Origin of the sequence: Mesorhizobium sp. M1D.F.Ca.ET.231.01.1.1 (assembly GCF_003999155.2) — a bacterium.
In the GTDB taxonomy this organism is placed as follows: Bacteria; Pseudomonadota; Alphaproteobacteria; order Rhizobiales; family Rhizobiaceae; genus Mesorhizobium.
In genome coordinates, this window is the sequence record NZ_RZOZ02000020.1 from 1 (window position 1) to 55,275 (window position 55,275).

A 55,275-nucleotide genomic window follows, 5' to 3' on the forward strand; every position below is an offset into this window, starting at 1 on the left:
TGATCGATTACTCGATGACCAAGGGCGGCATTCACGCCTTCACGCGGGCACTCTCCGGCAACCTCATCGGCAGGGGCATCCGCGTCAACGCTGTGGCGCCGGGCCCGGTGTGGACGCCGCTCAACCCATCCGAGAAGGAGGCCGGGGACGTCGCGCGGTTCGGCGCCAAGACGCCGATGAAGCGGCCCGCCCAGCCGGAGGAGATCGCGCCGGCCTATGTGTTCCTGGCCTCGCCGCAATGCTCGAGCTACATCACCGGCGAGATCCTGCCGATCATCGGGGGTTACTGAACCCATGAGGAGGATCCAATGCAGAAATCGCTTCTTGGCTTCGCCCCACTTCCTGGCTTCGGCCCACATCTTGGCTTCGTCCCGCTTCTTGGCTTCCTCATTGTCCTGCAGTCGGAATGAGCGCAGCGGCGCAGGCCGGCAACCAGCCGGAGAATCCGCGGATCGAGGACTAGAAGGCCGGATTGGCATGACTTGAAACTTTTGGGAGCAGGCGAGTTACCGCTGTGTAGCCCGGACACGGAACTACCTCCCAAAATTGCCGTCGGGGCGGATTTTTGCTGCCTGGGACACGAGCCGACAAGCCTCCCGCTATGTCCGCGGCCCCGAAGCGCGGAACCATCGGGCCTGCGCCGAATTGACCTCAGCGGGCCGTTAGCCGGCCCTGGTGGCAAAGAGAACATGGTTTGGTTTCTCCGGCTTCACACCTGGCCAAACGCAGTCAGCTCTGTCCCACCCGGCCGCTCAGTTCGGGCGAGGCGCATGATCAAGAACGCAGACTCCAGCAAGGCCGGCCCTGAGCCGCGCAAGGGAATGCCGAGCCCACGTCTCGGGGAAAACGATTTCAAGCAACGTTATCTGAGGCAGTTCTACGATCCGGCCTTCCGGCCGGAGGCGCATGCCATCGACAGACTGGCCGAGATCGCATGGCAGGCGTACAGCGAAGAGCGCAAGGCTCCGGTGACCAGAAAGGCAGGGGCGGGTTTTCACGATCCCGGCTACGACCTCTCGCTCGAATGGATCGCGGCGCATGAGGCGGTCGTGGCGGCACAGGGCCGTTACGAGGACAAGGCCGCGCCGTCGCGCATCCTCATCGTCAACGGCTCGTCGCGCAGCGAGCACACCTGTCCGGGCGAGATGTCGAAAAGCTTCCGCCTGGTCGAGCTGGCGCGCGCGGCAATTGCGCCAAGGCCGGGCTTCTCGGTCGAGGTGCTGGACCTCGCACGGCTCGCCTCCGAGTACGGCCGCAGGGTCTTTCCCTGCAAAGCCTGCTTCTCGACGGCGGCCGCGCTCTGCCACTGGCCCTGTTCCTGCTACCCCAATCATTCGCTAGGCCAGGTGAACGACTGGATGAACGAGATCTATCCGCTCTGGGTCGAGGCGCATGGCGTGATGATCGTCACCCCGGTCAACTGGTACCAGACCTCATCGCCGGTGAAGCTGATGATGGACCGGCTTGTCTGCGCCGACGGCGGCAATCCCGATCCTTCGCTGACCCAGGGCAAGGACGCCGCGCTCGCCAAGCAGGTCGAGCTTGCCGGCTGGCACTATCCGCGCCATCTCGCCGGCCGCCTGTTCTCCGTCATCGTGCATGGCGATACGGAAGGTGCGGGCACAGTGCGCCACAGCCTCGCCGACTGGCTGCGCTCGATGAAGCTCGATCCGGTGGGCGAGACTGCCGAGCTCGAGCGTTACATCGGCTATTGGAAACCCTATGCGACGAGCCATGACGAGCTCGACGCCGATCGCGCCGTGCAGGCCGAAGTCCGCAATGCCGCGCTGGCGCTTGCGGAGGCGGTCGAAAAACGCCGGACCGGGTCGTTCCCGACGATCGGCACAGGGCTCGAGGATCCGCGCCCGAAATAGCTGAGGGTGGAACACATGCGGCGCTGGTTTAAGGAGGCGTGGATTCTGCTGAAGCAGAGCGCCACCGGCTACCTCGACGACAATGCGCTCAGCCATGGCGCGGCGATGGCGTTCTACGCAACGACCTCACTGGCGCCCATCCTTCTGATTGTCGTGGCGATCGCCGGCATCGTCATCGGCAACGACGCCGCCCAGCTCGCGCTCTCGGCCGAGTTCGCGGGCGTGATGGGGCCGCAGAGCGCCGACCTGCTCAAGGCGACGATCGAGACCGCCGCGCATCGCGGCTCCAGCACACTGGCCACCTTCATCGGACTGGCGGCGTTGCTCATCACCGCTTCGGGCGTCTTCGGCGAGATGCAGCAATCGCTGAACGAGATCTGGAAGGTCAAGCCGGACGGCATGTCGCTCTCGCGCCTGGTGCGGGCGAGGGCGGCGAGCCTCGGCCTGGTGGCCGCGCTCGGCTTTCTGCTTCTGGTGTCGCTCGCCGCAAGCACGGCGATCTCGGCGCTGAGCGAACTCATCAATCGGCACCTGCCGTTCGGCGAGCTGATCGTCAGCGCCGTCAATACCGTCGTCTCTTTCGTGCTGATCGCGCTGCTCTTCGCCGCGATCTACAAGGTCCTGCCGGATCGCACGCTGAAATGGCGCGACGTCGCCGTTGGTTCGGTGGTCACTGCGCTGCTGTTTACCATCGGCAAGTCGCTGATCGGCTGGTACATCGGCACAAGCGCGATCGCCACTTCCTACGGCGCCGCCGGTGCGCTGATGGTCGTGCTGGTCTATTACTCGACCCAGATCTTCCTCTTCGGCGCCGAAATCACCCGCGCCTATTCGGTGCGGAGCGGCAGCCGGCAGGACCTTGCGCCGGTGGTGGCGGCGGCCGCCAGTAATACGGAGAGATCAGCCGGTTCATTCAAGCCAGGCGTTTCGGATGGCGAGGTCGCCATATGGATCGTCGCCAGCAGTCTGATCACCATGCTTGTCTCGGAATTCTGGCAGCGCAGGCGCTGAGCAACCCTGTCCCAGCAGCTTAACTTGAGGCCATCGTACTTAACGTGGAACTAATACACTGCTTTGAAGTTTCGCTTTCCAGCGGCACCGCCTTTAGAGGCCGGGGCCGGCGATATCCGATCAGTTCGCGCTCCTGCCAGGCAGGGCGCGAAGCGTTGACATATGACAACAAATAAATCGGTCCACCTCATTCTTAATTTCAATCAATAAAACCTCTGGAACGAAAGCCAGTGCCGGGAATTGGTATTTCGTCTCAGAAATATAGGAGGCTGCAATGGGACGCGGTATATTGCTTTGGCTGCTCGGAGTTCCAATTCCGATCATCATCCTGCTCTTGTTGTTCGCACGGTAGGAGCCTCACATGAACTCCGCAGTTACAGAGGTGGAAGTTTCCGGCAAAAAGGAATCTTCGTTATCCGCCGTGAGCTGGGGCCCGATCATCGCGGGTGCTTTCGCGGCATCGACCCTGACAGTGGTCCTGATGTTGGTCGGCTCCGGACTTGGACTGACCATGGTTTCACCCTGGACCGGCGCAAGCGCATCGGCGGTTACTTTCGCCGTTTCGGCCGCGGTTTGGCTGGTCGTAGTGCAGTGGCTGTCGGCCGGATTGGGTGGCTATCTCACCGGCCGCCTGCGGGCAAAATGGGTCGGCATTCATGACGATGAAGTCACCTTCCGCGACACCGCGCACGGGTTCCTTGCCTGGGCACTGGCAACGCTGCTCGTCGCAGGTGTTTTTGGCTCCGCCTTGTCAGCGACGATCGGCGCCGGCGTGCAGGCCGCGTCCAACGTTGCGTCGGGTGCGGCGGCGGGTGCTACGTCTGCGGCCGCGAGTGCAGCGACCGGTCCAACCGACAACAGCAGCGTGGGTTATTTCGTCGACACGCTGTTCCGTCCGGCTGATGCCGCCGCCGCGGCGACGGCCGGGCAGAACGACGCCGCCGCCACCGCCCAGGCATCGCGCATCCTGGTGGCGAGCGCCGCCAGGGGCGGAGTCTCGGCCGACGATAAGGCCTATCTTGCGAAACTGGTCGCATCCCGCACCGGGCTTTCGGAGGCCGATGCCGCCAAGCGCGTAGATACCGTGCTCGCGGCCGTCGACGATGCCAAGAACAAGGCGAAGGCGGCCGTGGATACAGCCAGGAAGGCAAGTGCCACTTTCGCGCTGGTCGGCGCTCTGTCGATGATCGTGGGCGCTTTCATCGCCAGTGTCGCGGCAGCGCTTGGTGGCAAGCAACGCGACGAAGACGAGGCACTGTTTGTTCGCGGCTGACAGCCTCACTCGTAATCTTACCGCCCCTGAGCGGTTTGGTTTGATTGAAAAACCGAACCGCTCACCTTGTTCCAGCCAGCGCTCGAGCTGGCGGACGGCGTCTCCGCTCAACGCCTTTCCTTGGCTTTGACGCAGCGAGCGCGGAGTTCGTCGACCTCGGCTTCCGTGAGAATGCTCGATACCGATGAAGTCGTTCTTGGCATGGCCCGAACGGATCAACTCGTCGAGCTTGGCCTGGACGGCGCCGTCGCGGTTCTGCGTTTTCTGGATCGGGAACAGCATCAGGGAGGTGATGATCGTGGTGCCGGTGTTGATGACGAGTTGCCAGGTGTCTGAGTAGTGGAATGAGCGACGAGCCAGCAGACTTCAAGAAGGCTTCCGTGCTTGGGTCACGCGCAATGTCACTTTCCAGCGCGCTGGCAAAGTTGGTGCCGTTGGCGTGAAACCACAGGGCCGGCAAGGTCAACATCGACCGCGCGAGATCGACCGCAACTGCGGCTGCTGGTGAGCCGCGGACCCGACCGGTCATCAGTCAATCCAGGGCCCCTCGCATCTGCTTCGGGCTTCCAGAGAGATCACCGGAGGCCGAGGAAGCTCAGTATGGCTATTATGATGACTATTGCTCCTACGAGCCAGATAAGATTGTTCATGGTCGCTCTCCCTATGTTGAGCAACGCCCGCGCCACACCGGCGCGAGCGCATTTCGACCTCACTGCTTGACAATGATGCGCTGCTTGTCGCGGTTCTGAGCGTAGGTGCCCTTGTCGTAGGCCGTTTGTGCCTCCAACTGGTCCTTGGTGAAATTCGTGTAGAGATAGCGGTTGCCGTTTTTGTCGGTCATGAACTTGAGGTTCTCCATACCGACGGCGACCTTCTTTTCGCCAATGCCGAGAAAACCGCCGACGTCCACGATGATGGCATCGACCTTCTTGTCGCCGGTCAGGATGACGTCGCCGATTTCGCCGACCTTCGCATCGTCCGCGCCATAGACATTGGTGCCGATCAGATTTGCCGCGCTGATCTTGTCGGACGGCATCGCGGTTAACGTTGATTTGTCGATGGAGGCCGTCGCAGTTTGGTCCGTCTTGGCAGCAGCCGTTTGATTGGCTGTACTGGTGGCGGGTTGGGTGTTGGCGGTATCATAGGCCTTGGTGTCGAAGTTAGGCTGAGCCTGAAGCTCTTCCTTCGTGGTTTTGGCGACGAGCCAGCGCTCACCTTTCTTGTCGACCCATTCGATCTTGCTGAAATCATAGGCGACATTCTTCTCGCCGACACCGAGGAATCCCCCGACCCCGATGACGATCAATTTGGCTTTGCCGTCCTTGTCGAGGACAATGTCATTGACGTCCCCGATCTTCGCCGCGTCATCTGCCGTGCTGTCATAGACAGCCGCGCCCATAATCTTGGACACGAGGCTTCCATCGGTCACGGGCGCGACGACCGCGGCTTGGGAAGCGGGCTTGGTCTTGTCCTCGGCGTAAGCCTGGGCGGTGCAGAGCGCAGTCGACAACAGCGCAGTGGCCGCCGCGGTCACCAATATTTTCCGGATCATCGTAGATTTCCTTATGAGCTGCCTGGTTGATGGACTGCCGTTGTTTTGCCGGCGTCACTTTCGAGCAACGGCAACGATTGCCTTACGTTCCGCACCTGGGCCCACGGTCCCAGTCGGAATAGACCGAAGTCCCAGCGGGACGCTCAGGTGGCCCGTCGGAGCGGCCTTGAGCGCACTGCCTTTGCCTGGCAAGCGATCCTGCACGCCATGTCAAAATCAGCGCTTTTTCGTGGGTGGACATCGCCAACAGGGATGCTGGTTAAGGCTCTGCTTTAAGCCAAACGAGGTGCCGCGCCGAATCCGGAGATGGGTGCTTGTATCATTTTAATACAATCCACAATTTGTAGACTCCGGCGATGCATCGGCAGCTAGTGACTCCGTCCAGGCTAAAGGAGGGAGATGCCCGAGGACCGGGAGGAAAACGATGTCTGTCCAAGAAAAAGACTATCGAACGAACAGAGCCGACTATGCGATTGCCTCAATGAAAGACCGATCGGCAGCTGATGACGATCGAAATGCGACACTGGAAATGAGAGAGAAATCTCTGTGGCTAACAGATTGGCGAATCGCCAGATTGGCCGCAAATCCGTGTGAAAGTTTGCCGCGACCGAGGGTCAAACCCCGGTGGCGGCCTTGAGCCGCTAGTCCTGTTCTTGCCGACCTATGAAATGCAAACTTCGGGCCATCGCGGCCGGCCGCGGGGCACTCGCGCAGTATAGGATTTTTTGACCAGATCCCAGGGAAGGCAAGCATGGTCCGGCCCGAAACGCCGCACTAGCAGCGACGTGAAGCGCGGTGTACCGTTCGCAGGTAAGGCAGTCTGCCGCCAAGGCCTATGTCGGCCTGCTGCTTCTTGCCAAGCGTGTTTTCCGTGTGTGGAAACTTGATTGTTATGGCGGTCCTAAATGGGTCGCCACACCGGGAAGATCATTCCTGACCGCCATTGCCAAGAGAGAATTGGGCCGGTGAACTAGGCCCGTTGTCGTCATCGCCAAGATGGGACAACGGGCCTCGCTATTCGGTTCGCTTCTCAACTCGGTGACACAGGACCGCAAACCGAGCTACCCCATGGCGATACGCAGCAATCAAGTTAACGCGCCTTGAACTTAGCAAGCCCGTCGCCACTATGGGGCAAAGGGCGACGGGGCTTACCGTTGTTACGGAGTAGAGCGGCCACACCCAGAAAGAGAGAAAGAGGAGTGCGGTCGCGTGCTGCCACAACCCGCTGCTTATCCGATTGTTCCATTAGAGATGACAAATATTAGCATCGCTGGACGACGTCGCCGCTCGCGCCAGAATTTTAGCAATGGCAAGGGGCTCAAGATCGCCGAGAGGGAGCTATCACCGCGACCGTGCGGCGCCTGATGGACGTGTGAGGGGTTCCGATCCCGTCGTACGGCTGCAGGGGTGGAATCGCGGCGAGATATGCGGTCGCTGCGCCGGCCGATTGCCGCCGACAACATGACCAGAAGGAGAACGCCGAGGCCGATCTGGCGATTGCGCGGGCGATGATGCGCGCCGGGAGACACTTATAGCTCAGTTGCCCTCCCGCCGGCAAAACTCGCTAGTCAGGCGCCCTCGAAAAATGAGAGGCGAAATATGCTGCTCAGTTAGCGGTCTTAGGCTCGGGCTGTGGAGGCGGCGTGTTCGGGCCGGGGCAATCAGACAATTGCTCACACGGAGGGACCGATCGCCAACGTCGCCATAGTGTTCCACGAGTTTTGCGAATCCGCAGGCGATTGCGGAAAGAAGCGCCAGGAGCCCGCCAGCCCTGAATAATTAAAACGAATGCCAAATCGGCCATGCTCAGCCTTTTAAGGTCGTGACGGATTTCCCAGAGAGGACGTTAGGACATGTTCCCGTCCCGAATGGACCAGACTGAACCTGCTAACGGCGGCGCCGCATGTCCGGCGCTACCGCGCAGTTAGTGAACTGCAGGTTCCGGTCGTCGCGGCCGGCGGCGCGGCACTCATGGCAATAGATGATTTTGACCATGTCCCAATGCAGGCATGGCTGATCAGGGCCGAACCGCTTCACCAACTCGGCGACGTCAAGCGCAGCCTTCCGTTTGCAGGTGAGGCAATCGACCGAAAGGCCCGTGCCGGCCTCCAGCTTCTTGCCGAGCGTGTCTTCGGTGAATGGAAATTTCATCGTCATGGCGATCCTCGTGGGGTCGCCGCACCGGGAGGATTATATTCCTGATCGCCGATCGCTTGCCAAGGGGTCAATCGGATTCTTCGACGTCTCTGGGGCCAGTAATCGCAGCCTGAATCGCCTCATAGGCACTGCCGATTTCCTCTTCAATCTCATCTTTGGAAATACCTGCGGCCTTCGCATCGGCGAACAGCTTGGTCGTCAGCTCCGCTACAGAAATGATGTCCGCACCTACGCTGCCGCGCAGCACGTTATCGGTGATCCACTTTCCAAAGAACTCTGCCCCGCGTTCGCTCATAATCGATGCCGCTCTTTGAGGAAGTGGGCCTCCCGAAGCAGGGAGTTCCAGTCGGTTCCGACCAGTTGGACCAGCTCGCGGGCTTGCTCTTCGGAGATGCTGGCCTCCTTAGCCAATCTTGTCGCCAGCAAATCAAGAACAGCCTGATCGCTTTCCGCCAGATTACCTCCGCGGTGCTGCATCGCCTCGAAGATCACCTCAAAAACGCTGTCCACCTCCTCGTTGATCTCATCGGCAGGAATGCCTTCTTGATGGGCCGCCTTTATCATCTCGACTGCTAAATCGCTCACCGCCGCCGGGTCATCGGTCATTGCGTTCGGGATGTGTTCTGCCATCCATCGGTCAACGAAATTGATGCCGCGCGTGCTCATCTGCGGATAAGCACCTTCGCCCCCTTATGTTCCCGGCTTCTCAGCTCGACCAATGCCGCCAGCTACACCACATCCCGGAATCCTAATGCATGTCGCCCAGAAGTGTACGCGGTTTTGGGACAACGACATGCATCAAAACAAGGACTTAATGCGCCTTTCAGAGCGACGCGCTTTAGTACATCGCCTATCGGCTGGCCTCCGTACGGGGCGCAAAGAAACAGCGGATATGTCTTCGCTCTCTACGACGCGGTTCTTTGGGATGAAGTATCGGGGCCTGGACCCGGCGCGTACATTGAAACCGCCACTTGGCAGGGGCTCGATATAGTGACCAACGTGGAGCCAGATCCGTTCTGTTATGGCCTAGGGCCGCAATGCGACTGAAGTCGGAGATCTAACGCATTGGTCTTGCGGCGAAACAAATAGCCCCCTGTTTGATTGAGGGCGGAACCGACGGAAATCAGTCCCTTCTCGTCGGTTGGATGATGCCGGCCATTTCCTGCGAGGTGGCCGGCATCAATGAAAATACAAACGGTGAGGCAGGGCAGTGCCAATATCCAACGAATTGCTCGACGTCGCCATGAAGTTCGAGTGTCCAGCGTGCGGGCATCCGATTGTCAAGAACGGCCGCTGGTTCAAGACGATAAGCACCTTCAGTTGTGCCGCGTGCGAGACCAAGCTTCACCTAGGTACGCCGACAAGCTGGCTCTTTTTGAAAAGCACAAGCAACCGGAAGAAATATGCAGCTTGGCGAAATCATCGCGAACGTCATCGCCGCCCTTCTCTTAATGTGCTCTCTGGCAGTCGCGTTCTTCGTGGTCGGCAAACCGCTATGGCCGGAGCGCGAAGCAAAGATGGTGGTCCTCTTGCCGCCGGATGCAATGACTACGGGATCGATCAAGGTCTCACCCACATTTGCCGGACGTCGTCGATGCCGGACTGGTGCAGCCGAGGCCGGAGCCGGACTAGCCTCGAAGGCGCTTCAGATGTGCGGTATGCTCCAGTTGCGCCGCTTGAAGCTCTTGCAGAAAGATTTGGGTTTCGTCTTTCGGCCGGCCATTCTAACGATCAGCGCCCGCCGGCGAGTAATGCGCTCAGCGCCCTCTCGTACATCGCTCTGCCATTCCAGGGGTATTCGGGGCTCGACATTGCGGCGGATCATAGCCGGCGTCAGCCGTCCCGGCCCGTCAGCTTCTCCGTGGCTAGAGCTACCCGCTCAAGCTCCTCCGAGAGCTGGTCGGCGTCTTCAATGCCTCGCCTGAAAAGGCTCATCACCTTGATGGCAATCTGTTCGCGGTCGTATTCGTGTCGGCACTCGACGGGATGCCTCGTGCAGTAGTCGTTCAAAGCTTTCGTCAGAATGTCGAGTTGGGCGGAATCCGCTATTCCGTATGGCAACATTGCTTGCCTCCCTCTTCGGGCAAAAGGACACTGGTGGCAGCTCCAAGCGTCCGCGCCTCTACTGGATGCGGACGACTTGAGAAGCCTACGCCTGAAATGTGACCACTGGGAGTAGGACTGTAGTCCGAAGCGCTCGCGTCGGATCAGATCGGTGCGTTCCGTCGCACAAATACCCGGTCGCCATGTGGGTGTGCTGTTTAGCTCAGCGTCCTCGCGAGGTTTGTAAACTGCAGTTGTCGATCGTTCCGGCCAGCCTTGCGACATCCTCAGCAACACATGACGTTGACGAGGTCATATTGCATGCAGGACTGGTTGGGGCCGAGCCGCCGCACCAGTTCAGCTACGTCCAAGATCGCGGACTCCTTTCAATTGAGGCAATAGACAGAAAGGCCCGTGCCGGCGTCTGGTTTCTTGCCGCGTTATTCTCGGTAAAGTGAGGATGCAGGGTCAGGCCGTTCCAAGACGAGGTCGGACGCGCCGAGGTCGAAGGGCTGTCTGGGGTGGCAAGAGCCCGCTCGGAGGGATCGGAACGGGCTCCAGGCCTCCCAACATTGGCGCGAACTGGTCGCGCCGGGCATAGTCCAATATGGTAACCGCTCGAAAGTTCCATTAGCACACGCTTAACGAAAGCGCCGGCCGCATATCGATTGCCAGTGGTGACGGCAAAAATTACGAACGGTGAATACCGACACCCTACGGCTTGTGGGGCGGTATGTGGTGCCCCCGCGCAAGGCCGTCGGTGGGCAAGGCTGGCTGATAGCCGGAACATTTTAGGGACCTTGAATGTTCCAGGCCCTATGGACAGCCAAGACTTACTCTCCGCAGAACAAGTAAGAGCCGCACGAGTTCTGTTGAACTGGTCGCGAGTGCGACTCGCTGCCAAGTCCAATCTTAGCGAAGCGACGATCGTCGAATTTGAAAACGGGATTAGGATGGAGGGAGCGGGAATTATCTTCACCGCAGAAGGGAGCCCATCTCTTGGGCGCTCTGAGGGTCAGAATAGCGCGGTCGCCACCGACAACAGAGACTGGCGCCGCCGGCAGAGGCAAAACGCGCGCGGTGGCAACACTGCTTGACTAGGGTCTACTGCTCCCAAAAGTCCTTCAATGAGGCGTGGCGAAGCTTCTCTTCGCCCTTCAGGAACTTCACGCGGCCCAGCAGGCCGGGTGTGAGCCATTCGGCCTTCTCCTTCGCCAAGCCCTTCGGTGCCGGGGCGCCAGCCTTGCCCTGCGCGAGATCCCATAGAGCCTGCCGCTTGTCGGCTTTGAAGGTGACGAATGCGCCGCCCATATATCGACCCTTGTCCGCCATCAGCACCATGGCCGGCTTCCCGGTCTCACGTTTCACGCCGATGATTTCCATTTCCTTTTCGATGAAGCATTTGACCTTACGCCAGTTCATGGTCGCGCCGCTGCGGTAGACGCTGTTCACCCGCTTAGAGACGATGCCTTCCAAGCCCGCTTCGCAGGCTAAATGGTAGACGGCGTCGCCGGCGCCCGGCAGGGCCTCGCTGAATTGAACATGGCCGGCGGCAGGGATCAGGGCTTGGAGGACTTCGCGCCGATCCTTCAGCGCCATATCGCGCAGATCGTGGCCGTTGAGGTGAAGAAGATCGAACGCGACTAGATAGAGGTCTTGCGGCCGTCTGGTGATGGCCGACCGCAGCGCGTGGAAGGCGGACAGTCCGGCCTCATTGGTGACGATCACTTCACCCTCGATGATGAAGCTTTCCGCATCGAATGCACTGGCCTCCTCAGCAAGCGGCCGATATTTCATCGTCCAGTCTACGCCGGTCTTTGTGTAGAGCCGGATGCCGTCGGCATCCTTGACCATTTGGGTGCGGTAGCCGTCGAATTTGATCTCGTGGCTCCATTCGTCGCCCCTGGGCGGCTGTTCAACCAGCTCGGGCTCCATCGGACGAATGAAGGACAGCCGGGCGCCGCCAGCAGGCTTACGCATTGGGAACCCCACGCAACTCGAATTTGAATCAATATCGCAGATCCATAAGCGTTCCATTAGCTATTCCTAAAAAGCGAGAAGGGAACGTTCCGCCTCGTTCGCTGTTCCTTCTAACCAGGAGGAGCAACCATGACGGACGACGACAAGACCAAGCGAGATTTTCGCGACCGCGACCGCGTCGCAGGTGACGAGGAATACGAGGTAGGGTATCTCGCCAGTAAGTTCGGTCTCACAATTCCCGAGGTCCGGGAACTCATCAAGAAGCACGGCAAGGACCGGGAGACGCTGGAGCGCGAAGCCAAGGCGCTGGGCGCACGGTGACAAAGCATTTTGACCTGGGCCCATTGATCATTGACAAGCGCAATGGCGGCCCGTTCGAGAATGAAGCCGACTACTTTTACTCGTGTCCGATCTGCGGGCAGGCGGTCGATATGCGGGATCTCAGGCAAGTGATATGGCACGATAGGCCCGTGCACGATCGGTTAGAAATTGACACCCGCCGTCATTAGGTATCGCTTCGACGATACCGGAAACGGTTGCGGATGTGACTGTTGAAGTATCGGCCCTTGGCGAAGGCTGATCGCAACGCGGCAAAGGTCTCTGGCGGGACGTCCTCAAACTCATAGAGTCTGTCGGTGGCCACGAACCAGACCGAGAGTATCCGACTGTCCGGATCGTACTCTATCTTGCGTATCAGGGTCGACGGCATGACAATAAACCATGCAGGCAGCCGACGTGTTCCTATTCGCTAGATCAGTATGCCGCCCGACCTGCCAGCAGAGATCGATAGCAATTTGGTTTTCCATCGAGCGCGTGCGAAGTGCGTTGCGCGTCGATAATTCCTGCGGGCGTGTTTTGGTTTGACTGCGCAATCCGAAGCTGTCATTGCCGCCACATGTTTCACGCGATGCGTCGATCTTCGGGGGGATCGAGCGCCGAAATTGGTTTGCAAGCCGACAAAGCCGGCCGATTCACCCTCCGTGGATGTTCAGGAGGCATTGCTGGTGAGGTTGGATCAGGCTGCGCCCTTCTTGGAAAATTCATCCCTGGCCGCGTTGGTTTCATCACTGTTGGCTCTAACAGTTCCGACGCCGAGCTTCCGCAGATCGGAAGGACCATGGCTGATGGCCGGACTGCCATGAAGCCCCTTCTCGAAGCAGGGTAGGTTGTCAGCGAAGTCAAGCCAGGGGAGCATCTCGCCGACCATGATATGTGCCTGCGGCTTCACCAGCATCAGATCTTCCAGCGTGCAGGCAAAGATCGAGAACTCCCGGTCATTTTCGTAGGAGATCGGCGAGCCGCATCGCCCGCAATGCGTGCGCTCGACACCGCGCGATGACTTGTAGATCACCGGCGTTCCTCGGGCATAGCGGAAGTCATTCCTATCGATACTGAAAAATGTCGCAAAAGCACTCGAGCCGTGTCGCCGACAACTTTCGCAGTGGCAATGCACCACGTCGAACATCGGCCCGATGATTTCGTAGCGGATGTCCCCGCACATGCACCGGCCCCTAATCGTCGAAGTGTGCTCCATGCTTAGTGCTTCGGTTTTGGAATGTTCAGAACTCATGACTAGACCCTCTTGGCCACACGTGCTCGTCAACCCTTCGTAGGTGCGAACGAGGCGCTGCCGAGCGCCGTTTACGAAATCTATTTCCATCTCTGACCATGTCCGCTTTCCTTTCAGAAAATCAACTGGGCGGCCGCTGGACAATTAGACGGAAATACCCGGCTGGTGCGGACATTGAGGATGAATAGCTAATTGATTCCTTGATCGGAGCCTGCCGCCCGAACGCCCAGCTCTGTAGCCCGGCTGCCTAGCGCTTCCGCTTTTTCCGCAACCTGAACCCCGCCGCCGCCTCGCGCATTATCCGTAGCGCCTCTTCGGGGGTGAGGCCGCACTTGCGGGCAAAATAAATGGCCTCTCTAGCCTCGGCTCGAGAGGCCACGGCAATGGCGGACAAAGCCTGTCTCGATTTCTTCTTGGCCATCGATTCACAAAAATCCCTGGCTTTCGACGCAGCCCGGCTTGAGGGGCTGCGGCTCGCCTATCAGGGCGGACGCTACCAGCCTTGGCGGCTCGCCCATTCGTCGATGTCACGGCGGACGCGGTCCTTCTCGATGCCGTAGCGTTCCTGGATTATGCCTTCCAGCTGGTCGCGCTTGCCGGCGATCCGGTCGAGGTCGTCGTCGGTGAGCTTGCCCCACTGTTCCTTGACCTTGCCTTTGACCTGCTTCCAGTTTCCTTCGACGCGGTTCCAATCCATGGTGCCACCTCCTTCATTTGCTTGGAAGCTAACGGCGGCACTGCCCCGAGGTTCCTAACATGGCGAGGGAACATTTAGACGTCGCTAATGTTGTTGCTGCAGTATGGCGCGCGCAGTTCCCCCGCATTCCTCTGTGAAGGGCGCGCCGAAGGACGGGTGGCCAGAACCCGATCCAGCCCGCCTCGGATTTCTCCCCCGGGGCGGGCTTCCAAATTGAGAGATCGAGAGAGATCATCCTTTGTGAGACGGCGGAATGTTTGGCATCGGGCGCAATGGCCAGGACTTGGCGCGAGGCTGCAACAAAGTCTGCCGGCGGTCATTGAGCCTTGAATTTGTGGGTTAGCAATGCGGTGCTTCTCTTCTCCGATCTATGTGAGGACCGACCGGCCGGGCTTACGCCATGGGGTCAATCACGTAAAAGAAGCCGCCGAGCAACTCCGCAAATGGTCAAAACGTGGTCCTCGGTGGCACAAGGCAATGACCCTTTGCCAGTCTGCTTTGGAGGGCGATCCGATCGACTCGCAGATAGTACGAAAAGCTTTTGAGGCTGCGGCCAAGGAGGCCGACATGTTGTTCCCGTCCGACTAGGGCCCTGCCCAGCTCGAGGTCTTTGTCGGAAATAATCCAGGAACCAATTTTTCAGCGTCTTCAACCGCTGCCGATTAGGTATCCCTGATCAGCAAGCGTCTTGCACCGCATTGGGGTCCGCCTGCTGCGAAGCACTATCCCGGACTCCTAATCGGTTGTCCGCAACGTCCACAGCCGTATTACGCGTGGGCTGTTTTAGCCCTTTTTGTAGCCGGCGGTGACCTCGTCCTTGTGCGCGGCGAAGGCTTCCAGCACCTCGGTCTTTTCGGCCTTCGGAACCTTGAAGTGATCGAGCGTCCGCCCGAGCTCCGCCGCGACCTCGTCGAATTCCGCAGGTGAGATCTCCAGGTTCCGGTGGGCCTCCTCGAGGCCGAGCGGCGTCGCCCCCGGCCTCGTGGCCACGAACTTGAGGGGGCCACCGGAAACATCGCACACCCAGAGCGTGCGCATGAATTTGAGGCCAGGAAGCCGTTCAAGGCTCTTGGTGTGCCATCTGCGCAGTTGCGGATTCTTGGACTTCTTGCCGACGATGGGGTTCCTCACGACGGCGTCGCTGAAGTGATCCACCACCGCGGCGATGGCGAACACGCCGCCCAGCCGATCATAGAGGCTCTTCTCGGGCGTGGTTTGCCTGGTCTGCGCCAGCGCATTGCCGGCGGGCAATAGGGACGTTGAAGCGGCCGCCGCTAGCACTGCGACGACGCTTTGTCTTGAAAGAGAGGTTGAAACATCCGTTTTCATCTCTGGTTCCTCCGCCAGGCCAGAACGAGCCGCTCTGGCGGCTTCGCGTGATTTGGAGACATATTCACTTTGCCTTAAATGGCGTCGTATGAGGAACTAACGAGACCCCGCCCGAAATATTCCTACCGGCGCCAGGATATGTCAGCGGGCGAACGCCGAGAGCTGGCTCGCTCTCGGGACCCCCGCATAGCGCGTGTAGCAGGCCAAGGCTGTTAGGCGGCAGTGTCCGGCTCCGACGCCGGTTCCGACGTCTAATGGGTGAAGCCTGGGCATCACCGGCATGGTGAGATTCCTCCGCGGCGAGCACAAGTTGCGCCATGCGACCATGCAGGACTTTCACGACCGCGATTAGGCGACAAACCCAGTTCGTAAAATTGGAACCAATCCCGGCTGTCGCGCTTATTAGAGCATCGTCGTGTATCCGCTCTTTAGGTCCGGCGTGAAGGTACTAAGCCCGTCGTCATTTATCACTCCGGCGACGGGCTTTTCGTACGACTTCAGTCCGGCGCGAATTGACTCGGACCCAACATCTTTCAGGTGTATCATATTCCGGTCGTCCGTACCGGATAGAGGCAAGCGGACGCTTGAAAGAGTAGACCACGCTTTCGCCCTGACCCGAGGGAGGGAAAGCGTCATGCCTTTTACAAAATGTAGCAGCGGCGTGTTCTTGCCGGACGACCTGGAACTTCTCCAGAGGGTATTCGATCGGCTATGCCAGGAGCGTCGTCTTCGCCTTAAAGACGGGGAACAAAGGGAACACCTCGCCTGCGAGGTCATCGAAGGTTTCCAGAACGGCTTTGCCGGCGAAACAGAATTGTGGCAATCGCTTTCAATAGCACCGAATAGTGCGGCGTAAAGCTGAGACGGGCGTGATTGGCCCCGACAAGTTATCGGCGGAACTTGAAAGAGTAGGCTAGGAACAGGCAACTCTAGCCATACTGGGCGGCTCGACCGGCAAATCTGTGTCAACCTCGGATAACCTGGCCGGGCTGCTCGTGGTCCCTACAAAAAAACGCGAGAATCTGCTTACCATCTAAACTGCTATGCCAAGCAGTGAAACCCTCTTGGAAATGGCAGAGCGCGACGTCTGCGAAGGCGAAGAGCGCATCGAGCGGCAGCGAAAGCTTATCGACAAGCTGGCTGACGACGGTCACCCTACGGACGAGGCGCTAACCTCCTGCAGGAGCTTCAAAAGGCGCAACCAGAACACATCACCCAGCTAGAGCGGCTGCGGAAATCCGCGGGTGGCTGGAAAAGCCAAAGCATCAAGCGCCTCGGAGCCGCCTTGCTGCCAAATACATCAGCGCAGACGCTGCACGGATCCGGTTCCATCCGGCGGCTTGCGCTTGATCAAGCAGATCGTCAAGACGGGAAGCCAAAGCGTCTTGGCAATCGTTGTCATAGCGGCCGGCGTGGACCTCGCCGGAAGGTGCTCTAATCGCCGGTTCCTTTGCTATCAGTGGAGCTCGTGAAAATTTGGAATTGAGGCGGTCGGGTGAGGCGGCGTAGCCGCCGCCTCGTTTTGATGTCAAACATGTGTCGGTCGACCTTTTCCCACGGCGAGACGGATTGCTCCATCCTCGATCAGGATGTCCTTCTTGCGCGCGAATGCCACGAAAACACCTCTTGCCGTTTCGGGCTCGATGTCTCCGATCAACGCGGCTTTGCAAGCACGGATGGCGGCTCTTTGCTCGGGACTGTTGCCGCACCAATCGAGTGCAAACTGGTAGGCGTCGACAACAGTATTCAATTGGCTCGCGAAGCCCAATCCGACCCAAACGCGGATGGGCGTCTTAAAGGGCTTGGAAAGCATCGCGAATCTCCTTCTCCGCGATAACGTCAGGCGGCCAGCCCACCGCCATGACCGCTCTTCCCGGTCATCCAGGGCAATGGAGCGGTCACCTCCTCGAGGATTCTGGCTGATTTCGCAAACCCGCAAAAAGCGCTCCGCGCCGCCGTCAGCGGATAGCCGCTGTCGAATGCTCTTTGGCATGCACGAAGGGCAGTTTGATAAATTGGACCGCGTTTATGCTTCGGCCACTCGTAGAGAAATTCCAAGGCGTCTTCGAGGCAGGCGATTTCCTGGACCAGGCTGTTGCCACTCTTCACGAAAACAGGGCTGTCGAAGATCCGATCGTTCATTGTTTCCTCCAAGCGAACGAACAATTAAGTTTCGGGATAGGCAGAGACCGACAGCGGTCGGCGCCCGCGGTCGATATGGGTTTGTCGATTTTGACCGTCAAGAGGGCCTGCGGAACCGCTTGGCAGCAGCTGGAACGCAGTGCGCAATCCTTCATTTCAGCCGCTTGATGCGACCTGGAACCGAGCCCAGCAGGTGCACGTTTTTGTATACGGTCGCTACGTCGACCAAGGGAGGTATTCCGATGAACATCAAAATGCTCAGTATGGGCGCCATCGCGCTCGCAATGATGAGTGGTGCTGCGTTGGCGGGTTCCGCCACAGGCACGTCTGCACTCGACGATCCGGCCAAGATGTCGCCCTTCTTCACCGATGCCGGCATGAAAACATTGAAGTCGGAAGCAGATTTCAAAACCGCATGGAAGGCAATGAAACCCGATGAACAAACAGCGGTGTTGAAAGACTGCGGCGATACCACGCTTAACAAGGCGCACGCAGATTTCTGCGCCATGGCAAAGAAGATGGGCGGCTAACTCAGTCTCCAAGCCATGCAAGATGAAGGCGGACTTATGGTCCGCCTTTTTCTTGCCGGGAGCGCGGTTTTGACTTGCCGGTTCCGCGCCCGGTTGGGTGACCGCCAGGCCTTGCTGGCTCAAGCAGCAAGTCGGCTCCGTGGGGTTTCGGAATTACGTGTCTGTTCGTTGCTCACGGTTCGGCCTCGAAATACTCATGTTCAGGACTGTTGCGTCGTCCGGACACAGCCCAGCATAACGCAACGGCATGCGATCTTTGGGGGGTTGCTTTCGGCCCATTTTGTCGGCCGCGATCATCTTCAATTCCTGAAGGAATACGATGTCGGCTTACTCCCGCCCCGGAAAGTCGATTGTCTGCAGCGGAAGCACAGCGGGGCGTTCAAAACAGCCCCATCCGGGCCGAAATGTGATCCGTGGCAAGAGCAGTCCCAGCACTGCTCTGTCGAGTTCCAGGCGACTTCGCACCCCGCGTGCGTACAGCCGGCCGAATGCAGGTGGACGTTACCCGCCATGTCGCGGCAGGCGGCGATTTTGTGTATTCCATCTCTCAAAATACCGCCTTGACCGTCGGAGAGTTCATCGAGCGACTTCAACTCGCCGGGCAGCAGATATCCGGCAAGATTTGCCACCACCGGGGCGTTTTCTCGAACATAGTTGACAGCGCCGGAAGGTGTTTTGCGCGAAGGTTCATAGACCTCGCTCCAGGGATTAGGTTCGCCCAGTATCAGATCCTTCAAAAGAAGTCCGGCAAGCGCGCCATGCGTGATGCCTTGTCCGGAGTCGCCAGTGACGACATAGACCGATGTGCTGCCGGGGTTGAGACCGATGAAGGCGCAATAATCAATCGTGTCGAGAACTTGTCCGGACCATCGCGTTACCTCTTTACCCAAAGTTGGCACTAGCGAGCGTATCCATGCCTCGATCGCTTCGAACCGGATGTCGCCGTCATCAGCTTCGCCTGATTTGTGGTCAGCGCCACCTACAATGAGATAGTCCACCGAGCCGGGGCCTGGGTTTATCCGGACGTAGTGATAGGGATCGCCAGTGTCCCAGAAGAGCGCATCTGGAAGATCGCCATGAGGCAGAGTGAAGGCCATGGCGTACGTTCGGTATGGCGACATCTTTGTGTGCAAGCGAAAACGATTGTTGATCGGCGAATTGGTGGCAACGACGGCGTGTGATGCCGCGATCGATCCGCCGTTCTCAGTGGAGACGCGCACCCCGCCTTCCGCTAGTTCCTCAAGCGCCACCACGGTGCTGTTGGCAAAGATAAGACCGCCCCTCTCGCGTATAGCCGCGGCAAGTCCTCGAAGATACCGCAGCGGGTGGAAGGTTGCCTGGTTCGGATAACGAAGAACGGGCGCCTTTTCGAAGCCTTTGAGCGGCACACCGGTCACGAGTTTAGCAGCTGCCCCTATCTTTCGCGCGGCATCGAACTCCTCCTGGCGCTGATTGAGGGCGTTTTTCGGCCGAATACCCATCGCGGGAAACAGGAAGGCATCCAGCCGGCGGAAATTACAATCGATGCCCAGCTCGCCGACGATCTCCTCAAGACGGGCGACCGCCGCTTCCTGGCTCTGCTGGAAAAGTCGAGCCATCTCTTCACCGCGAATATTGATTAGTGCACCCAGCCCGTCGTCGCAAATCGGCGCGAGATGGCTGTCGTTCGCGACGTCATGCCGGCGGCAATGGGGCCGCGATCAATCACGACAACGGTCTCGCGCATGGCGGTCAGTTCGTAGGCCACGGACAGTCCTGCAATTCCGGATCCGATGACTATCGTGTCGCAACTCTGCGTCCCCGAGAAAATTGGAGCGGCGGGATCAACTTCCACCTTCGTCCAGAGAGACCGGGTATGTTCGCCGTGCGCGTTCATGCTCTAACTCTCGGTCCCCCGATACTCAGCGAGCAGCTTTCTGATTGACTTTCCGCTGGGCGATCGTGGTTAGCTTCTTGTCGGCCGCTTTTTCTTCAGTGAGGGTTGTAGCCAAAAGCTTCGCGACCGCGTCTTTGCCGGTCTCTTCAGCCCAGGCGATGAGCGTTCCATATCGGGCAATCTCATAGTGCTCGACGGCTTGTGCTGCGGTGATGAGCGCGGCATCGAGCACCTTCTTCTCAGCAACTTCTCCTGCGATCTCCTTCGCCTCCTTGATGATGCCGTCGATCGCTGGGCAAGCGGTCCCTTTCGGCGATTCCCCAATCAGCTCGAAAGCTTGTTCGAGGCGTTGAACCTGTCTCTCGGTCTCTTCGAGATGGCTCTTGAAAGCCGCAGTCAAGTCGCGGTTTGTCGCTTTCTCGACCATATTGGGCAGCGCTTTCAGGATCTGCTCCTCAGCATAGTAGATGTCCTGCAGCACATGTAGGAACAGATCATCCATCGTCTTGATGTCTTTCGTGAAAAGTCCCGTCGAGGCGCTCCTGACAAGCTCCAGAACAACGCGGGGCAATAGCGCCTGTTCCAAATGGGCTTGGGTCGCGATCGGCGCCTCGTCCTAAATCAGTGGGTAAGGTCCACCAATCGGGCGAATGACGCTGCGAATGTTTTCGCAACACATTGAGAGGGGGTCGCACTGACGACCCTGCGTTCTTTTTTTGCCGTTGGCGAACCGTTTCCGGGAACAATGCTGCTGTGTGTCAGTTTTTGCCTGGTCATTTGGTGCATGCGCCGATCTGGCCTCGGCGAAGTTGCATCCACGTGCTCAGAATAACAGGCGAGATAAATGGCGAAGAGGCGGAAAGGGACACGACCGAAGACTTCTGATCGGCGGCGACCTATGTCAACGGCCTGGTGGGTGGTATGCGCAACCGCAGGTTTCGCTGTTATTCTAGTCGCCGGCACCACGGGGGCTATCCGCAGCGATACTTCGCGAGAAACCGCCGTCTCGCAGCAAGTCGGCGGCGATGTCGAGCGTGCTGTTCCGGCAATGATCCGCCACGGGTGCGGCGGGTGCCATGAAATTCCCGGTGTGCCCGGTGCTCATGGGAGTGTCGGCCCGTCCTTGAGCGGTGTTGCAGAACGGGCCTACATTGCCGGACGCGGCGGCCGGACTTCTACCGATGCGATGATGCGCTGGATCAGCAAGGCACGGGACGTCGATCCGAAAACGGCCATGCCGAACACCAACCTGTCGCCCCAGGAGGCGCGCGACATCACTGCGTATCTCTATGCGCGGACATGAAATCGGAAAGACGGGCTGCAAGGCGAGAACATCTTGCCAGCAGAAGGAGCAAGCCGAGCGATAAACCGGCACTGGTCATCACCAGTGCCTGGCCGGCCAGGAGGCTGACCGTCTGTTCTGTTGTCGAACCTGCTCGCATCTGGCGCACGTCGGCTGCCGTCACGCTGAGTTCCGGATTTCCGAAACGAGCAGTCACATAGTTGGCAAGGCTCGCCACCTGGCCATCATCCAGCCAATCTGCGAATGCAGCCATCGATTTGCGACCTGCTACGTCGCCCGCCTTGACGCCGGTAAGGATTGTCATGACGACATTCTCTGGAGTGGCCGCGCCCAGGGTGCTGTTGTGGGTCAGCGTGGCATAGGAAGAGTCTGGCGACCCGCTACCATTCAATCCATGGCAACCCGAACACAGGGATCCGTAAAGATCGCCCGCCGTGTGGGTGCTACCTTGCGCCACATTGCCGGGTTCGGCAGCGCTGGCCGTAATCGTCCCGCTCCATGAGAAACGGGGCTGCTGCTCGTCTCCGGATCGGGGAGGGACGTCCCTGAGATAGGCGACGATGGCGCGGATGTCGTCATCCGAAAGATGTTGCAGGCTATTCATCACCGTTTCCGCCATTGGACCACTGGCAAAAGCCTTTCCAGCCACGGCGCCTGTCTTGAGAAAGCGAGATAGCTCGTCGTCGCTCCAGCCGCCGATGCCCGCCGTCTTGTCGCCGGTGATGTTAAAGGCCTGCCAGATGCCCGCGGCACCGCCGGCGAGCTTGTGATCGTCATCCTCGCCGAATGTCACATTCCTCGGCGTGTGGCAGGCACCGCAGTGGCCGAGCACATCTACCAGATAGGCCCCTCGGTTCCAGGCCTCGGTTCGACTTCGATCCAGCGTGAAGCTACCGGGATGGTAGTTCGCGAGTTTCCACAGCCTGAGCGCCCAGCGCTGGTTGAATGGGAACGGCAGGGTATTTCGCGGCCGTGGCTGAATGATCGGCGTTTGCGCAAGGAGATAGGTCCTAATCGCGAGCACGTCGTCGCGGCTCATTCTAGCGAAGCTGTCGTACGGCATGGCCGGATAAAGATCGGTCCCGTCGCGCCTTACGCCTTCCCGGACGGCTCGCACGAATTCGTCTTCGGAATAGCCCCCAATGCCTGTGTCATGCTCCGGCGTGATGTTAGTGGAATAGACATCGCCGAAGGGCGTCGGCACACGATAGCCGCCGGCAAACAGTCGACTTGGGTTGGAGGTGTGGCACCCGACGCAGTCGGCGGCTCGTGCAAGATATTCACCCTTCTGGATTTCATTTGCTGACAGTTCGCTGCAAAGGGCCAACAATGCCAAGCTGGCAGCGATGGGCCGGAGGACGGAGGCTGCGAAAGCCTGAAGCATGGCAGAACTGGAGCCGAGGAGCCCGCCGTACAGCATAGGGCGGGGCGGGCTCAGGCCGGTGCCCACGGTTTCCGGCCCTTGCGCGGGCCAGTGCGACTGCCGTTGGCAGCAGATCGGCGGCCGCAGGCATCCCGGCACAGTCACAGTTCGCACCCACTGAAGATCAGCCCGGCCGCCATTTGTGCGAGCATGGCGAGTGCAAACAGCGCTCCGATGCCGACCGAGGTTCCGGCGAGAAAGCGCCTCGCGCGCGCCTGCAGAGGCGGGCTTGTGCCGTAGCTGGCGTGGCGGAGCGCGCGCCAGGACAGCAGGGTACCTGCCAACGCGGCGGCGGCAGCCAACAGCGAGAACAGCGCCGTGGGACGAAAGCCGGCATGGCACTGCCAGTCGGCAATCGCATAGTCGAGCTGCAGCGACACTGCCCAAGCGGTTGGCCCGCTGGCAAAGCCGGCCCAGGAAATGCCATTGCGGATCGCCTGCATATCACATCCTCGGCGTCCAATAGATGACGAGATAGAGCACCACCCACGAGGCGACTACGAAGTCCCAGTAGAATACATTGTCCGACACGTCGCTGAGGCGGCGGCCGGCCTTGCCCTTTTGCGTGAACATCAGGACAGCGAGTACGATCGTGTCTCCGACGTCGGTGAGAAGATGTGATGTGTGCAGAGAGAGGAGGAACCAAACGATCGAACCGTAGGCGTTTTGGTCCCATGAGATGTGAAGCGCGGGAAATTCCCAGATACGCACGATCAGGGGAAGAATCCCGACGATCGTCATTACGACCATGCCGGCGCGGACCTTTTGAAGGTCGTGCTGTCTAGCCCAGCGGTCGACTATATGATTGGGGACAACGCTAGCGAGCAGAATGATCAATATTGCCGTGCCCGGCGCGAGATCGGGTGCGGGTGCCGCAATCGGCCAGTGCCGGGCCAGGACAGCCAGGTAGAAATAGGTGCCAATCGCCAGAGCGAAACCGGCTGCTTCAAGGGCAATGAAGGCGAGTGTACCCCACCACATCGGGCTTGCCGCGCCGAAGTCATATGTGGGGAGGTGGCTGACGTCGACGACAGGGCGTTTTTTCATTCCTCGTCCTCCGGATCGCCCTTCGGCCAGAACCAGCAGATGAAGCCGATTGAGACCGGAATCGCACCCCACACCACAGCCCATGGCGTGTAGACTGAGGCGAAGAATGTACCGCCTACAGCGATCGCTGAGAGCAGAGGCCAGATCGAATTGTCAGCCGATGGCACGCGCAATTGCGGCACAGCGTCCGCAACCGTGCCGCCCACCACTTCGCGCGCATCGACGCGCAAACCCACGATAACTGGGAGTGTGTCGGGCTCTGCCCAAAGTGGATCGCGATGAGTCACCACCGGCAAGTGCGGAAAATTATAGGACGGCGGCGGCGATGTCGCAGCCCATTCGAGCGTGCTCGCACCCCACGGATTGTCGCCGGCGAGGTGGCCGTTCCGAAGGCTGAGCAGCATGTTCAGGAAGAAGAGCCCGAAGCCGGCGAACAGAACCAGTGATGAAAGACTGATGAAGAGGTTCACGCTGCCCCAGCCGCTTTCCAGCGGATAGGTGTAGACACGGCGCGGCATGCCCTGCAGCCCGAGGATGTGCATCGGGAAGAAGGTGAGGTTGAAGCCGACGAATACAAACCAGAAATTCCAGTGGCCGAGCCGCTCCGAAAGCAAGCGGCCAGTGATCTTGGGAAACCAGTAGTAGACGGCACCGAGTAGGGGAAAGACAGCGCCGCCGACAAGCACATAATGGAAGTGCGCGACCACAAAATAGGTGTCGTGCACTTGCAGGTCGAGCGGCACCGAGGCGACCATGACTCCCGTCAGGCCGCCGATGACGAAGGTGAAGATGAAGCCGAGCACGAAAAGGAGCGGTGTGGCAAAGATGGGCTTGCTACCCCAGATCGTCGCAATCCAGCAGAATATCTGGATGCCGCTCGGGATGGCGATCATCATCGAGGAGGCGGTGAAGAAGCTTTCGCCAAGCTGCGGCAGACCCGTGGCGAACATGTGATGCACCCACAGTCCAAAAGAGAGGAAGCCGATTGCAATCAGCGACAACACGATCCCGAGATAGCCGAAGACGGGGCGGCGGACGAAGGTGGGCAGAATCGCCGAGACAAAGCCGGTCGCTGGAATAAATATGATATAAACCTCGGGGTGACCGAAGAACCAGAAAAGATGCTGCCAGAGCAGCACATCGCCTCCCGCGGCTGAATCGAAGAACTTGGTGGCGACAAGCCGGTCGAGGATCAACATTGTGCTCGAGACCATCACGGCCGGCATGGCGAACAGTATGACAAAGGCCGTGACCAGCACCGACCAGACATAGAGCGGGATGCGATCGAGCGTCATACCGGGGGCGCGCTGTTTGAATACCGTCGCAATGATCTCGACGGCAACCGCTAGAGCCGATACTTCCGTGTAGGTCACCATCTGCGCCCAAAAGTCCGGGCGCTTGCCAATGCCATAATCCGGTCCGGCGAGCGGAACGTAGGAAAACCAGCCGGCATCGGCGCCTGTATTGAAGGCGAATGCTATCCAAATCATCATCCCGCCTGAAACGTAGATCCAGTAGCTAAAGGCATTGAGGCGGGGGAAGGCCACGTTGCGCGTGCCAATCATCAGCGGTACCAGGTATACGGCGAACGCCTCCATTACCGGCACGGCGAACAGAAACATCATCGTCGTGCCATGCATGGTGAAGAGCTGATTGTAGAAGTCTGGGCTTATACGGCCAGCCTCGGGCGCGGCGAGCTGAAAGCGCATGGCGAGTGCCGACAGACCCGCAAAAATGAGAAACAAGAAAGCCGTCACGACATAGCGCCGGCCGATCAGCTTATGATCGACCGTGGCCAGCCAGCCATACAGCCCTTTTGGTGTCCGCCAGGCATGTGCGAGCAGAGCGCGCAGCCTCACCTCGTCGAGGCTGGTGTCGCGAATGCCTTTCGGCCCCCCTTCCTGTACTCGCTCTGCCCTCTTTTCCCGAATGCCACTCATTCAAGGCTTCCAAGATAGATAGCAACCGCGTTGAGATCGTCGGCGCTAAGGGCAATGCGCGGCATTTTCGCGCCAGGTTTTATCGATTGAGGATCGGCAACCCACGCAGCAAGGGCGCCCGGCGTCATGGCAAGCGTATTCGCGGCCAGTGAGCGGCGGCCAGCCACATGAGTCAGGTCAGGTCCGACCGTTCCACTGGCAGGTGTGCCCCTAATCGTATGGCAGAGCGCGCAGCCAGTCCCGAGAAAAGCCGCCTGGCCGCGGCGTTCTTCATCGGCGATGGGCGTGACGGCGTCGGTGTCTTGCCTGGATCGCCAGGCGTCAAACGCTTCGCGGCTTTCCGCGACAACAGTGATCGCCATATGGGCATGCTGGTAGCCGCAGAACTCGGCGCACTGACCGCGATAGATGCCGGGCTTGTCGGCGATGAGGGTCAGTTCGCTCGACCGACCCGGGATAAGGTCCCTTTTTCCTGCAAGGCTTGGGACCCAGAAGCTGTGAATGACATCCAGCGAATCGAGTTTGACCTTCACGGACTCGCCGACCGGAATATGGATCTCATTCGCCGTGACGATCGCCTCCGACGAATCGATTTTGGGATAGCGTATCTCCCACCACCATTGATGACCTGTGACACGGACGGTGACGGTCTCGCTTCCGCTCAGCGAAGCGATCGACTTGCCAGCAAAAAAACTTCCTATCGTCAACGCAATGAGAACCACCACTGTCAAAGCCGTGGCGCTTCCGACAGCGCGGATCAGCCGGCGTTCTTGATGAGAATCGATCTGCAGCGGTGATCGCTGCACCTCCGCCAAGTGGCGTCGGAAAAGCGCCATTGCCAGGACCAGCATGACAAGAAGCCACGTCGTTAGGGCAACCGCGCCGAAGGTCCAGATGAGATCAAATATCTTTCGGGCGTTCGCACCATGCGCATGAAGCGTCGATTGCCAGTCGCTGCATCCCGTCAGAAACAATGTCGACGCAGCAGTTGGTCCTCTCAGGCCCTGTCCCGCAGCCTTTCCCGGAAGGGTGGCGACAAAGTTACTGGATGAGATCTGAATTCGACGCGCCAAGGCGGGGAGGATTGAGGATCGTCTCCGCTTCCGACGGCAGATTAACGAACTCATGCACCTTGCCATGACGAATCTACCATCAAGCCGAGGGCATAACGCGGCCGGTTGTAAAAGGATGCTCAGCACCGTCGTTCTGGTTTCGAAATCGGTGCGAAGTCGTGCCGGCAACACCTGACGCTAAAGGCATGCTTGAAAACCCAGCTAAATGAGTCCTCTGGGGGGGCCGTGGATATGTGCCCTTTAAGTGCAGGGCAGGGGGAAACGACTCAATAGCGTATATCAGGGGAGATATTCGCTACAGCCCATTCTCAGTGACACTAATATTTCAGCCGCCTTTAGCAAGGCGCCTGGAGGAGATCTGAACGTGATCTATACTTCAAAGGAGACCGCTACGGCCCGGGGTCTTTCGGGGAACAACTCTGACTGGTACCGATTTCCCTGCCGGAACATGAGCTTTCTTTGCCCGATGCCAGAGTGGAACCAACGGATTGAGTTCCGGATAGTAGCCGGCACAGTTCCCCTCGGGAATCGAATAGGGCGTGACCCGTAAACCGCGCACGCGCCGCTCCACACCATCATCGGCATGGGTTTCGAGATCGATTTCCTGCCCCGCACTTAACCCGAAACGCTGGATGTCCGCCTCATTCATGAGCAGCACCATGCGGGTTCCGTAGATGCCGCGCAGCCTGTCGTCATAGCCGTAGACGGTGGTGTTGAACTGGTCATTGGAGCGAACTGTGATCAGCGTCAGCACATTGTCACCCGAGAGATCGATATCGGGATTTGCCTCGAGCATCGATGGCAACTTGAAATTGGCTTTCTTGTTCGGTGTCTCCCACACGCGTTTCGACGCTTTGATATCACGATGAAAGCCGCCGGGATCGAGAAACCGCGTGTTGAAATCGCGGAAGTGTTGAGGATAGCACCGTTCGATCTCCTTGCGGATACGCGAATAATCAGCAACCCATTGGTCCCATGGGATGGAACTTTTGTTTGGCACTGTGGCCTTGGCAAGTTCGGCGACGATCTTGGGCTCCGAAAGCAGGTTTGGCGACGCGGGAGGCCGCGATCCAAAGGAGCCGTGGATACATGCGGTCGAATCTTCTATCGAGACAGTCTGGTCGCCGCTTGCCTGGTGATCTCTTTCCAGCCGCGACAGGCAGGGGAGAAGATAGGTGACGGCTCCCGGGATGAGATGGCTGCGGTTGAGCTTGGTTGCGATCTCGACATGAATGCTCAATCCACACCAAGCCTTCTCGACCAGGCCGGTTTCCGGCACTGCGCGAACGAAATTGCCTCCTAGTCCGATGAAGCCATTCACCCATCCCCCGATAACGCCTTCGCAGGTCTCGACCGTGTCGAGGCCTTTCTCGCGCGGTGGCTCGAAGGCGTAGAACTCTGCGAATTTGTCCAAGGGAACGAGTTCGGGTTTTTCAGTTATGCCGACAGTGCGCTGGCCTTGAACATTTGAATGGCCGCGCAGTGGCGAAATGCCGGCGCCGGATTTGCCCATATTGCCGCGCATCAGCAGCAGGTTGCATAGCATCTGGACATTCTCGGTGCCATGCCGGTGCTGCGTCAGGCCCATGCCGTAATTTCCGATTACAGCACTGGAAAGGCTGTAGATTTCCGCGACATGCTCAAGGTCGGCCTGAGCGATACCGGAGCGTCTGACGATATCGTTCCAACTGGCGTCGCGTAGATACGATTCGAATTCGGCAAAGCCGTGGGTGTGCTCGGCGATGAAATCGACGTCCAGGACACGCTGACTTGCGCGCTCACGCGCAGCATCGTCGAGCGCAAGCACCGCCTTGGCGATACCCGTCATGGCTGCGATGTCGCCGCCGCAACGAACCTGGAAGAAGTCGCTGGACATCTTGGTTCCAGGCCCCGGCGATAACATGTCGACAGGGTTTTGCGGATTCTTGAACCGCTTTAGACCTCGCTCGGGCAAAGGATTGAAAGTGAACACTGGCACCTGTCTTTGGCGTGCCTCCTGCAATGGATGCAGCAGCCGCGGCGCCGTGACGCCGGTGTTATGGCCGAAGAAGAACATCATGTCCGTTTTCGCGAAGTCCTCGAGTTGAACGGTCCCAACCGGGGAGCCGATCGACTCGGGCAGGCCGACCGAGGTCGATTCGTGGCACATGTTCGACGAATCCGGCAAGTTGGATGAACCGTAGATGCGCGCGAAAAGCTGATACATGAAGGAGGCCTCCAGAGAGGCACGGCCCGAGGTGTAGAAGACAACGGATTTCGGATTGAGCCGCTGGAGCTCGACGGCGATCTCGCGGAATGCACTTTCCCAGGCAACCGGTTCATACTGGTCGGTGATCGGATTGTAGCGCATTGGATCCGTCAGCCTGCCCTGCTTTTCCAAATCCCTGTCCGGCCAATCGAGCAGCTCGGCGACCTTGTGCTGTGCGAAGAAATCCGGCCCGCAGCGCAGTTTCGTCTGATCCCACATAGTGGCCTTAGCGCCGTTTTCACAGAACTCGAAAGGCCTCGGATGAGCCGGTTTCGCCCATGAGCAGGACACGCACATATAGCCGTCTGCCTTATTCTGCTTGAGCAGAGTGCTCCATATTCCCGAGATCAACAGGCCTTCGCTGCGCGCATGACGCGCCAGGGAACGAAGCGACCCCCAGCCCCCGGTCGGGTGTTCGTATTTCTTTATTTCTATGCGATCGGTCACGGCAGGTTTCATGGCGGGCCACCTTGCAAGAGACAAAAAACAGAACCCCGCCCGCGACCGATTGTTCCCGTCGGGCCGGCCAAACCACGGAGCCCCCCTTTGAGCAAAGCGGACTGCCGACGGAATACTCCTTCGCCGCATACAGCGCCGCGGAACATTTTCCTCAGTCATCGATTGAAACACGAGCCGGAGAATTCGGCCCGGAGTGGATCGCGTATCCAGTCTGACTCGACAAAAACGCGGCGGTTCGGTTGCGAGATTCAATTATCGCACGGGTAAGCAGATGGGATTGTTCCCTGCCAGCAAGAGCAATCAGGGTGCCAGCAACTCGACAATTCGTAGTGTAAACACAACAAAATTCATCTGCTCTATACTTAATGTTCTGTGCTTTGTCCTGATATCGATTCTGTTATCGGCGTGCTCTTCGTCGGAAGACCGGATTGACAGCCAATTGAGAACCGCGGCTTCCGCAGCGGAAACGGCATCGATGGCCCTGGACGCCTGGCTCGCGGGGGCGGCTCCTCAAAATTATACGTCACGCACGCTGCAATCGATCGGCCAGAAGCTCTCCGATGCCGAAACCCAAATCCAATCAGCCGATTCACCTGAGGTTCCCGACCGAGCCGGACGGATAACGGCCATCAGCCGCCTGGCGGCCGCGGTAGCGAACGCGGAGGCGGGATTACAGGAGAACAACCCCGCGAAAGTGGAGCGGGCGCAGCGGGATGTGCGAAACGCAATTGCCGCCCTGGCCGCCACCCATACCAAATCCTTTAGCCCGCACCCATGAAGAAGGTCCTCGAAATATCGTTGGGTGTTGTCACCAGTGTTGGTGGTTTTCTCGAAGTCGGTTCACTGACGACAGCCGTTCAAGCCGGTGCGGCATTCCATTTCCAGCTGATCTGGGCGATCGTTCTGGGGACGATTTGCATCATCTTCCTCGTCGAGATGGCAGGCCGCTTCGCTGCCGTGAGCCATCATACCATCGCCGATGGAATTCGGGAACGATTTGGCTTCAACGCCTTCCTCTGGCCGCTGCTGGCGGTCCTTCTAGTCAATCTCCTGGTCATGTCGGCTGAGATCGGCGGCGTTGCCATTGCGCTCGAACTTGCCACCGGAATCGGCTTCCAATGGTGGGCGCTTCTGGTGGCATTGCTGGCCTGGGTGCTTCTCTGGAAAGGCACGTTCGGCTTTATCGAAAAAGGCGTTTCGATTCTCGGGCTGGTCACACTGTGTTTTGTGGTCGGCGCGGTAATGCTTAAGCCTGATTGGGGTCAGGTCGCGGCGGGGGCTATTCCCATTGTGCCAAACCATGACGCGGCCAATTACTGGTTCATGGCCGTCAGCATTCTTGGGGCGTCAATTTCGCCTTATCTGTTCATGTTTTACTCTTCGGGAGCGATCGAGGACCGGTGGGACGAAAGCTATCTCGGGGCCAATCGCGCCATTGCGGCGATGGGTATGAGCTTTGGCGGCACGATTTCCGTCAGCGTGCTGATCGTCGCCGCGCTTGTGCTTGCCCCACACGGCATAGACCAGGTGGACGACTACCATCAGTTGCCGCTGATCCTGATCCCGATATTCGGCTTCTGGGGCTTTGTCCTGTTCATTGCTTCGCTCGGTATAGCTTGCTTCGGTGCTGTGCTCGAAGTTGGACTGCAGCAGGCCTATCTCGTGGCCCAAGGTTTCGGCTGGACCTGGGGCGAGGACCAGAAACCGCGAGACAATCCTGGCTTCAGCACGGTTTATACGGTGGCGTTGTTTCTCAGCGCCCTACCGATTGCGGCCGGCCTTGACCCGCTGAAGCTCACGATCTTCTCAATGGCGCTGACGGCTGCCAGCCTGCCTCTCAGCGTCGTTCCCTTCCTCTTTCTGATGAACGACAAGCGCTATGTCGGCAAGCATCGCAATGGGATGGTCTCGAATGCCGCGGTCATCTTTGTTATCGCGCTAGGCTTCGTGCTGGCGATTGTGGCGATCCCCTTGCAAATATTCGGAGGCACGTAATGGATACGGTCCGCGACATTTTGGACAAGCAACTGATCGACCGCGAACAGGTCAAGATCGGCAAGGTCGATGGCCTGGTGGCGGAACTGAGGCCAGGCAAGCCGCCAAGGATCGTTGCGATCGAACTAGGATCGATTGCGCTGGCACGCCGACTAGGTGCACGGCCCGGACGCTGGATGGCGGCACTGTCGGCAAGGCTGGGCGGCAAACGCCACGGCGAGCCGCATCGGATCGCCTGGAACAAGGTGCGCGACATCGGCATCGATATCGAGTTCGACATCGACGTCCGCGAGACGGCGATCTTCGATTGGCAAAACTGGCTGCGCGATCACGTCGTCGGCCGCATCCCGGGAGCGGGCTGATGGCCACAACCATCAATCTTGAGCGGCTGGTTGGCCGATGCGTGTTATCGCCACGCGGGAAAAGCATCGGCTACATCGAGGAGATTCGCGCCGAAAAGGACGGACACGATCTTGTCATTACCGAATTCCATATCGGCATCTACGCCGCATTCGAGCGACTTTCCGCTTCCGCGATAGGCGCGGCGGTGCTCGATGCATTTCGGTTACGCCGTGATGGTGGCTTTTATCGAATTCCTTGGGACAAGATCGATATATCCAACCCCACGCAGCCGAGGCTTTTGTGTCCGATGGAGGACCTTGCCCGCATGAAAGGATACCCCGGACAGTCGCAAGATCAAAAGAAGTCCCGCAAAAGCCGGGCAAAACGCTAGCGCACGAGGCTCGCCGCAACGAAGACCGCCGCTGCAATGAAAACCAACGCGGCAATCACCAGCAATGGCCAGTTGTTGCCGGGCCGGGCTTCGACTTCATCCTCCATCGGTCGCATGGCATCGGCAAAGCTAGCTTCGTTCTTGAATCGCGGAGCGTTCTCTGGAGGCTTATGTCCAGCGAGGTTTGGCGCATCTGCCGCTTCTGCGTCGGTACTGAGAGGTGCGGCGGCAGGGTCAAATCCCGGAGTCTTGTCAGGCCCATGAGCATGGGCATTCTCTGCCGGCGTTTGACGTCGCGCTGTTGCCATGGACGGCTCCTTTGCAGCCAAACTTCGGTTCGGCCCCGCGGTTCCAATCTCCTGCGAATATTTGAACCCGACCCTATGGAATTGCCGGAACATGGCTTTGGTGGTGGCGTTGAATTGTCGACGAATTGGTCCTTGAGGCGAGGTGCCTCGCGTATTTGAAAGTGTAGCCGAATGTATCCCTTTGCTTCCTTCCATGATCTAGCCGCTGGCAGAGGCGACGGCCTTCGTCCCGAGCTTGTCCGAATGCTGAAGATACGCGCCGCTTTGGCAGCGTCAGATGTGCTGCAGCTTAACGCCAGGCGCGCGGACGGTTTCGAACAAGCAGGGCCAAATCCCGTTGGAGATGTCGAAAGCGCGCTTCCGGATGGGGTTTTGCGTTATCCCGCCGAAGTCAAGGCGAAACATCCGTCGAAACGCCAGCGCCGATCTCGATGACGCGAAGCGGTGTCTGCTCCCGTCCGGTTGTACGAATCCAGAGACCGGCCAGGAACAACGCTACTCCGCCATAAATCAGGCCAGCCGGGATCCACATCACGAGGCCCGCAAGCTGCTGGTCTTCGAGGGGTGCAAGGCCCCACAAGCTTGAGCCGACGGCATTTTCCGGATACCAAAGCCGCGGCGAGACCACAAGCAAGGCCCCGAGCAGGCCGGTATGCAACGAGGTCAAAAAAAGATGCATGACCGCGCTGCCGCAGGCATGTCTTCGGCCCGGGCGAGGCAGCAGTGCCCACCAGAATAAAAGACCGGTGCCGAAAAAGCTGGCATGCTGTGCATAGTGCCAGAGACCTTGTTGCAATGCAGCCTCGAAAAGCGCCGGGACATGCCACGCCCATATCGCGACGCCATGCAGGACGGTGGCGATTACGGGTCGGCTCATGAAGACCCAAGTCGCCCCAAGCATGCGTATATGCCCGGCTGCGCGGAGCGCCTGGCGTAATCGCATGGGTAGGGCCCATATCATTGGCGCCGCCGGACATGAAGCAATTACGAGGGGCGCCGCCACCGCCATCAGCAATTCGTGTTCAATCATGTGAGCGGTGAACAGCCGCTCGCCCAATGCATGAAGCGGGCTCACCAAGGCTGCCACCAATGCGACCCAGCCGGCGGCGAACAGTAGGGCTTGCCGAAAACGCAAAGGGCGCGCGCGCCCGCTCCGTTGCCAAAGCCGGATGGCACCTACGACATAGAGCGATGCGATTGCCGCCAATGGAAAGATAATGGGAAGCGTGAACGTCCAGCCGGCATCTGGGCCGCCTGCGCCATAACAGAGCGAAGTCGAGAAGAGAGAATCGAAGCTCATGGCCTGCAGCTGCCAATGCTACGGGGGTCAACGCTGAGCGCGGCGGCGGCCACGATATTTTTGCCGCAACCCGCAATGAGCTGGCGCGACTCTATGAACGTTGGGACGCCTGATTAGCGTTCATCATCCCTTGGCGCATTTGTCGAACATGCCTCAACGCGCGAAAGTCATAGAAGTGCCAAGCAGAAAACACCCTCGGGTGGTTTCAGTCAGATCCAAACATGCAGGCCCCGTAGGTAGACTGCTAGGCCTTGTCGGAAGGATCAAGCACGCAAACCGAGCGCCCTTGTCGACTTCGACGCCGGCAATGGCGACGTCGCCTCGACCATCCGCTTTAGCTATCGCAGAGCGCCACCAGGATCGATCTGGAACTAGCAGCACCATGTCGGGTTTTGATTGATGCGCGGTCACTGCATCGGGACTGAGTTCTTGGAGTAATGCGATGGGCGACATCGGCGCCGAAGTCCGCGCGAAACAGACAATTAGGCTGGCAAAAGGGCCATTTCAGCGATTTCTGCGCACAATTGGGCCCGGCGTTATTACAGGCGCTGCAGACGACGATCCTTCGGGTATCGGCACCTACAGCCAAGCGGGTGCTCAGCTTGGGTTCAATATTGGCTGGACAATGATATTCACCTTTCCGCTCATGGCCGCGATCCAGGAGATTGCGGCGCGGATTGGCCGGACGACAGGTCGAGGTATCTCCGGAAACCTCTCTCGACACTATCCTGAAGAACTAATGTATTTTGTGGTCGCCTTGTTGTTCGGCGCCAATGTCATCAATATTGGCGCGGACCTCAGCGCGATGGCTGACGCGCTCCGATTGCTGGTGGGTGGCCCCAGTTCGCTCTACGTGGTTGGGTTCGGTTTGGCATCTATTTCTGCAATCGTCTTTCTCGACTACAGCCGATATGTCACGGTTCTGAAATGGACGACGCTCAGCCTCTTCGCCTACGTTGTGGCTGCGTTCATGGCGCATATTCCCTGGGGAGAAGCGCTCAAAGGCATTTTCATCCCGCACGTAGAATGGAACGGGTCTTTTTTCACAACGGTTCTTGCTGTTCTGGGCACTACGATTTCCCCCTATCTGTTCTTCTGGCAGTCGTCGCAAGAGGTAGAAGAGGAGACGGTGGACCCGAAAGCCAAGCCGTTGAAATGGGCACCATGGCAAGCATCTGGCGCCTTCCAGCGCATTCGCGCAGACACCTTGGTCGGTATGGCATTTTCGAACCTGATAGCTGTTGCGATCATCGTTACAACGGCCGCCACGTTACACAAGGCGGGAGTGACTGAGATCTATTCCTCGACTGACGCTGCCAAAGCCCTGGAGCCGGTTGCAGGTAAGTTCGCGCTTATGGTCTTCGCGACCGGCATCATCGGCACCGGACTGCTTGCGGTGCCGATTCTCGCAGGTTCGGCTGCATTTGCCGTGGGTGAAGCGTGCCGTTGGCCGGTGGGGCTGGAGCGACAGCCCAAGGAGGCGATGGCGTTTTATACGACATTGGCTGCTGCGGCCATGCTCGGAATGGCTATCATCTTCATGTCGATCGATCCAATCAGGGCACTGTATTGGAGTGCTGTCACCAACGGCATATGCGCGGTTCCGGTGATGGTCGTCATGATGCAAATGACGGGGCGCTCCGAAGTCATGGGCGAGTTTCCTGTGCAGGGTTGGCTGAGGGCTCTCGGTTGGCTCGCTACCAGCACGATGGTCTTGTCTGTGGTTGGCCTCGTGCTCCAATGGATAGTTTGAAATGGCGCCAACCGAGTCTCGCTTGGCCCTATGAATGAAACGTGGGGCTTGCTCCGGGCTCACTGCATCCTTCGTAGGACCGCCACCACACGACGCTGTTCCAGAAAGCTTCCGTTCCGCTGCTGCGAGGTAGAGCGAGACGACGACATCCGAGACAAGCATTGGCGGTCTCCCGGACGATGCTTGTCTCGGATTCCGCACAGCAGGTTTGGTTCCTCCTCCCGTGACGGGGCAAACCGCTGTTGCCTGGCGCACAAGCAACTTCCCTCCGTTTTCCGCGTTGGAACATCCGAGGGCGCCTTTAAAGTTCGGAGAATCCCATGATCGTGTCCAGTGCCAGCGCGCTCGAAATCGAGTCAAGCCGGCCCACGCAACCGCATCAGTGCGGCACAGCAGCCTCCGATCTTTCCAAAGAGCTAGACAGAGGCCGTCGATACCAATCCTCGGAGTGACGCCCGGCCTGTCAACAGGAGTCAAACATGAGACATCAAACACTAAATCAGCTGCAAGCAATTGCCGACGTTAACTCGCTGGCGCCAACGTCAACTATGACCAGAACGCAACGGATTGAGCGCTGGGCAGGTCTTCTTGATGAGCGTCCCGTGCGAATCCTCGGAATGCTGACCGGCACCGAATATTTGCCTGCGGAGGCCCGCGAGCTGGCACGGGCAGATGGTTCCCCCATTACCGTTGCATTCGAAGATCCTTTGCTGCGTGCTGCAGGTCTCAAAAATGACACTTATGGAGAAGCCAAGCGCTTCTTCGAACTGAGCGACTGGCAACTGCATGACATAGTCTGTAGTTGCCATGCTGGTACCCTGACAGAAGGCAAATCTGCCGCCGCGACGGTCCGCCGGAGCCTCAACGGGCGCAGATTTTTTGTTTGGCTGAGATATGTGCTGATGCACTGAGGGTGTCCCTGGATACGACAGATCGGTTGTCGGGCGCGACGAGGATCAGGCCAAGATCGGTTGAACCCTCCTTTGAAACAGGCGGGGGCTCAAATCGAGGCGGCGTAAACTCACGATGCGAGGATCAGCGCGCGAACAGTGCCGCCACTCTCGAAGGCCTGCTGGCTAGCCACTATGGCTGCGAGAATGCGGTTCACCCGATAGCAAGCCTGTAGCGGACTCGCGTGATAGGACCGCTCACTGAGTTGCGCGGCCGGTCAATCTTTGCCGCCACGGAATTTGGCTCCTCTCGTCCCTTCGCAAGGGGTGGAACTGTTCTTCCCTCCGCCGGTTATTTGAATCTCACCCAGCGGAGATGCGAGCCATGGACCACACAAATCACGTAAGGCTAACAAACGCCGAACTCACCCCGGACATTCTCGAAGGCGCAACCATCTACGGACCCCAGGACGAGAAGATCGGTTCTGTCGATCATGTCCACGGTAGCCAGGTCGTCATTGATGTCGGCGGCTTCCTCGGCATCGGCGCCAAGCCTGTTGCCGTTGCCGTAAACCAGCTCGACTTCATGCGCGACGAAGATGGTGGCGTGCACGCCGCGACGTCGTGGACGAAGGATCAACTCAAGAGCATGCCGGAACACCGCGATTAGGAGGTAAAGATGACTACGCCGCGCCACGGTGCTCCAGGCACCACCGAACAGAAACCGCGCTGGGAGGGCCCACCGGAAAACCGGCCTCCGGGCTATCTGCCTGCCAAAGACGATCCGGACGAAGATCGCGATGCCGCGGGCGAAAACCTCAAGGACCCTGACAAACGCGATCTCGGAGATGCGCTGAAAACGAAACGGAACAAATAGGAGGCATACATGCCACGCGGAGACAAGTCGAAATACACCGACAAGCAGGAACGCAAGGCCGACCATATTGCCGAAGGCTACGAGAAGCGCGGCGTTTCGGAAAAGGAGGCCGAGCGGCGCGCTTGGGCGACCGTCAACAAGGACGATGGCGGCGGCAAGAAGGAAGGCGGCTCCGGCAGCGGCAAGCACACCGGAAATCCAGCCGCCCATAAGGGTGGAAGGAAGGGTGGTGCTGCCTCAGCCAATCGCTCGGCCGCCGAACGCTCGGCGTCTGCAAAGAAGGCGGCGAGAACAAGAGCGCATCAGTGACGATCATGCTTCTCACTGACGCCGCCGCAGACGCGGCGCTCATCAGCGACGGTGCAGGCATCGCCGAACGAAACAGGTGCGTCTTGATCCTCCAGCGGCGTGCGCGGTGGTTCGAACACCAAAAGCTGTTCCATCTCTCCCGAGCGCTGACTGCTGTAGCTGAAGAAATCGGCGGACGAGCCGTCGGCCCATGAGACGGTTTTCGGGGGCGAAGGCTGCCGACGCCTTTGTTTGCAAGCACGAGGAATAGCCATGGCAGCGCCACGAGCGGTTTGGAAGGGGTTCCTGAAGGTGGGATCGGTGTCATGCGGCGTGAAGCTGGTTGGTGCAACCAGCGAAGCCTCGAAGATCCACTTCAAGATTCTCAACCGGGAAGACGGGCTTCCAGTGAAGAGCGCCTATGTTGACGAAGAGACCGGCGATGTCGTCGATTCGGAAGATCAGATTAAAGGCTACGAGATTGAGAAGGGCGACTTCATCGAGATCGAGCCCGACGAAATCAAGAAGCTGAAGCTGACCTCGGCGCATACGCTGGAAGTCGAGGGATTCGTGGCGCTCGACGAAATCGACACCCGCTACCTTGAGAAACCCTACTACGTCATCCCCGCCGATGGCGCCGCGGTCGAAGCCTTTTCCGTCTTGCGTGAGGCAATGGCGAAAAAGCGGGTTGCAGCGAGATCCTGCGTGGTGCTCTACCAGCGCGGCCGCGAGGTCGTGATCCAGCCTTTCGGGAAAGGAATGCTGTTGACCGAACTGCGTACCCACAATGAAATGATCTCGGAAAGCAGCGTCTTCGACGATTTGAAAAGCCCCGGATACGACAAGGATCTACTCGAGATCGCGGAACTCCTTATCGACAAGAAGGTGACGAAATTCGACCCGTCGAAATTCGATGACACTTATGAAGACGCGTTGATTGCGATGATCGATGCCAAGCGCAAGGGCAAGAAGCCTCCGAAGCCGGCGCCCAAGCCGAAGGAGAACGTTGTCGATCTCGCATCGGTGCTTCGCAAGAGCCTTGCCAAAGAAGGCATCAAGCAGAATCCTAAAGCTCGCCGGAAATTGGCATAGTTCCGCTTTCGCTGGAACTTTAGCCGTTTCTAACGGTTCCATACGAGCGTATGGGGCCGCTGCTTGGCTCCTGCGTAGGCAACTGGCCCGCGCTACACTCTTCAAGGGTGGCGCGGGTTTTTCATGAGCCTATCGCTGCCATTGTGGGACGAAACGGTCGTCGAGATATTCGTTCAGACATGTCGAGTGCAGTGGCACAGCGAGTTCCGTTGCCTTCATATAGACCATTGCTTCAACGGATGAGCCGCCAGCTTCGGGGGACACATCTATAAGAACGCGAAAGTTGCCGGGCGTGCCCGTGGATTCGAGTCCATCCACAATGGCAAGCTGTTGAGTGTCGACTTCATAGAGTTCCCCCAAAACTCGCAGTCCCATGCCGGGGCGGTTGATCATCATCGGAGCATACCACGGACCTGCGATCACCATCGGGAAGGGCTGTACGGTTCGGAAGCCCCCCAAAAACGGGGCGGGCGCCAATCCCTTTTCGTGGAGCGCGAAGCCACGCTTGAGCGTTCCGAAAACAAATAGCTTCATCGCGTTTAAGTTTTGGCCCGCATCCACATTCTGCATTCGACGGCACATAAGGAAAGCCCGCCGCTTATTGTGAGGAACGTTGGCGACGGGCTTTTGCTGCTTGAGGCGGCCACATCCTGAACAAAATCGACCGCTTGGTGGATCAATTCACAGGAGCGTTCTCGGTTCCAATTCTAATGAGTCGACATTTCAAACTGGGACACGCCGCGTAGGATGCTGAGATCGGGCGTCAGGGACATCCCGAAAGCAGATAACGGTCGAGCCGCAACCGCAGCTTCGACTATTCCCTGGCGTGAGCGAAAAAGCGAATTGCCCGCCAACCGGCGATCGTCTCCCGCAGTTTGCTGAAAAGCTTTCCATCTTCGTTGGTGGCGGCCCGGACCTGCACGGCAACCCAGCCGGCTTTCATGGTGGCGCCGACATGACAATGGCAAACAATGGCATGCAATTGCCATTCCGATAGTTCGAAGAAACGCCTCGCCTCGCCATAGGTGTCGCTCTTCAGACCCTGCGCGCGCAAGATTGGATCAGCGAAAGCGATGCTAAGCGGAGATTCGGTACATTGTGCTTTGTCTCGTACATCCAGCCTCATGTACTCGGTGCCGGGTAGTGCTCCCAGGCACCGTTCGGGATCGCGCTCGAGAAGTGCGGCCCAGTGTTCCAATCGCTGGCTCCGCGTCATCGCCGGGCAGGCTGCATCGATCTCCGCGACTGCATTTAGTTCTTCGCGTGTTTGGTGTTTCATGCCCGTCTCCTGTTCGCCAGCCGCTCTGCCTGCTGCAAAGCGCACCACAGGTCGGAGTGGCCCAGTTCGTCCCTATGGCGCTCGAACCTCCATTTCACCGGAAAGTTCCACCACTACAAAAATTTGTTCCAGGGGAGCCGTTGTGGCCCGCCGAAAAGATCGCTTTGGGCGGCGGGCGCTGCAAGCATTGTCCTAAATCTCGTCGAACCGGTTCCCTTCCTTTGACGGGTCTCGTGACAGCGCGCACTCCTCTTCATCGCCGGGCAGGGCTTTGTCGCTATTCTGGTAGGCGTTGTCGTCGTCTTCTTCGGGAAGCGTTCCTTCTGTTTCCAAGTGTCCGGCGTCTCGTTTTCCGCGACTAGCTGTCTGGAAGAACCTTGTCGCCTTACAGGGCGTCCCAGTCCTGCTGTTCGATGGTCGGGGCCTCGATTTCGTCCTGCTGCAGGAGTCTTTGCTTGTCACCCGGTTCCACGAAGTTTCCAACGCTTGATGCTTCGTGCGCTAAAGCAGTCCACCCGGCCGGTTGTTCCGTGCTCTGGTCGGTCGGTGGAACGGCAAGGCTTCGACCGACTTATGGTAGGGAAGTCGGGGGTTTCATGCAGCGTAAACTCGACCTCAGAAGCGGAACTCCTGTCTGGTCTGCCTACCGATCGCCGTCCGTGCCCATAGGCCGACTAGCGCGCGACGTGAGGGCCGACGTGCTGATCGTCGGCATGGGGATCGGCGGCGCTACGATGGCCGAAGCGCTGGCGCGTGACGGCCTTTCCGTCATCTGCATCGACAGGCGTGGGCCTTTGCAAGGATCGACGGCCGCGACGACTGCATTGGTACAGTTCGAAATCGATCAGCCGCTGACGAAACTATCGAAGATGATCGGCGGCGCTGCTGCCGGGCAGGCATGGCGGCGTTCGCGGCTTGCTCTGTTCAACCTTCAAGGGCGGATAGCGGAACTCTGCATCCGCTGCAGCCAGATGAGTACCCAGTCACTTTACCTGGCTGGCACTACGCTCGGTCCAACGGACTTGCGCAAGGAAGCTGAGGCACGTCGGCGAGCGGGCATCGGCGCATCGTTCCTAGTCCGTGCAAAGTTGCGGGATGAATTCGGCATCGATCGTGGCGGCGCCATTCTCAGCCACGACAATCTGGCGCTTGATCCGCGAAAGCTTACTGCCGGCCTGCTGCTGGCCGCGCTCAACAGAAAGGCGCGCTTCTACGCTCCAGCCGAGGCGATGGCGATCGAGCACAATCGCCTTGGCGTAGCCGTGGTCACGCGCCTGGGGCCCACAATCACAGCCCGCCATCTCATTCTGACGACGGGCTATGAGCTGCTCGATGTCGTGCCGGCCGTCAGTCACAAAGTTATTTCGACATGGGCGATCGCGACCCGGCAACAACCAGCACAGATCTGGCCAGGCGCTGCTATGATCTGGGAAGCCTCCGACCCGTATCTCTATGTCCGCGCGACGGCCGATGGGCGTGTGATTTGCGGCGGCGAGGACGAGAATTTCACTGATGAAGAGCGCCGCAACGCACTGACGGACAAAAAGGCAGCGCAGCTCTCGAAGAAGCTCGAGCGGATTTTCCCTTTGCTCGACACCACGGCGGAGTTCGCCTGGAGCGGATCGTTCGGCGCGATAGGCACAGGGCTGCCGATCATCGGTGCATTACCTGACTATCCTCGCATACATGCGGTGATGGGCTATGGCGGCAATGGCATCCTCTTTTCACAGATCGCTTCTGAGATCGTCTCGGCGTCGATCAAGGGCGGAGAAGATACGGATGCGGACCTGTTCGCGTTCAAGGCGTGATTCCGGGATCACGGCCGACGCAATCACCGCCGCATGGCGAGGGCGCTTTGATCTCGGTCTCGTCGATTTGTTCGAATGTGCACTGGCGCGGCGCCTTGTCCGGTCGCCACCGTAAGAGCTTGGTTCCGTGCCGGAAGCGCTCGCCAGTGACGTGGTCGAAGCGCACCTCGACGACCAGTTCCGGCCGCACGGGCTCCCATTGCCCGCTGCGCTCGGTGCTCCAGCGGCTCGGACCGCCCGGCGCCTTGCCGGTGAAACCTGGCTCGTCGCGCAACGCCTCGAGCTTCTCCGTGGTCGCCGCACGCTCGTCATTGCCGATGGTCGCGGTGAAACCGACATGGTCAAGTAAACCGCGCTCATTATAGAGGCCAAGTAGCAGCGACCCGACCTGCCGCTTGCTGTTCAGGTAGCGAAACCCGCCCACCACGCAGTCGGCCGTGCGCAGCCGCTTGACCTTGACCATCGCGCGCTCACCCGGCTGATAGCGGTCGGCCAGCGCCTTGGCGACGACACCGTCGGTCGAGCCGTAACCAGCGCCTTGCAGCCATCGTTTTGCAGTCGCCAGCGTCGTAGTGGCGGGCGATAGTCGCAAAGAGTTCTTGTCTGCTTTCACCACGAAATCCTCGATTGCTGCTCTCCGCTCCACCAAGTCTTTCTCTATGAGGACCTTGCCGTCCGATGCGACGAGTATATCGAACAGGATCAACTGCGCTGGCGTTTCCAAGCTCAGCTTGCGGATTCGACTTTCCGCAGGATGCAGTCGCATCTGCAGCGCATCGAAGGAAGCATGCCCATCGACCTCAATCACGATCTCGCCATCGACAACGAAATTTTCCGCGTCGAGGTCACCCAACAGCGCTGTCAATTCCGGAAAATACCGTCCTAGCGGCTTCCCGGATTTTGCCCTGAGATCGACGACCTTGCCGCCCTTAAAGGCGAGGCAACGAAAGCCATCCCATTTCGGCTCATACTGCCAAGATCCATTCCCTTCCGGCAGCGCATCGGCTATCCGCGCCTCCATTGGAGGCGTGTCGAGAGGCAGAGGGAACCGGTTGCCGGATGCCTTTACCATCGTTCTTCGGTGTCGTGATGCGGCAGGTCGATGCCGAGGGCTGGGCTTGCCGTCGCCAGAAAGGCAGGCATCAATTGGGGAACTCTTCATCCAGGACTCGCAGACCCTCCTGGTATTTTGATGTCGCGGCTCCAATCTGGCGCGCCTGCCGAAGATTGTCGAGAAGGTCTGCGCGCTTGACCAGGAGTGCCAGCGGGTTGGCAGCTGCCCTGCGTATGAATGCGAGATCGTCTTCTCCGGATCTTCTGGTGAGCGCATCTACAGCCGATACAATCGATGGTCCGAGGCCGATCCTTTCGAGGCGATCGCGATTCCAGCCATCGCCCTTCTCCAAAACGTCATGCAGGTAGGCAACAGCCTTCTGATCAATCGTTTCGACGGCGTCGGCAACCCGGCGGCAATGTTCGATGAAGGGTTGTCCGGTCTTGTCTGTCTGACCGGCATGAGCCTGCTCGGCGATCTTTGCCGCACGATAAAGCACACTCATAGCTTCGATCCTGCATTTGCCTCTTGCATCTAACCGAGAATATGGCCGCTGGTTCCATACGCTGCGCGGCTCGCATCCTTCCAGGGCGAGCTGTCGTGTCCGTTGCAGGAACGAAGGCCAGTGCATCGCGTTTGTCGGCAGAGAGGGACCGGATGGGCAATGCTATGGTCAAACTTGAACGACGGCGGCTGGCCGCCGCGCTGATTGCGCGCGCGACGGGATCCTGATGTCTGCGCCGGGACTGGCCTATGGTCCGTTGGGTGACAGGTGCATGCATGTTTGCGTCGACATGCAGGCGCCTCTTTGCCGAACCATCGCCTTGGGCGACGCCTTGGATCACCCGTGTCTTGCCGCGGATCGAAAGTCTTGTCGAACGACGCGCCGCCCAGACCGTATTTACCCGTTTCCTGCCAGCTCGCAAATCAGGCCAAGGCATCGGCACCTGGAGGCGCTACTATCAACGTTGGGCGTCAATGACCCTCGGGGAGATTGGCGTCGAAATGGCCGATCTCCTGCCGTCGCTGGCGCGGCACTGTCCACCCGCAGCCATTATCGACAAGCACATCTACTCGCCGTGGTTCGAGGGCAAGCTCACGAGTCTTCTCACCGAGAGGAAGACTGACACGTTAGTGATCACCGGCGGCGAGACCGACGTATGTGTGCTCGCCACCGTATTGGGAGCCATCGACTTCGGCTTCCGTGTGGTGCTGGTCACCGACGCGCTGTGCAGCTCGTCCGACGCCACGCATGATGCGCTGCTGACGGTCTATCACCAGCGGTTTGCACAGCAGGTGGAAACGGTGGAAATGGAGACGATCCTATCAAGCTGGACTTGATGCAAGAGTCGACATTCCGCCTGCCAGGCTCATTGCGAAACGTCTGGACACGTCAGTGCTTCGTCGAGCCGCCGCGATATCGGCGAAAGACGTGTCGACAGTGCGCAAGGGCGCTTGGAGTGTCCAGATCGGCCCCTTGACTGTTGAAATCCAGTTGTCGGGTGCCGCTAAGCGCCTGCGCAGTGACCCGGTTGAGGACTACAGATCCGAAACACGTCACGTGAACGCGTCCAGACTCGGTTCGCCCAGTTCGCGCTACAGGCGACCGAGGAAAACCAGGATAATGATGATCAGCAACAGCAATCCCAGGCCACCGCCCCCATAGTAGCCGGTGCCGTAAAACGGACTACCACCGAGGCCGCTGAAACCGCCAAGCAATAGAAGAATCAGTATAACTATCAAAATTGCGCCGAGACTCATGGGACTTTCCTCTCTCTGTTTGCGCGCTCGTGCACCCTTAGGGCACTGCTCCACTGTTGATCAGAATATTAACTCGGAAAGGGCTCTCCTGTTCCGGCAAACCCGGCCGGACGCAGCGCTTATAGCTGGCCTCGTCGTCCGTTATCCGCCCAGATGGCACCAGCGGCCAACGTGAACGCGCACGCTCCAAAGGGAGCGACGACGAACATGGCGTTAGGCGATGACGTCAGTCAGTCTGAACGGAACAAGCAAAGGACCATGGTCGTCAGAACGAAATAAAACCGGGAGGACTTGATGAACGGCTAGCTCGGCCGCCAATGTATAAGAGTCAGCCAGTTTACCTCGGGACAGCAAGGGTGCGCTCAACGGGGGCGCCTCTCTGCCGTACGCCTTGTATCAAGCGCTGGTAATTCTTGTCGCCCCAGATTGCGACCCCGCCTCTAATTCCCTTCGGTCGCCGTTCCAACGCTGCTGGATCGTGCGCACAGCGCTACTCGCGCGCTTCGCTTTACGACCCGATCGTGGAGCGTCGTCAGCCTTACGGCGTGATAGACTGCGCTCCGTTGTTGGCCTTGCATGTCAAATGTCGGAAAGATCATGGCGCCGTATCCCCTCAATGCGCGCTTGTGGGGGCACCATTTTCAAAAGTCGCCGCCGAGCTGCTTTCGCACGCGCTTGCCCGGCCCGGATGCGGCTGCAAAGCGCCAGACTGACCGCAGCCCGTGGTTGTCGTAGAGCAGGCCTTTGCCTGCTTAAGGGAGTAGTTCGGCTCGCTTCGCGCGCAGCCTTGCGACTGCCATTTCCAGGTTCAAAAGTTCAACCATTCTTCGTGCATCCTCGATTGCTGTCCCTTCGGTTAGAAAACCTTACTTTCCGCTTAGGTTCCGCTTGCCGCGAGGGGGGCGGCACGGCATCCCTCATACCGTGCGCGGGATTGGATGGTTCCGAAAGTGACCACGACACCAAACGCGGATTTAGAAGGGCGCTGTTTGTCCAGTCGACAGCACTGATTCGTTTCAAGAACAGCACCGGCGCCAGCCTGACCGATCAGGCCCATGTCGAGCACACTAGGAACCGTTTCCCCGTTCTCCAGTTTGGAAACTGAAGGGATATTTCCCCAATAGGAGATCAGCATGAAACGGCTTCTTATCGCGTCAGCCATGATGGCGTTGTCAACCACCGGCCTCGCTTTCGCGCAGTCGAGCAACTCGACGAGCGGATCCTCATCCACTACGACAACAATGCCGACAGACCAGAATACGGATTCAACAACCACCAAGTCGACCAATCCGAATTCGGCGAAGGACTGCGCGCCCGGCCAGCAGACCGGGAGTGCGAAGCAAGCGGCTCCCGGCCAGCAGGACACCGATGCCAAGACGGCGGCGCCGGGCCAGATGAAAACGACGTCAGAAGGGTGCTAATTTGCAATCAGCGCGCTTTAGCGATTGCAAATCGGATGGCGGTTGGTTTCTTGCGCGGCTGCCTAGGAGCGCACTGCGTCGGGCGCCTTCGAGCACGGCCCAAGTTGCCGAACTGGTTCGGCGGCTCGGGCCGGACCAGCCATGCCTACATTGGGATCTGATTAGGGTGATCTTGTGGCCACGAATGCCGCGGCGCCGGCCGGGACGATCGGAACCTGCAGTTCACCAATCACGCGTTGGCGCCGGAGCAGCGGAAGGGCTGGACCCTTGTACCCTACTCTTTCATCTCAAATCCGGTTGCTAGCCCTGCCAAGACCATGGCCGACAATTCGCGGGACCGCTCTATGAGCCGGCGGTTCGTCTCGATGAGCTCCTGAGTTTCCTTAATGCGGCTGAGGCTTTGCCGCTCCCTTTCATCGAGGTGCTTAACTAGCTTTTCGGAGTCGTTGATCTGTCGCAGACGATGCCGCCTCAAATAAAGCAACGGGACGCCTAGAAACCCGCGAGGCGGGAAACTGTTCCCTCGCATGACGAACGATGATCGCGGCCAAGCGCCACGACACTGGTCATCGCACTGGCGGCCGACGTATACTGTTGGGAAATGGGTACTTGAAAACGTCGGCCGCCGGCACTCGGGCGGGTACGCCATATCGGTGGCGCATACTGAGGTTCAGGCGTGATCGGGTCGCCTTCAATCAGATTGGCGGCTTATGGTGAACAAGCGGTTACTTTCCACAGGTGCGGCCCCTAGTCCTAGTCAGGTGTAGCGGGACGGCGATTCCAGCTTCTGACGGCGTGCAATTCATCGATGCAGATCGGGCCGAATGCGCCGCAGTCATCGCGTCTCATCACAATGCGCGTTTCGGCAGTGTGCAAAACGGGCAGGGAACTGCGGTCACCGCGCCGAACGCTTTTTGCCGTTTCTGTTCACCGGGCTCGCAGCAGGTTTTCGGCCGAGCCCGCTCGACTTCGCCAGGATAGATCGTTGGGCTGCATAGTTCGGCGCCACCATCGGATAGTCGCGTGCCAGCGCCCATTTCTGTCGGTACTCATCTGGGGTCAACCCGTAGTGGACACCAAGATGGCGTTTCAACGATTTGAACTTCTTCCCGTCCTCGAGGCAGATGATGTAGTCGGGGAACACCGATCGCTTCGGATTGACCGCGGGCTCCTGGATCGGCTTCGCCGGCTCGCCGGGCTGCCCAATCTTCGCCAACGACGAATTCACGCTCGAGATCAGGTCGGGAAGAGACGCAACCGGCACTGGGTTGCTACTGACATAGGCCGAGACAATATCGGCTGTGAGCTCAATAAGCTGGCTCCGGTCGTTCTCAGTGTCTTCTGACATGCAATAATCCCTGTTTCGCTGCGATAGTTGACCCCGATATGCCATTCGGGACGGAGTCGCCAGCAACTCTTGGTAAGTGGAGCCGGGGCAGGGGAGGCCTAGAAGTAGCGCCGGTGCCGACGTATCGCGCTGGTGCTGAATCCTACTTGGGTCATGGAGGAGGCGGGACTGCGGTGATGAACTACGTTCCTTCACATTGGATCAAAGCTATTAGGCAGCTGGATCACAGCGGAGTCCTTGGCGCTAAAAGTAACGATATTTCCAGATAAAGACTGTGGCTTTTCCCATCCCCAAAATTTCTTGATGCAATCCCATTAGCTAAATGGCAGGGTGGATTGGGGAAATAGGGCGGGGGGCGCCTATGAATGCAAGCATGAGCCAAAAGCTGGCGAGCTACGGTCAATGGACGTACCGTGGCGCTTGGGCACTTGAGATCACAGCGTCAATCATCGGTCTAGCTACAGGCTTAATGCTGGGCGCACAGGCCTTCGAAGCAAGCCAATCCGCCACCGCAATGGATCTGGTTTTGGCGAGCGCTCCGTTCTTCATCGTCTCGATCGCCGAACTTACCAAGATCCCAATAACCACCCTGTTGTACAGCGCGACCTGGTTCTGGAAGCCTGTGCTCCTCGTATTCCTTCTTCTACTTGCCGGCATCACGTTCGAAACGGTTCTGCTTGGTCTTGAGCGCGCTGGCACCCTGCGAGAGCTGCAATACGAAGAGATAGCCGACCAAATCGATACGCTCACCCGCGAAAATGCAAAGCTGACCGCCTCGGACGACGCGGCAAGCCAGACAGATCAGGTCGCCAAAGCGAAAGCTGATCTCGAAGAGGTTGGGGCGCTTGCCGACAAGGCACGAAAGGAAATTCAGGTCCGTATCGGGGATGTCGACGCGGAACTTCAGGCCACAACTGCTCTGACACCCGAGGCAGCCAAGGCGAGAGAACAGCTCAAGGAGCAGGACCAAAGGCGTACCGATCTGGTTGCAGAAAGGGACAACCGGGTCAAACAAGCCGTTGAGGAATTCGAACGCCAAAGAGACAGCTACGTCGACCGAATCAAGGATGCGCGGGAAGGCGGCGATGCCGCGTCCGCAAAGCGTTGGGAAGACGAGATTGGAAAGCTTGCCAATCCACGTTCGAAAACTGAAGCAAAATACGACTCGCAACTCCAAGCGCTCGATCAGCAGATCGTAGCTGCGCGAGCTGAATTCGACCGCCTAAGGCTGCAAAGTCCAAAAATGACGGATCAGCAGAGGCAGGTGCTACAGAATCGACACGCTGATCTCGAGAAATCATTGGATGAAAATTCGGCCGATTGGGAGCGGCGCCTAGCTCAAGCGCGCGAAGACCTGTCTGCGGCTCAGGTAGCTGAAGCGGCCGAGGGAAAGGTGATTTCGGCAAACCAATCAAGGCGCGACGAGCAAAGCAACTCAGCGACCTGGAGAAAAAGCGAATACCTCTGGCACGGACGGATCAGATACGACGAATTGCAGCCCGTTGGTATGGTGAAAAGCCGGAACAGGTAAGTGAGCCGGAGGCCGGAAAAGTGGCGGCCATCTGGTTTGGGTCACTGGCGGTTATCGCCGGGCTTGCCGGACCGATCACGGCAATGGTGGCACTAGGATTGCAGCGCATTGCCACCCAGGCAGAATCACGCTCGGAAAATCGGTTGTCGCGATTGGTCAGACGCATGCTTTTGAGATGGCGCTGGCGTCGGGTGCGGACAATCAAGATGCCCGTCGAAGTGCCAGTGGATAGGGAGGTGGAAAAGCGAGTCGAGGTGCCGGTCGAAAAGGTAGTGAAGGAAATCCTCGATGTTCCGGTCCTTACCGACGATCCCGATGCACTACGGAGGGCGCTGAATGAGGATCTTCCGGCCGAAGTCGTCGATCTGGTTCAGGTAGCAGCTAAGGGCGGTCGCAAGCGTGCTGGTCCGGCATAACACAGCGCTTCTCGAAAAGGCGGTCGACCTCGTCGTCAAGCAAGCGGCTATTCCTACCCTGGAGGCTGAGGCCGCGGCCTATGACAGAATGGCCCGCGCAAATGCTTTTCGCAGGATAATGACGGGCTTGGCCGTGGCGGTCGCTGCAGTCGGCATCGGCTATGGAGCGGCCTTGTTCTTCGGCAGAGAAGCCAAGCTGCCACATGTCGTGGTGGACAAGCCGCTGGACAAGCGCGCAGACAGGATCGAACCGCCCGACACGACGACCCAACCGAAGTCGGACCGGCCCGCTTCGATTCCGGAAGCAAAGCCAACCAATCCTTCGCCCGGTCCGCTGGCTGATGGTAATGACAAGACGACGGTGGATTTCAATAAGTTCCTAACTAGGGAAATTGACTTCGAGGGCGCCCACTGGACACTCACGTCCGGGCATTATTTCAGCGAAGAGAACGACCCCACTTGGGATCGGGCGTGGTGCTATACCCGTCGGCTCATGAATGGTGTTGATGTGAACGCCGACCTTGTGACGAGACCCACACCGACCGCTGTGCCCCAGGCGCCCATTGCGTCGCCTGCGACTCTTGCGTCCATTGGGTTGAATGACAGTTCCGCGATGGAGCTCGCTGCGAAATGCGCCTGGCTTGATGGCAAAACCTTCAGCGCTGCTGAGTATGAGCCACCGGCTGGTCGGGCCGAGGCCGCCAAAAAGCTGATTGTGCAGGATGGCTGGGATGCGATGGGGTTTGATCTTCCTGGAATGCCGCTCATGAACGTCTCGTTCGACCAATGCCAGACGAGGTGCGAAGGTGATGACCAATGTCAGGCCATCACCTATGACAAGAAACATTCCGCCTGCTTTATGAAAAGCGATGCGTCGATCTTGGTGAGGGCTTCAGACGCCGCGGCAGGGGCAAAACCCTCGGTCGCTAGCAAAGTCCAGCTTTCAAGTCTCGTCTTTTACAAGAACACTGTTGTCGTTGGAGACTCATACTCGAACGAGCCAGGCAGCTACGCCAATTGCGTGTTGGCCTGTGCGGCTGATCAGAAATGCCTTGGCTTCAATTTCGACAGTCCGAACAATATGTGCGCTATGCTGGACCAGGTGACCTCGCTATCGGTCTTTAAGGGCGTGCAGTCCGGATCGAAGGCGACTGGAAACCAATGATCCATCGGTCTTGTGATCAATGCTCAAATCGGCGCATTCAGGACTAACGATTAACTCCAGGAGCTGACCGGCATAGCGGTCGGTGTTGGAGTAACAACAATACGGTGAGGGCATGGCTAGAATCAATGGAGAGCGTCTGACGCATCGGAACCCGTTGGTACGCATCTCATGACGTTCGACAGTGGCAAGCCCGATTTGCTTGGCGGCGGAATATTCACCCTTCCCGAGACCGCAGAGCTAGTAGAGGCGCCTCAAGGGTCTGTTCGGATTTGGGTGAACGGAAGGAAGGGGCGTCAACAACCCGTCATCGAAAATCAGCTGGGGCGAGTAGCTGGCAAGGTGGCGATCAACTTTACCAATTTGATGGAACTCCGATTCGTGGCGAGGTTTGTCAACAACGGCGTTCGCCTGAATGAAATTCGATCAATCATGCAAGAGGCGAAGGATACGTTGGCCCATCCGCACCCTTTCGCGACGCGCATCGTGTTCCAGACAGACGGTAAGAAAATCGTAGCAGCGATAACTCGGAAGCATGGTGTTGAACTTGTCTATGAGGATCTGAAGTCCAAGAATTTTGAGATGCCGGTTGTCGTCATGCCGTCACTCAAAGAGGACGTTGTGTTCGATCCGGCCGGCAACATGGTCGCTTGGTATCCTCGGAAGGAGATAGCCCCAAGTGTTATCGTCCATCCGCGCTTCTCGTTTGGCCGCCCCACTCTTCAGGAAAGCCACATCCCAACAGAAAGGCTAGCCCACGCCGTCAAGATAGAGGGCAGTGTGGGCGTGGTCGCAGACCAATTTGAAGTATCCGAAGATCAAGTCAGCGAGGCTGTGCGCTTCCAAGCTGACTTGCGGCAGGCGGCTTGAAAGTCGCGTTTGACGAAAACATGCCGGCCGCAATGGTGCGGGTCTTCAACCTATTCCATCAAGAACGAAGCTTGCGGCACATAGTCCAAGGCGTCGAGATCGAACGCGCTAAGGATTACACGCCCGACCCGAAAGACACCGACCACAAGCCTAAAACGGATGTTCCCTGGATAAGGCGGTACGCCGCGGCCGGTGGACGCATTATTGTTTCGGGCGACGTTAGAATGTCTTCCGTCCCGCATGAGCGCTTAGCACTTGTCGAAGAAGGCATGATTGTCGTTTTTTTCGCTCCCAAATGGGACAATTGGCAGTTTTGCCGAAAGGCGGCGCTATTGCTGCATTGGTGGCCGACAATCCTGGCTCATGTTCGAAAATCGGCACCCGGCTTCTTTGCCGTGCCATGCGCATGGCCCGACGAAGGCGAAGGCGAGCTGCGCGAGATTTCGACAGACGACAGGAAGCTTATCAAAATCCAGCGGCAGATTGCTGAGCGTGAGCAGAAGCGACAAGCCCGAAAGGCAAAGCGAGAGAAGGCCACTTCTGCTAGCCAAATGGGAATGTTTAACGAAACTCAGGATGACGGCAATTGAGGTCCACAGCCTTTGCAGTCTTAGAGGGGTAAAAAGGGTTGGCCTCGCTTCTCGGTCTAAGCTCTGCACGCTCGAGCTGGGTTAAACATTGGCCGAATCTTCGCCATGCCAATGAGAGAACAAAACGCGAAAACGTTACACAGATGTAGGCTCCAAGTGCCCCAGAAATGGGGTCGCGTTCCCCAAAAAACCCAATTAAAGCAGCCCCTATGGAGTTCCGATCGGGGCCTCCATATCCTCTACCGCTGATGTCTGAGAAATTGAACAGCGATCGCTAAACTGGTTGCTGCCGACGGCTTCCGGCCAGGGTCACAAGGCGGATCGCCAGTTCGAGTCACAGAAACAGCTGCGGTTGCGAGCTTGGGGACTGACGTTCTTCCACCTTCAGGCGTGTGACGTGGTTACCGACCTGCCGACGAGCGCCTGAGGGGCGCCGGAATCCTAGTGCTGAGAAAAAAGCTCCCGCGACGGCGTTTGTGCGCGATTGGTAGCGATCGGACATGGACAAAGGAGCTTCTATCTTAGACCGGATCACCGATTAGGGTGCGGGCACGGAAAGGAATTCCGCAATGATCGTAATGAGCTTTTCGCCAGGTGCGGGCGGCTAAGTGCTTATGCCATCAGGGGTTGGCACTATTCTCGACCGCACCAAATCTCCCCCGAGATATCGCTTTGGTCGACTGACGGACGAGCAGGGTTCGTCACTGCCTGCCCGGCAATGCGACGTCGTTCGCAGCGGACGTACCAGAGCGAAGGCGCGTCCAGCCGATTGGCTCACCGCTATGGGCAGAAACCCGCGCCTACCCCGTCCAGCCAAGGCCAGCGGAGATGCAATTGATCGACACAAGCAGGGCATCGGTCGCCCGTTTCTGATCCGCCGTGCCGGTATTTGCCCGAACTTCGCGCAGCAGATGGGCCTGCAGCCGGTGAATGTCATCCATCTGTCGCCGCAGGTTGTCGAAACGCCGCTTGAACATCGGAAAGCGCGCGGAAAGATCGCCGCCCGTGAGGTCGCCGATCAGGCGCCGCGTCAGCTCGTATTCGGCGGCGACACGGGCGTGGATTCGGCGGGCCGCATCGCTGTCGGATACCAGGCTCGCGTAGAGCTGCGCGATCTCCATGTCGGCCTGGTAGAGCGTCTTCTCGGCCTCATCGACGATCAGGCGGAAAAAGCGCGAGTGCTCGAACATGCGAGCCAGAAGCTCGCGCCCGGCCTCGCCGCGCACCGTGACGAAGGAGCTCAGCGCGCTGCCGATGCCATACCAGCCGGTCAGCAGATGGCGGTTCTGGCTCCAGGCGAACACCCATGGAATGGCGCGCAGGTCGGCAATGCCGCTGGCGCCGAAACGGCGATCCGGCCGTGAACCCATTTTCAGGAGCGCCAGTTCGGCGACGGGGCTCGCCTGGTTGAAATAATCGAGGAAGCCGGGCTCGGCCATCAGCCCTGCATAGGATGCCTGCGACATGCCGGCGAGCGCTTCCAGCGCTTCGTCGAACTCGGGTGTCGTCTCTCCGTCGGCGGGCGATCCGACACTGTGGGCCAGCACACCGGCGGCGAGGATCTCGAGCTGGTTTAGGCCCGTGCCGCGATTGGCGAATTTCGACGACACGACCTCGCCCTGCTCGGTCACCCGCATGGTTCCGGTGACAGTGCCTGCCGGTTGCGCCGCGATCGCCCGGCCGGTCGGCGCGCCGCCGCGGCTGACGGAGCCGCCGCGACCGTGAAAGAAGCTGATCCTGACCTTGTGCTTGCGCCCGACGGCAGCGAGGCGCTTTTGCGCTTTTGCCAGTTCCCAATTGGAAGCGAGGAAACCGCCGTCCTTGTTGGAATCGGAATAGCCGAGCATGATTTCCTGGCGGGCGCCGAAATCTTGCGTCGTCCGCCTCACCAGGGAAACGCCGAGCAATCCATTCAGGATCCCAGGGGCAGCCTGCAGATCGGCGATGGTCTCGAACAAAGGCACGATCCGCAGCCTGATTGTGCCGCCGCCATCGGGCGCGGTTGAAAGTCCGCAATATTGCGCCAGCAGATAGACGGCGAGCAGATCGTCGGCCGAGCGGGTCATGCTGAGAATGAAAGAGCCGACAGCGTCGGCATCCGAGCTTAGGATGTGATCGCGAATGACGGAGAATGTCGAAAGCAGTTCAGATGCGTCAGGCGAGAGCCGGCCTTCGTCGATCTCCAGCCGCTCGCCCTGGCTGAGGCCCGCGCGAATGCGCGCCGACCATTGCGGCGTGCCGGCCGCGACTGGATTGGCGGGATTTGTCAGCGCAAACAGCTCGGCCAGCACCCGGTTGACGACCGTGGAGTTCTGCCGGATGTCGAGCGAGACCGTGCGGAAGCCGAAGCTTCCGACCTGCCAAAGCAGGGGCCGGACGAAACGCTTGGCAACCGCGCGCCCTCCGATCGCTTCGAGAACTGAAGACAGCGCGCTGAGATCGGCACGAAACGTCTCTGCAGAGAGGTATGCCGCCGTACCGCCGTCCCGCGTGGCCGCCAGCCGGGCAAGCATGGCCGAAGCGAACTGACGAAGCGGTTCGTCAGGGTTGCGGGCGGCGATCGCCTGCGCCTGTCCGCTTCTATCAAGCGCCGTTTGCAGCACCGGCTTGAAGCCGGCGGGCAGGTCGATGACGTTCGAGCTGGCGCTGAGCACACTCACCAGCCGCTGCACCTGCGCCAGATACCAGGCTGCGGCGGTATTGCGGTATTCGGACAGGGCATGGGCGGTGGCTGCCGCCGTCACATTTGGATTGCCGTCGCGGTCGCCGCCGATCCACGAGGCATAGCGCATGAAGGAGGGAATCCTGATCGGCTCTCCCGGATAGTGACGTTCGAAAGCGCTTTCAAGCTTGTCATAGAGCTGCGGCGTTGCCTCGAAGATGACTTCGCGAAAGAAATGCAGGCCCCAGGCGATTTCGCCTTCGACCGTCGGACGCTCCAGTCGCAATTCGCCCGTCATCCACAGAAGCTCGATCTCGCTTTCCAGATCGGCGACCAGCAGGTCGCGTTCGCGCGGCGCCCAGCGCGGCTGGTCGAGCTCGGTCAGCTTGCGATAGATGCGGCGGTGGATCTCCAGCACCGTGACGCGCTTGGCCTCCGTCGGGTGCGCGGTCATGGTCGGCCCGACGGATAGCTCGTTCAGCGTCCCTTGGACTTGCTCCGCGGAATGGCCGTTCGCCGCCATCTGTGCGATCACGCTGGCGAAGGACCCGGGCACTTCGTCGGCACCCGCGCCCTGTTCGAGCTCGCGACGCCCCCGCATGGCGAGCAA

At 59.0% G+C, this 55,275-nt stretch carries 56 protein-coding genes and 3 pseudogenes (1 of these 59 only partly in view); 27 read left to right on the forward strand and 32 right to left on the reverse strand.

The window, feature by feature from the left end:
• The 4 genes from EN874_RS30760 to EN874_RS30775 form a co-directional block, all read left to right on the forward strand.
• A partial coding sequence (locus EN874_RS30760) for an SDR family oxidoreductase (protein ID WP_135882255.1) occupies window positions 1-290 on the forward strand: 290 nt, incomplete at its 5' end.
• Window positions 291-770: 480 nt separating this feature from the next.
• Window positions 771-1,874, forward strand: a complete 1,104-nt coding sequence (locus EN874_RS30765) for a flavodoxin family protein (protein ID WP_127428644.1) — start codon at window positions 771-773, stop codon at window positions 1,872-1,874.
• Between the two features lie 15 nt (window positions 1,875-1,889).
• Complete coding sequence (locus tag EN874_RS30770; RefSeq protein ID WP_127428645.1) at window positions 1,890-2,885, forward strand: YihY/virulence factor BrkB family protein; 996 nt, start codon at window positions 1,890-1,892, stop codon at window positions 2,883-2,885.
• Between the two features lie 361 nt (window positions 2,886-3,246).
• The gene (locus tag EN874_RS30775) at window positions 3,247-4,158 is read left to right on the forward strand and encodes a hypothetical protein (protein WP_127428646.1); all 912 of its coding nucleotides are present in this window, start codon (window positions 3,247-3,249) and stop codon (window positions 4,156-4,158) included.
• A 107-nt stretch (window positions 4,159-4,265) separates the two neighbouring features.
• Here EN874_RS30775 and EN874_RS30780 read toward each other — a convergent pair.
• The 6 genes and pseudogenes from EN874_RS30780 to EN874_RS30820 form a co-directional block, all read right to left on the reverse strand.
• Window positions 4,266-4,503: pseudogene (locus tag EN874_RS30780) on the reverse strand (low affinity iron permease family protein); the annotation flags it as partial.
• A gap of 364 nt (window positions 4,504-4,867) precedes the next feature.
• Window positions 4,868-5,710 (reverse strand): PRC-barrel domain-containing protein, encoded by an 843-nt coding sequence (locus EN874_RS30785; RefSeq protein WP_127428647.1) that lies wholly within the window; start codon window positions 5,708-5,710, stop codon window positions 4,868-4,870.
• Between the two features lie 1,887 nt (window positions 5,711-7,597).
• Window positions 7,598-7,867, reverse strand: a complete 270-nt coding sequence (locus EN874_RS30795; protein ID WP_127428649.1) for a hypothetical protein — start codon at window positions 7,865-7,867, stop codon at window positions 7,598-7,600.
• Between the two features lie 67 nt (window positions 7,868-7,934).
• Window positions 7,935-8,162 carry a DUF768 domain-containing protein gene (locus EN874_RS30800; protein WP_127428650.1) on the reverse strand — a complete coding sequence of 76 codons (228 nt, stop codon included), beginning with the start codon at window positions 8,160-8,162 and terminating at the stop codon, window positions 7,935-7,937.
• Window positions 8,159-8,533: a DUF768 domain-containing protein gene (locus EN874_RS30805; protein ID WP_127428651.1), complete on the reverse strand. Its 375-nt coding sequence runs from the start codon at window positions 8,531-8,533 to the stop codon at window positions 8,159-8,161. The genes EN874_RS30800 and EN874_RS30805 overlap by 4 nt, the downstream gene beginning before the upstream one ends.
• A gap of 1,167 nt (window positions 8,534-9,700) precedes the next feature.
• On the reverse strand, window positions 9,701-9,931 hold the full coding sequence (locus EN874_RS30820) for a hypothetical protein (RefSeq protein WP_127428653.1): 231 nt from the start codon (window positions 9,929-9,931) through the stop codon (window positions 9,701-9,703).
• A gap of 797 nt (window positions 9,932-10,728) precedes the next feature.
• Here EN874_RS30820 and EN874_RS34975 point away from each other — a divergent pair.
• Entirely contained in the window at window positions 10,729-11,007 is a 279-nt protein-coding gene (locus tag EN874_RS34975) for a helix-turn-helix transcriptional regulator (RefSeq protein ID WP_127428654.1), read from the forward strand.
• Between the two features lie 7 nt (window positions 11,008-11,014).
• Here EN874_RS34975 and EN874_RS30830 read toward each other — a convergent pair whose 3' ends face one another.
• Window positions 11,015-11,890 carry an RNA ligase family protein gene (locus tag EN874_RS30830; RefSeq protein WP_127428702.1) on the reverse strand — a complete coding sequence of 292 codons (876 nt, stop codon included), beginning with the start codon at window positions 11,888-11,890 and terminating at the stop codon, window positions 11,015-11,017.
• Window positions 11,891-12,019: 129 nt separating this feature from the next.
• Between EN874_RS30830 and EN874_RS30835 the strand changes: the two genes are divergently transcribed.
• The gene (locus EN874_RS30835) at window positions 12,020-12,211 is read left to right on the forward strand and encodes a DUF3606 domain-containing protein (RefSeq protein ID WP_127428655.1); all 192 of its coding nucleotides are present in this window, start codon (window positions 12,020-12,022) and stop codon (window positions 12,209-12,211) included.
• A gap of 184 nt (window positions 12,212-12,395) precedes the next feature.
• Here EN874_RS30835 and EN874_RS30845 read toward each other — a convergent pair whose 3' ends face one another.
• From EN874_RS30845 to EN874_RS30855, 3 genes are all read right to left on the reverse strand, one after another.
• Complete coding sequence (locus EN874_RS30845; RefSeq protein ID WP_127428657.1) at window positions 12,396-12,599, reverse strand: KTSC domain-containing protein; 204 nt, start codon at window positions 12,597-12,599, stop codon at window positions 12,396-12,398.
• A 306-nt stretch (window positions 12,600-12,905) separates the two neighbouring features.
• Window positions 12,906-13,391 carry a GFA family protein gene (locus tag EN874_RS30850; RefSeq protein WP_168247675.1) on the reverse strand — a complete coding sequence of 162 codons (486 nt, stop codon included), beginning with the start codon at window positions 13,389-13,391 and terminating at the stop codon, window positions 12,906-12,908.
• A 562-nt stretch (window positions 13,392-13,953) separates the two neighbouring features.
• Window positions 13,954-14,157 (reverse strand): CsbD family protein, encoded by a 204-nt coding sequence (locus tag EN874_RS30855; RefSeq protein WP_127428659.1) that lies wholly within the window; start codon window positions 14,155-14,157, stop codon window positions 13,954-13,956.
• 345 nt (window positions 14,158-14,502) lie between these two features.
• On the opposite strand from EN874_RS30855, the gene EN874_RS30860 reads away from it, so the two are divergent.
• Window positions 14,503-14,745 (forward strand): DUF982 domain-containing protein, encoded by a 243-nt coding sequence (locus EN874_RS30860; protein WP_127428660.1) that lies wholly within the window; start codon window positions 14,503-14,505, stop codon window positions 14,743-14,745.
• 195 nt (window positions 14,746-14,940) lie between these two features.
• Here EN874_RS30860 and EN874_RS30865 read toward each other — a convergent pair whose 3' ends face one another.
• From EN874_RS30865 to EN874_RS30885, 3 genes are all read right to left on the reverse strand, one after another.
• Window positions 14,941-15,486, reverse strand: a complete 546-nt coding sequence (locus EN874_RS30865) for a group 1 truncated hemoglobin (RefSeq protein ID WP_127428661.1) — start codon at window positions 15,484-15,486, stop codon at window positions 14,941-14,943.
• A gap of 1,528 nt (window positions 15,487-17,014) precedes the next feature.
• Complete coding sequence (locus EN874_RS30880) at window positions 17,015-17,299, reverse strand: DUF982 domain-containing protein (RefSeq protein WP_127428664.1); 285 nt, start codon at window positions 17,297-17,299, stop codon at window positions 17,015-17,017.
• A 26-nt stretch (window positions 17,300-17,325) separates the two neighbouring features.
• On the reverse strand, window positions 17,326-17,628 hold the full coding sequence (locus EN874_RS30885) for a DUF982 domain-containing protein (RefSeq protein WP_127428665.1): 303 nt from the start codon (window positions 17,626-17,628) through the stop codon (window positions 17,326-17,328).
• A 242-nt stretch (window positions 17,629-17,870) separates the two neighbouring features.
• Here EN874_RS30885 and EN874_RS30890 point away from each other — a divergent pair, with 242 nt between their 5' ends.
• Window positions 17,871-18,158, forward strand: coding sequence for a hypothetical protein (locus EN874_RS30890; protein ID WP_127428666.1), 288 nt, complete (start codon window positions 17,871-17,873; stop codon window positions 18,156-18,158).
• Between the two features lie 299 nt (window positions 18,159-18,457).
• On the opposite strand, the pseudogene EN874_RS30895 reads toward EN874_RS30890, so the two are convergent.
• Window positions 18,458-20,034: pseudogene (locus EN874_RS30895) on the reverse strand (FAD-dependent oxidoreductase).
• Window positions 20,035-20,059: 25 nt separating this feature from the next.
• Window positions 20,060-20,536, reverse strand: a complete 477-nt coding sequence (locus EN874_RS30900) for a ferritin-like domain-containing protein (protein WP_127428667.1) — start codon at window positions 20,534-20,536, stop codon at window positions 20,060-20,062.
• 396 nt (window positions 20,537-20,932) lie between these two features.
• Between EN874_RS30900 and EN874_RS30905 the strand changes: the two genes are divergently transcribed.
• Complete coding sequence (locus tag EN874_RS30905; protein ID WP_127428668.1) at window positions 20,933-21,337, forward strand: c-type cytochrome; 405 nt, start codon at window positions 20,933-20,935, stop codon at window positions 21,335-21,337.
• On the opposite strand, the gene EN874_RS30910 is transcribed toward EN874_RS30905, so the two are convergent.
• The 6 genes from EN874_RS30910 to EN874_RS30935 all read right to left on the reverse strand — a co-directional run bounded on the left by EN874_RS30910 (window position 21,309) and on the right by EN874_RS30935 (window position 29,527).
• Window positions 21,309-22,721, reverse strand: a complete 1,413-nt coding sequence (locus tag EN874_RS30910) for a cytochrome c (protein ID WP_168247676.1) — start codon at window positions 22,719-22,721, stop codon at window positions 21,309-21,311. The two genes, EN874_RS30905 and EN874_RS30910, sit on opposite strands and share 29 nt — an antisense overlap.
• Window positions 22,722-22,861: 140 nt before the next feature.
• Window positions 22,862-23,203, reverse strand: a complete 342-nt coding sequence (locus EN874_RS30915; RefSeq protein ID WP_127428669.1) for a hypothetical protein — start codon at window positions 23,201-23,203, stop codon at window positions 22,862-22,864.
• A 1-nt stretch (window position 23,204) separates the two neighbouring features.
• Window positions 23,205-23,807: a cytochrome C oxidase subunit III gene (locus tag EN874_RS30920; protein ID WP_127428670.1), complete on the reverse strand. Its 603-nt coding sequence runs from the start codon at window positions 23,805-23,807 to the stop codon at window positions 23,205-23,207.
• Window positions 23,804-25,747: a cytochrome c oxidase subunit I gene (ctaD, locus tag EN874_RS30925; protein WP_127428671.1), complete on the reverse strand. Its 1,944-nt coding sequence runs from the start codon at window positions 25,745-25,747 to the stop codon at window positions 23,804-23,806. The genes EN874_RS30920 and ctaD overlap by 4 nt, the downstream gene beginning before the upstream one ends.
• Window positions 25,744-26,721 carry a cytochrome c oxidase subunit II gene (gene coxB / locus EN874_RS30930; protein WP_245513788.1) on the reverse strand — a complete coding sequence of 326 codons (978 nt, stop codon included), beginning with the start codon at window positions 26,719-26,721 and terminating at the stop codon, window positions 25,744-25,746. Before coxB ends, ctaD begins: the two co-directional genes overlap by 4 nt.
• 475 nt (window positions 26,722-27,196) lie before the next feature.
• Complete coding sequence (locus EN874_RS30935; protein WP_127428672.1) at window positions 27,197-29,527, reverse strand: FdhF/YdeP family oxidoreductase; 2,331 nt, start codon at window positions 29,525-29,527, stop codon at window positions 27,197-27,199.
• Between the two features lie 193 nt (window positions 29,528-29,720).
• Between EN874_RS30935 and EN874_RS30940 the strand changes: the two genes are divergently transcribed.
• The 4 genes from EN874_RS30940 to EN874_RS30955 are packed head-to-tail and all read left to right on the forward strand — an operon-like array spanning window position 29,721 to window position 32,255.
• Window positions 29,721-30,305: a hypothetical protein gene (locus EN874_RS30940; RefSeq protein ID WP_245513790.1), complete on the forward strand. Its 585-nt coding sequence runs from the start codon at window positions 29,721-29,723 to the stop codon at window positions 30,303-30,305.
• The gene (locus tag EN874_RS30945) at window positions 30,302-31,522 is read left to right on the forward strand and encodes a divalent metal cation transporter (protein ID WP_127428673.1); all 1,221 of its coding nucleotides are present in this window, start codon (window positions 30,302-30,304) and stop codon (window positions 31,520-31,522) included. The genes EN874_RS30940 and EN874_RS30945 overlap by 4 nt, the downstream gene beginning before the upstream one ends.
• A complete protein-coding gene (locus EN874_RS30950) occupies window positions 31,522-31,884 on the forward strand; it encodes a hypothetical protein (protein ID WP_127428674.1) in 363 nt (120 codons plus the stop codon). Before EN874_RS30945 ends, EN874_RS30950 begins: the two co-directional genes overlap by 1 nt.
• Window positions 31,884-32,255: a hypothetical protein gene (locus EN874_RS30955; RefSeq protein WP_127428675.1), complete on the forward strand. Its 372-nt coding sequence runs from the start codon at window positions 31,884-31,886 to the stop codon at window positions 32,253-32,255. The genes EN874_RS30950 and EN874_RS30955 overlap by 1 nt, the downstream gene beginning before the upstream one ends.
• Here EN874_RS30955 and EN874_RS30960 read toward each other — a convergent pair.
• Together EN874_RS30960 and EN874_RS30965 are read right to left on the reverse strand one after the other, a co-directional pair.
• A complete protein-coding gene (locus tag EN874_RS30960; protein ID WP_127428676.1) occupies window positions 32,252-32,563 on the reverse strand; it encodes a hypothetical protein in 312 nt (103 codons plus the stop codon). The genes EN874_RS30955 and EN874_RS30960 overlap by 4 nt on opposite strands.
• 391 nt (window positions 32,564-32,954) lie before the next feature.
• Window positions 32,955-33,863 (reverse strand): cytochrome c oxidase assembly protein, encoded by a 909-nt coding sequence (locus EN874_RS30965; RefSeq protein WP_127428677.1) that lies wholly within the window; start codon window positions 33,861-33,863, stop codon window positions 32,955-32,957.
• Between the two features lie 442 nt (window positions 33,864-34,305).
• Here EN874_RS30965 and EN874_RS30970 point away from each other — a divergent pair, with 442 nt between their 5' ends.
• From EN874_RS30970 to EN874_RS30990, 5 genes are all read left to right on the forward strand, one after another.
• On the forward strand, window positions 34,306-35,616 hold the full coding sequence (locus EN874_RS30970) for a divalent metal cation transporter (RefSeq protein WP_127428678.1): 1,311 nt from the start codon (window positions 34,306-34,308) through the stop codon (window positions 35,614-35,616).
• A gap of 479 nt (window positions 35,617-36,095) precedes the next feature.
• On the forward strand, window positions 36,096-36,527 hold the full coding sequence (locus EN874_RS30975; RefSeq protein ID WP_127428679.1) for a hypothetical protein: 432 nt from the start codon (window positions 36,096-36,098) through the stop codon (window positions 36,525-36,527).
• 364 nt (window positions 36,528-36,891) lie between these two features.
• Entirely contained in the window at window positions 36,892-37,176 is a 285-nt protein-coding gene (locus EN874_RS30980) for a PRC-barrel domain containing protein (RefSeq protein ID WP_127428680.1), read from the forward strand.
• Window positions 37,177-37,185: 9 nt separating this feature from the next.
• Window positions 37,186-37,383 carry a hypothetical protein gene (locus tag EN874_RS30985; RefSeq protein WP_126090111.1) on the forward strand — a complete coding sequence of 66 codons (198 nt, stop codon included), beginning with the start codon at window positions 37,186-37,188 and terminating at the stop codon, window positions 37,381-37,383.
• Window positions 37,384-37,392: 9 nt separating this feature from the next.
• Complete coding sequence (locus EN874_RS30990) at window positions 37,393-37,692, forward strand: plasmid stabilization protein (protein ID WP_127428681.1); 300 nt, start codon at window positions 37,393-37,395, stop codon at window positions 37,690-37,692.
• On the opposite strand, the gene EN874_RS33910 is transcribed toward EN874_RS30990, so the two are convergent.
• Window positions 37,686-37,826: a hypothetical protein gene (locus tag EN874_RS33910; RefSeq protein WP_168247678.1), complete on the reverse strand. Its 141-nt coding sequence runs from the start codon at window positions 37,824-37,826 to the stop codon at window positions 37,686-37,688. The genes EN874_RS30990 and EN874_RS33910 overlap by 7 nt on opposite strands.
• 118 nt (window positions 37,827-37,944) lie before the next feature.
• Between EN874_RS33910 and EN874_RS30995 the strand changes: the two genes are divergently transcribed.
• Window positions 37,945-38,763, forward strand: a complete 819-nt coding sequence (locus EN874_RS30995) for a Ku protein (RefSeq protein ID WP_127428682.1) — start codon at window positions 37,945-37,947, stop codon at window positions 38,761-38,763.
• A gap of 129 nt (window positions 38,764-38,892) precedes the next feature.
• Here EN874_RS30995 and EN874_RS31000 read toward each other — a convergent pair whose 3' ends face one another.
• Both EN874_RS31000 and EN874_RS31005 read right to left on the reverse strand, forming a co-directional pair.
• A complete protein-coding gene (locus EN874_RS31000; RefSeq protein WP_245513792.1) occupies window positions 38,893-39,333 on the reverse strand; it encodes a gamma-glutamylcyclotransferase family protein in 441 nt (146 codons plus the stop codon).
• 244 nt (window positions 39,334-39,577) lie between these two features.
• Window positions 39,578-40,042: a hypothetical protein gene (locus tag EN874_RS31005; RefSeq protein ID WP_127428683.1), complete on the reverse strand. Its 465-nt coding sequence runs from the start codon at window positions 40,040-40,042 to the stop codon at window positions 39,578-39,580.
• Between the two features lie 596 nt (window positions 40,043-40,638).
• On the opposite strand from EN874_RS31005, the gene EN874_RS31015 reads away from it, so the two are divergent.
• A complete protein-coding gene (locus EN874_RS31015) occupies window positions 40,639-41,850 on the forward strand; it encodes an FAD-binding oxidoreductase (protein WP_127428684.1) in 1,212 nt (403 codons plus the stop codon).
• Here EN874_RS31015 and EN874_RS31020 read toward each other — a convergent pair.
• Both EN874_RS31020 and EN874_RS31025 read right to left on the reverse strand, forming a co-directional pair.
• Complete coding sequence (locus EN874_RS31020; protein WP_127428685.1) at window positions 41,840-42,922, reverse strand: ATP-dependent DNA ligase; 1,083 nt, start codon at window positions 42,920-42,922, stop codon at window positions 41,840-41,842. The genes EN874_RS31015 and EN874_RS31020 overlap by 11 nt on opposite strands.
• A 70-nt stretch (window positions 42,923-42,992) precedes the next feature.
• Entirely contained in the window at window positions 42,993-43,409 is a 417-nt protein-coding gene (locus EN874_RS31025; protein ID WP_127428686.1) for an HD domain-containing protein, read from the reverse strand.
• A 226-nt stretch (window positions 43,410-43,635) separates the two neighbouring features.
• On the opposite strand from EN874_RS31025, the pseudogene EN874_RS31030 reads away from it, so the two are divergent.
• Window positions 43,636-44,245, forward strand: a pseudogene (locus EN874_RS31030) (isochorismatase family cysteine hydrolase).
• A 255-nt stretch (window positions 44,246-44,500) separates the two neighbouring features.
• On the opposite strand, the gene EN874_RS31035 reads toward EN874_RS31030, so the two are convergent.
• Entirely contained in the window at window positions 44,501-44,665 is a 165-nt protein-coding gene (locus EN874_RS31035) for a DUF3309 family protein (protein WP_127428687.1), read from the reverse strand.
• An 877-nt stretch (window positions 44,666-45,542) separates the two neighbouring features.
• Entirely contained in the window at window positions 45,543-45,800 is a 258-nt protein-coding gene (locus EN874_RS33915; protein WP_128261491.1) for a hypothetical protein, read from the reverse strand.
• Here EN874_RS33915 and EN874_RS33920 point away from each other — a divergent pair.
• On the forward strand, window positions 45,799-46,086 hold the full coding sequence (locus EN874_RS33920; RefSeq protein ID WP_128261490.1) for a hypothetical protein: 288 nt from the start codon (window positions 45,799-45,801) through the stop codon (window positions 46,084-46,086). The genes EN874_RS33915 and EN874_RS33920 overlap by 2 nt on opposite strands.
• 895 nt (window positions 46,087-46,981) lie before the next feature.
• Here the strand turns inward: EN874_RS33920 and EN874_RS31050 are convergent.
• Window positions 46,982-47,434, reverse strand: a complete 453-nt coding sequence (locus EN874_RS31050; protein WP_127428689.1) for a MucR family transcriptional regulator — start codon at window positions 47,432-47,434, stop codon at window positions 46,982-46,984.
• 373 nt (window positions 47,435-47,807) lie between these two features.
• On the opposite strand from EN874_RS31050, the gene EN874_RS31055 reads away from it, so the two are divergent.
• From EN874_RS31055 to EN874_RS31075, 5 genes are all read left to right on the forward strand, one after another.
• Window positions 47,808-48,965, forward strand: coding sequence for a hypothetical protein (locus tag EN874_RS31055; protein ID WP_127428690.1), 1,158 nt, complete (start codon window positions 47,808-47,810; stop codon window positions 48,963-48,965).
• A gap of 20 nt (window positions 48,966-48,985) precedes the next feature.
• On the forward strand, window positions 48,986-49,381 hold the full coding sequence (locus EN874_RS31060; RefSeq protein ID WP_127428691.1) for a hypothetical protein: 396 nt from the start codon (window positions 48,986-48,988) through the stop codon (window positions 49,379-49,381).
• Window positions 49,365-50,546: a PAN/Apple domain-containing protein gene (locus EN874_RS31065; protein WP_127428692.1), complete on the forward strand. Its 1,182-nt coding sequence runs from the start codon at window positions 49,365-49,367 to the stop codon at window positions 50,544-50,546. Before EN874_RS31060 ends, EN874_RS31065 begins: the two co-directional genes overlap by 17 nt.
• Before the next feature lie 168 nt (window positions 50,547-50,714).
• Window positions 50,715-51,413: a hypothetical protein gene (locus EN874_RS31070; RefSeq protein WP_127428693.1), complete on the forward strand. Its 699-nt coding sequence runs from the start codon at window positions 50,715-50,717 to the stop codon at window positions 51,411-51,413.
• Window positions 51,410-52,003, forward strand: coding sequence for a hypothetical protein (locus EN874_RS31075; RefSeq protein ID WP_127428694.1), 594 nt, complete (start codon window positions 51,410-51,412; stop codon window positions 52,001-52,003). Before EN874_RS31070 ends, EN874_RS31075 begins: the two co-directional genes overlap by 4 nt.
• Window positions 52,004-52,803: 800 nt before the next feature.
• On the opposite strand, the gene EN874_RS31080 is transcribed toward EN874_RS31075, so the two are convergent.
• Window positions 52,804-55,275: the 3' portion of a phosphoenolpyruvate carboxylase gene (locus EN874_RS31080; RefSeq protein WP_127428695.1), read on the reverse strand. 207 nt of this gene lie beyond the right edge of the window; only the last 2,472 of its 2,679 coding nucleotides appear in the window; its start codon lies off the right edge, out of view — the gene reads right to left on this strand; the stop codon is at window positions 52,804-52,806.

What these genes read in the sequence shown, in the direction of transcription:
- EN874_RS30765 (WP_127428644.1), top strand. Translation starts at nt 771, where the DNA reads ATGATCAAGAACGCAGACTCCAGCAAGGCCGGCCCTGAGCCGCGCAAG.
- EN874_RS30770 (WP_127428645.1), top strand. Translation starts at nt 1,890, where the DNA reads ATGCGGCGCTGGTTTAAGGAGGCGTGGATTCTGCTGAAGCAGAGCGCC.
- EN874_RS30775 (WP_127428646.1), top strand. Translation starts at nt 3,247, where the DNA reads ATGAACTCCGCAGTTACAGAGGTGGAAGTTTCCGGCAAAAAGGAATCT.
- EN874_RS30785 (WP_127428647.1), bottom strand. Translation starts at nt 5,710, where the DNA reads ATGATCCGGAAAATATTGGTGACCGCGGCGGCCACTGCGCTGTTGTCG.
- EN874_RS30795 (WP_127428649.1), bottom strand. Translation starts at nt 7,867, where the DNA reads ATGACGATGAAATTTCCATTCACCGAAGACACGCTCGGCAAGAAGCTG.
- EN874_RS30800 (WP_127428650.1), bottom strand. Translation starts at nt 8,162, where the DNA reads ATGAGCGAACGCGGGGCAGAGTTCTTTGGAAAGTGGATCACCGATAAC.
- EN874_RS30805 (WP_127428651.1), bottom strand. Translation starts at nt 8,533, where the DNA reads ATGAGCACGCGCGGCATCAATTTCGTTGACCGATGGATGGCAGAACAC.
- EN874_RS30820 (WP_127428653.1), bottom strand. Translation starts at nt 9,931, where the DNA reads ATGTTGCCATACGGAATAGCGGATTCCGCCCAACTCGACATTCTGACG.
- EN874_RS34975 (WP_127428654.1), top strand. Translation starts at nt 10,729, where the DNA reads ATGGACAGCCAAGACTTACTCTCCGCAGAACAAGTAAGAGCCGCACGA.
- EN874_RS30830 (WP_127428702.1), bottom strand. Translation starts at nt 11,890, where the DNA reads ATGCGTAAGCCTGCTGGCGGCGCCCGGCTGTCCTTCATTCGTCCGATG.
- EN874_RS30835 (WP_127428655.1), top strand. Translation starts at nt 12,020, where the DNA reads ATGACGGACGACGACAAGACCAAGCGAGATTTTCGCGACCGCGACCGC.
- EN874_RS30845 (WP_127428657.1), bottom strand. Translation starts at nt 12,599, where the DNA reads ATGCCGTCGACCCTGATACGCAAGATAGAGTACGATCCGGACAGTCGG.
- EN874_RS30850 (WP_168247675.1), bottom strand. Translation starts at nt 13,391, where the DNA reads ATGTGCGGGGACATCCGCTACGAAATCATCGGGCCGATGTTCGACGTG.
- EN874_RS30855 (WP_127428659.1), bottom strand. Translation starts at nt 14,157, where the DNA reads ATGGATTGGAACCGCGTCGAAGGAAACTGGAAGCAGGTCAAAGGCAAG.
- EN874_RS30860 (WP_127428660.1), top strand. Translation starts at nt 14,503, where the DNA reads ATGCGGTGCTTCTCTTCTCCGATCTATGTGAGGACCGACCGGCCGGGC.
- EN874_RS30865 (WP_127428661.1), bottom strand. Translation starts at nt 15,486, where the DNA reads ATGAAAACGGATGTTTCAACCTCTCTTTCAAGACAAAGCGTCGTCGCA.
- EN874_RS30880 (WP_127428664.1), bottom strand. Translation starts at nt 17,299, where the DNA reads ATGCTTTCCAAGCCCTTTAAGACGCCCATCCGCGTTTGGGTCGGATTG.
- EN874_RS30885 (WP_127428665.1), bottom strand. Translation starts at nt 17,628, where the DNA reads ATGAACGATCGGATCTTCGACAGCCCTGTTTTCGTGAAGAGTGGCAAC.
- EN874_RS30890 (WP_127428666.1), top strand. Translation starts at nt 17,871, where the DNA reads ATGAACATCAAAATGCTCAGTATGGGCGCCATCGCGCTCGCAATGATG.
- EN874_RS30900 (WP_127428667.1), bottom strand. Translation starts at nt 20,536, where the DNA reads ATGGATGATCTGTTCCTACATGTGCTGCAGGACATCTACTATGCTGAG.
- EN874_RS30905 (WP_127428668.1), top strand. Translation starts at nt 20,933, where the DNA reads ATGTCAACGGCCTGGTGGGTGGTATGCGCAACCGCAGGTTTCGCTGTT.
- EN874_RS30910 (WP_168247676.1), bottom strand. Translation starts at nt 22,721, where the DNA reads ATGCTTCAGGCTTTCGCAGCCTCCGTCCTCCGGCCCATCGCTGCCAGC.
- EN874_RS30915 (WP_127428669.1), bottom strand. Translation starts at nt 23,203, where the DNA reads ATGCAGGCGATCCGCAATGGCATTTCCTGGGCCGGCTTTGCCAGCGGG.
- EN874_RS30920 (WP_127428670.1), bottom strand. Translation starts at nt 23,807, where the DNA reads ATGAAAAAACGCCCTGTCGTCGACGTCAGCCACCTCCCCACATATGAC.
- ctaD (WP_127428671.1), bottom strand. Translation starts at nt 25,747, where the DNA reads ATGAGTGGCATTCGGGAAAAGAGGGCAGAGCGAGTACAGGAAGGGGGG.
- EN874_RS30935 (WP_127428672.1), bottom strand. Translation starts at nt 29,527, where the DNA reads ATGAAACCTGCCGTGACCGATCGCATAGAAATAAAGAAATACGAACAC.
- EN874_RS30945 (WP_127428673.1), top strand. Translation starts at nt 30,302, where the DNA reads ATGAAGAAGGTCCTCGAAATATCGTTGGGTGTTGTCACCAGTGTTGGT.
- EN874_RS30950 (WP_127428674.1), top strand. Translation starts at nt 31,522, where the DNA reads ATGGATACGGTCCGCGACATTTTGGACAAGCAACTGATCGACCGCGAA.
- EN874_RS30955 (WP_127428675.1), top strand. Translation starts at nt 31,884, where the DNA reads ATGGCCACAACCATCAATCTTGAGCGGCTGGTTGGCCGATGCGTGTTA.
- EN874_RS30960 (WP_127428676.1), bottom strand. Translation starts at nt 32,563, where the DNA reads ATGGCAACAGCGCGACGTCAAACGCCGGCAGAGAATGCCCATGCTCAT.
- EN874_RS30965 (WP_127428677.1), bottom strand. Translation starts at nt 33,863, where the DNA reads ATGAGCTTCGATTCTCTCTTCTCGACTTCGCTCTGTTATGGCGCAGGC.
- EN874_RS30970 (WP_127428678.1), top strand. Translation starts at nt 34,306, where the DNA reads ATGGGCGACATCGGCGCCGAAGTCCGCGCGAAACAGACAATTAGGCTG.
- EN874_RS30975 (WP_127428679.1), top strand. Translation starts at nt 36,096, where the DNA reads ATGAGACATCAAACACTAAATCAGCTGCAAGCAATTGCCGACGTTAAC.
- EN874_RS30980 (WP_127428680.1), top strand. Translation starts at nt 36,892, where the DNA reads ATGGACCACACAAATCACGTAAGGCTAACAAACGCCGAACTCACCCCG.
- EN874_RS30985 (WP_126090111.1), top strand. Translation starts at nt 37,186, where the DNA reads ATGACTACGCCGCGCCACGGTGCTCCAGGCACCACCGAACAGAAACCG.
- EN874_RS30990 (WP_127428681.1), top strand. Translation starts at nt 37,393, where the DNA reads ATGCCACGCGGAGACAAGTCGAAATACACCGACAAGCAGGAACGCAAG.
- EN874_RS33910 (WP_168247678.1), bottom strand. Translation starts at nt 37,826, where the DNA reads ATGGAACAGCTTTTGGTGTTCGAACCACCGCGCACGCCGCTGGAGGAT.
- EN874_RS30995 (WP_127428682.1), top strand. Translation starts at nt 37,945, where the DNA reads ATGGCAGCGCCACGAGCGGTTTGGAAGGGGTTCCTGAAGGTGGGATCG.
- EN874_RS31000 (WP_245513792.1), bottom strand. Translation starts at nt 39,333, where the DNA reads ATGCAGAATGTGGATGCGGGCCAAAACTTAAACGCGATGAAGCTATTT.
- EN874_RS31005 (WP_127428683.1), bottom strand. Translation starts at nt 40,042, where the DNA reads ATGAAACACCAAACACGCGAAGAACTAAATGCAGTCGCGGAGATCGAT.
- EN874_RS31015 (WP_127428684.1), top strand. Translation starts at nt 40,639, where the DNA reads ATGCAGCGTAAACTCGACCTCAGAAGCGGAACTCCTGTCTGGTCTGCC.
- EN874_RS31020 (WP_127428685.1), bottom strand. Translation starts at nt 42,922, where the DNA reads ATGGTAAAGGCATCCGGCAACCGGTTCCCTCTGCCTCTCGACACGCCT.
- EN874_RS31025 (WP_127428686.1), bottom strand. Translation starts at nt 43,409, where the DNA reads ATGAGTGTGCTTTATCGTGCGGCAAAGATCGCCGAGCAGGCTCATGCC.
- EN874_RS31035 (WP_127428687.1), bottom strand. Translation starts at nt 44,665, where the DNA reads ATGAGTCTCGGCGCAATTTTGATAGTTATACTGATTCTTCTATTGCTT.
- EN874_RS33920 (WP_128261490.1), top strand. Translation starts at nt 45,799, where the DNA reads ATGAAACGGCTTCTTATCGCGTCAGCCATGATGGCGTTGTCAACCACC.
- EN874_RS33915 (WP_128261491.1), bottom strand. Translation starts at nt 45,800, where the DNA reads ATGCTGATCTCCTATTGGGGAAATATCCCTTCAGTTTCCAAACTGGAG.
- EN874_RS31050 (WP_127428689.1), bottom strand. Translation starts at nt 47,434, where the DNA reads ATGTCAGAAGACACTGAGAACGACCGGAGCCAGCTTATTGAGCTCACA.
- EN874_RS31055 (WP_127428690.1), top strand. Translation starts at nt 47,808, where the DNA reads ATGAGCCAAAAGCTGGCGAGCTACGGTCAATGGACGTACCGTGGCGCT.
- EN874_RS31070 (WP_127428693.1), top strand. Translation starts at nt 50,715, where the DNA reads ATGACGTTCGACAGTGGCAAGCCCGATTTGCTTGGCGGCGGAATATTC.